Origin of the sequence: Paenibacillus vandeheii, assembly GCF_030433635.1 — a bacterium.
Lineage (GTDB): Bacteria > Bacillota > Bacilli > Paenibacillales > Paenibacillaceae > Paenibacillus > Paenibacillus vandeheii.
The window spans coordinates 1-57,146 of sequence record NZ_JAROCD010000024.1 but is presented as its reverse complement, the minus strand read 5'-3'; the positions used below and the strand labels follow the sequence as shown (position 1 = coordinate 57,146).

The following is a 57,146-nucleotide window of genomic DNA, read 5'->3' as shown; positions in this document are numbered from 1 at the left end:
CCCGGCTTCCCCCATCGTAAAACGACCACAAAAAAAGGCCAACCAGTAATTACTGGCTAACCTGATAATACGAAAAAACCGCCTGCAATGCAGACGGCTGACATCCTCTATTCATTAACGTGCCGCGAATTTACGACGAGCATATCGGAAGATAATACCATGCTTTGGAGACAGCAGCAGGGCCAAGACAAACAGAATGCCGGCTACCGCCACCATGCAACCTGCAATGGAAGCATCCAGCGCGTAAGCCATGATATAGCCTCCAACCGAGGAAGCTGCTCCTACAAGCACGCTGTACAGAATCATTTTGCCCAGTCGATCCGTGAGTAGGTAAGCCGTCGCCGCGGGTACAATGAGCATGCCAACAACGAGAATGGAACCTACACTTTCAAATGAAGCAACCGATGTCATGGAAACGAGCCCCATAAGCAGATAGTGGAACAGCACCACCGGAATGCCGCAAGCCGCAGCCAGCGCCGGATCGAAGGCACACAGCTTGAATTGCTTGTAGAACAATCCGATCACAACGAGGATCACCAGCAGCGTGATGCCAAGCATCCAGACCGCCCTAGGTCCTACATCCGTTCCCCCAAGGGTCAGGGTATCCCATTGTACATAAGCGATCTCACCGAACAATACGCAGTCCAGATCCAGGTCGATATGCTGGGCGTTGAGACTGATGAGAATGACACCCACTGCGAAGAGCGCCGTAAACACAATCCCAATGGAAGCATCAGACGATAGTCCTCCAGCCTGCAAGCTTTGAATGAAGAACACCGTCAGTAATCCAAATACCGTTGCACCGAGCAGCATCCATAGTGAATCACGTGAGCCGCTCCACAGAAAAGCAATCGCTATACCCGGGAGAACCGCATGACTGATCGCATCTCCGACCAGAGCCATCCGCCGCAGAATCAGAAAACAGCCAAGAATAGCGCAGGCGGAGGATACCAGAACGGCAGTTAATATAATCCAGAACGTTGCCATTACAGTTCACCCCGTTCCTGCTGTGCTCGCTGTGCAGACAGTGTCTGGAGTGTAGCACGCTCTTCTCTCAAATAAGTGGACTTCGCCTGAATGCTGCGCAAACGACGGGCTAATAATCCACGACGCGGGGCAAGCAGTGCGGAGCCGGCAAATAATACTGTAGCTGCCAATACCGTCACAGGCCCAGTTGGCAGATTAGGCACAAGTGTGCTGAAGATCGTACCTGTCGCACCGCTCAGTGCTCCAAATACGCCGGCCAACAGTACCATAAGCGAGAGCGAGTCCGTCCAGCAGCGAGCCGCTGCTGCAGGGGTCACCAGCAAAGCAGCGACAAGCACCACGCCCACCGCCTGAATCCCCGCAACAACCGCTATAACGGTCAATAGCAGAATCAGTTGTTCCAGCATGCCAACTGGCAGTCCCATCCCCCGTGCAAATCCCGGGTCAAAGCTCACCAGCTTGAATTCCTTGAACCATGCAAGACAGGCAATCAACAATACAAGACAGACACCGCCCATGACATACACATCCGTCATCACCATGGATGCGGCCTGACCAAACAAGTATTTATCGAGTCCACTTTGACTACCGCTGGCACTGTGCTGAATCCGAGTAAGCATCACTACGCCAATTCCGAAAAATACAGTCAGCACAATCCCCATCGCCGCATCCTGCTTGATCCGGGAATACCGTGTAATCCACGATATGCCGAAGGTCGCCACAATTCCAGCGACGAGCGCACCGAACAGAAATAATCCTACGGATTTGGTTTCCGTCAACATAAACGCGATACAAATCCCGGGCAGAGCTGCATGAGCCAGCGTATCACCCATAAGACTCTGACGACGCAAAAATGTAAAGGAACCTATAATTCCACTACTGAATCCAAGCAACAAGCAGCCAAGCAATATCCAGCGTGTATTGGGGTCGGACACGATAGCTACAATCCAGTTCCACATGCACTACACCTGGCCTTTCTCCGTCCGGCTTCCGATCATCGCTATCCGGCCTCCGTACGTCTCTTGCAAAGTATCCGGTACAAATACTTCATTCGTTGGTCCACCTGCAACCAGCCGTCCATTGAGGAGTAACACATGGTCAAAGTATTCCTCTACCGTTGCCAGATCATGGTGAACAACCAGTACGGTCTTGCCTTGCTTCTTCAACTGTTCCAACAGTGAAATGATGGCTTTTTCCGTTGTGGCATCCACACCTGCAAATGGCTCATCCATGAAATACAGATCGGCATCCTGTACCAGTGCCCGTGCCAGAAAGACACGCTGCTGTTGTCCGCCGGACAGTTGACTGATCTGGCGGTGCATATAGTCGCCCATTCCCACTTGCTCCAGGCAGTGAGCTGCAAGATCCCGTTCTTTTTTGCCTGGACGACGGAACCAGCCCAGATGTCCATATCGCCCCATCATGACAACATCGAGCGCGTGAGTCGGGAAATCCCAATCCACGGATTCCCGCTGAGGCACATAGCCGATCCGGCGACGCTGTTCTCGGTAGGACTGACCAAAAATTTTCACCTTACCGTGCATTTTAGGAACTAGTCCCAGAACGGCTTTAATCAAGGTTGATTTGCCGGCCCCATTGGGACCCAAAATGCCAATCAGCTGACCTTCTGGAATGTCAAAAGATACCCCACTAAGCACCGGTTTTTTATGGTAAGCTACCGCCAGATCCCGAACACTAAGAGGAGCTGATGTAGGCTGCGTTCCCTGCAAGTGGTTAGCATTAGGTTGTGACTGAGATTTTTCCGATAAAATTGCTTCACTCATATTCTTTCACTCCTCTCTTATATGATTTATCACTTTAATGCTTCTACAATCGTCTGAGTGTTGTGGCGAATCATGCCGATATACGTTCCTTCTTCCGTTCCCTCAGCACCCATTGCATCCGAGAACAGTTCTCCACCAATGCTTACCGTATGTCCTTTTTCGGCTGCCCCGGCAATAATCGCTTCCATTGCCTTTGCCGGTACGCTGGATTCTACAAATACAGCCTTGATATGGTTATCCACGAGGTAATCCCGCAGCTCACTAACATCCCTCGCACCATACTCGGCTGCTGTACTGATTCCTTGAAGCCCCATCACTTTCATGCCATAGGCTTGGCCAAAGTAACCAAAGGCATCATGCGCCGTAACCAATACTCGACTGGCTTCCGGAATCTCCTGGATTTTTTCCCGCACTTCGTTATCCAATGCCTCCAGTTTCGTTAGATATTGCTCTGCCTGGGTCTTGTACTCCTCTGCATGTTCCGGATCTGCTTCCACGAGTGTATCGCGCACAGCCTCTGCCGCATGCATCCAGTGGCTGACATCAAACCAGACGTGTGGATCGTATTCGGTGCCGCCTGTATCTTCTCCTGATCGCAATTCATCCGCCGGAATTTTCTCCGATACAGCCGTTACTATTTTGCTCTTGGACATTTTCTCCAAAATGTCTGTCATTTTACCTTCGAGGTGCAGTCCGTTGTAAAAAACGACTTTCGCTTGCTCCAGCTTCCGAATATCTCCCTGCGAAGCCTTGTACAAGTGAGGATCCACACCCGGACCCATCAGCCCGGTTACGTCAACATATGCCCCTCCCACTTCACGCGCTATATCCGCAATCATGCCTGTCGTGGCTGTAACCTGTACCTTACCTTCACTGCCTCCTGTTTCCGCTGTACTTGAGCATGCTGTTAGCACGATCACCAGAACAACAGCAGCCAGCGTCATCAACCCTCTCTGAAAGCTCCTCATCTTCACCATTAACAATCTAAATCTCCCCTTTCCCTCTACTAACATAATTGTCCTAATCTAATTTTGTTGTACAAGGTATTAAAATTTATACACGACTAATAATGTTTCCCTTGTGCAAATTTTAGCTGATGCAAAAAAAAAAGGCAAGGGATAATTTCCCCTGCCTGTCCAAATGAGTATGTCGGCCATTTAATTAGCTTGTTTGTCTTTTCGCTTATCTGTCCTAATTCTTCTGCGTTTCTTCACGTTACTCTGTATCTTTTTCCTGATCGTTCTTCCCTTTTGGAGTCCCGTCGAGACCATACACTTCATCGTAAGCATCGAAAATTTTACGTGCAATTGGAGACGCACTGACCGATCCAAATCCACCTTCGGGTACAACAACGGCTATAGCCAGCTTCGGATTATCCCGTGGTGCGAATGCGATAAATACTCCGTTTTCCTTTTTGTTCGGCCCTGTACCCTGCTCGGAGGTTCCTGTTTTTCTAGCATAGTCGTAGGGGAAACCCTCAAACGAACTGACTTTGGTGACCATGCCCTTATGCACTTCATTCCAGTATGCATCGGCAAAATCAACCTCGTTTAACACTTTTGGTTTGATTTTCTTGACCACATTGCCCTCGGCGTCACGGATTTCTTTCACCAAATGAGGTTCCATCCGTTTGCCCTTATTCGCAAGCATTGTAGTATATTGCGCGAGTTGAAGCGTTGTATATTTACCTTGCTGACCAAATGAGGCAAAAGCGAGACGTGTCAGACCTGATTCGTCATTTTTACTATTATATTCCAGAGTGCCCAGATACTCTTTCGGAAGATCCACTCCTGTAGATACTCCCAAACCGAACTCTTTCATATGTTTGTCCCACATTTCTACGCCCTTGGTCGCCCCGAATTTGTTATAAAGGCCCTTACCCACCATATCGATCATAAAAGCATTGGAAGATTTCTCAATCGCTCTTCTAGCCGTAATAGAGCCGTTAAATGCCGAGTGTGAATTCCTAACCTTTCTTCCATCTTTGCCTAATGTAGCATAGCCTTGGTCATAATAGGTTTGCCCTGTACTGAACAAACCTTCTTTCAATCCTATTAGTACACTTAGAGGTTTAATAACGGAACCCAACAATACAACGGACTCGGCCTTTTTACCTGATTCATTAGGAGGGAACGACTCCGTGGTTCCGTTGCGGAATACATACTTGATCTTCTCATAATCCCAATCATTCGGATCATAATCCGGCATACTTGCCATAGCCACTACATTGCCTGTATCCACTTCCATGGCTACCGCGTATCCCGTTATAGCTTTAGGCAACTTCCTCAGTTCATCTGTAATAGCTTGTTGTGCAACCATCTGAATTTCCTTGTTGATCGTTGTAACTAGACTATACCCCTTTTCAGGTGGGGTCAGATTCATCGTTCCGTCTGGCAAATTTCGAGCATCAATATCAATAGACTGGTAGCCACTTCGTCCCCGAAGTTCTTCTTGATACTGCAGCTCCAAGCCGTCAAAACCAACTTTTTCTTCTTCATGGTATACAAGGCCCGGATCTCGCTGGGTACTCGCAGATTCACGAATGGCTTTATATTTTTTAAGGGTGTCCGGTGCCCGCTTGAATTCTCTTGTATAGCCGACCACCTGAACGGCTACCCCATCCGGATCGTATTTTCGGACATTTTCCTCAAGGACCATAACGCCTGGAAACTCTGCTTTTTTCTCCATGAAATAGGCGATCTCTTTGGTTGTTAAATCGGATTTAACCAACCTTGGTACATATCCAAATGTCTTCTGGTAGTCCAGATCCAGTCGCTTCACGATCTCTTCTGCATCTGGTTGTTCTTTGTCCCCCGGGTTAAACTTCTTAAACACAGCCGCCAGTTCATCAGCAAGTTCTTGCGCTTCCTGCTTGCGGTCATCATTTCTATAATCCTCATACAATAACACATAGAGGGACTGCACAGGCTCCGAATAAGCGAGCGCGACCTTCCCTGTCGCATCGTAGATTGGCCCACGAACAGGGGCGAGCGGAATATCTTTGGTATTACGGCTGGTCTCCATATAGGTCAGTTCAGGTCCCTCGACAAATTGCACAAAGGCTAACCTGAAAATAAGGATACTAAATATCACAAACGCAGCGAAAAAAAACATGTTCATTCTTACACTAGACGGCTTGTTGACCGGTGGATCTTCATTGGACATTTTCTTTTTCCTCAATCGGTTAAACATGGGATAAGCCTCTCCGTTCTTATGTAAAAGTAGATTAATCAATCAGCACGTTTTGCATCATTCAACTCAAATAACATCCTTTCCTCATACAAGTCTATCAAAGGTCAACTGCCATGTCCTCCAGATTTTGGTTACATTTTCGTAAACAGAAGAGACCTATTGTCAATTTTCCTGAAACAATGTCAGTAAAGACATATAGTTAATTTCTTTAATTTAAAAGATAATTTCCTTCTCTTAAATTAACGCAACATGAACGAAGTTTGTTACATTCTAATTTGCAGCAGCTTGCTGGAGAGAGACATTCAAGTTCTGGCAAAACGTAAAAGAGAGGCCCCTCGAAAGGGTCCTCTCTTTGGATTCAAAGACTCACATTACTGTGTATTTGATTCTTTATTTTTATCTTTTTTTGGTACACCGTCCAGACCGAACTCCTCGTCATACGCATCGAAGATCGCACGTGCAACAGGGGCAGCACTACTCGAACCAAAGCCCCCTTCAGGAATAACCACGGCTACAGCCAGTTTTGGGTTTTCCCGTGGTGCGTAAGCAATAAACACCCCGTTATCTACATGTTGACCACCTATCACTTGGGTAGATGTCCCTGTTTTTCTTGCAAAATCATAAGGGAAACCACTGAAGGAGGATACCTCGGTTGCCATGCCTCGTTGGACCTCATTCCAGTAAGCATCGTTGAATTCCACAGTGCTGAGCACCTTCGGTTTCACTTTCTCAACCACATTGCCTTCGGAATCCCGGAATTCCTTAACCAACTGTGGCTCCATCCGTTTTCCTTTATTAGCCAGCATAGTCGTATACTGTGCTAACTGCATCGTTGTGTATTTACCCTGTTGACCAAAGGAAGCATATACCAGCTTGGTCAAGGAACTCTCGGAGCTTTCCCTATATTCTTTGCGCCCAAGCCATTCATTAGGAAGGTCAACACCGGTCGAAACACCTAACCCGAACTGCTCCATGTATTCATCCCATTTATCGATGCCCTTTGCCCCATACTTCGAGTATAGTTTCTTCCCGATCTCGTCAATCATGAATACGTTGGAAGAATGACGAATAGCATCACGTGGATACAGCGCACCATACACATGCCCCGATGAGTTCTGCACTCTTCGGTTATCCCCACCAAACGTAGTAGAACCTCTATCCATGTACACCGAGTTAGTGGTAAAGAAACCTTCCTTCAAACCGATCAATACACTGAGTGGCTTGATCGTTGAGCCAAGCAATACGACGGATTCAGCCCTTTTTTTAGATTCACCAGGCAGAAACCCCCGAATCGTACCATTCTGATAAATATATTTTATTTTATCATAATCTTCCGTGCTTATACCGCCAGTTCTCCACACGTTAGTGTCATAATCCGGCATACTGGCAGCAGCCACAATCTTCCCTGTATCCACTTCCATCGCCACCGCAAAACCCGTCTTGGCATTCGGATGCAGTACGCCTGACACCGGGTTCCGATGAAGCCAACTCAACTGATCCATAATAGCCTGCTCTGTTTTCACCTGAACAGTCTTGTTGATACTGGAGATCAGGTCATACCCTTTTTCGGGTGGGGTAGAGCCTGCTACACCTTCTGGCAAGTTGCGCAAATCCACGTCAACGGAGTTATAACCGCTTTTGCCACGCAGGACATCCTGATACTGCAATTCCAGTCCATCAAAACCGACGAATTCATTTTCCGTGTACACAAGGCCCGGATCGTTTTGCTTTTTATTGGTCTTATCAATCTCTTCGTACTTTTTCAACGCTTTGGAGCTTTTAAATTTTTTCAAATAACCAATTGTCTGAACGGCTACCGTATCCGGATCATAGTAGCGCACACTTTCCTCTACAATCTGAATTCCCTTGAATTCATCTTTGTGCTGCAGGAAGTAAGCCACTTCTTCATCAGATAGGTCACTCTTGATCAGACGTGGCATGAACCCATTCGCTTTACGCGAATTGAGGTCCATTGCTTCTAGGATGTTATCGACCGTAAGGGCCTCGGAATCCTTTTTCTTATACTGCTCAAACACATCATGCAGCCGAGTGGCGATGTCCTCCACTTCCGAAATATTCGGATTTGGCTTGCCATCCACATCCCCATAATTTTTGTACAAGGTCAGATACAAGGATTGAATCGGCTTGGAGTAAGCAAGCTTCACCTCACCCGTGGAATCATAAATGGTTCCTCTTACTGGAGCGAGGGGTACATCTTTGGTAATGTTGCTCGCTTCCTCCTGACTCAGCTCTGGCCCCTCCACGAATTGCAAAAATGCCAGCCGTACAATAATAACGCTAAAAATAACAAAGGAAGCGAAGAAAAATACGTTCATACGGTAACTGAAACGCCGCTTGTCCGTAAGTTCGTCCTTCTCTTTTGAATGATTGTTCATTCATCCTACCTCTTTCATGACTTGATGCATACCGTCCAGACTGTACAGCCCCGGCATGATAACCTGGCAACGTCGTCATCTCCCGGACCCATGTCCGGCGTAATGTTAAGCTGATTGATCTTTCAGATGGGTATCGGCAAAGTTAGGAGGATTGAACCAATCGCCACTGATTGCCCACGTGGGGTCAAGCGGAATCCAGCTTTCCGAATCACTCAAATATATTTCATTCCAGGCATGTGGACCATATCCACCCTGCCCGTTATAACCAAGGCCTGTAACCACTTTGACTTCCAGCCCCTGTGAACGAGCCATGACCGCATATAGACGAGCGTAATCAATACATACGCCTTCACGTGTATCAAATGTATTTTGTGGCGTCTGCTCGTGCCATATGCCCTTTTGCTCATAGTCATCCACTTTACCGTAGTCATATTGAATGCGAGAACCTACCCAGTCATATAATGCCCTGGCTTTGGCTTCCTCTGTCGTTTGACCTTTTACTATTTCTTTTGCCGCAGATTCAATATCCGCCGGAATGTTATGGTCAACGACTTCATACTTGCGTTGCAGGATGGCGCCCAGTTCCTTTTGGACGGCTTGGGTAAACACGGGCAGCTTGTCCTTGATAAATGTACCGGATAATGGCTCTATAACCGATTTGGCCCCTTGCATATAAATGGGCGAAGCCTCCACATATCGACTAAACATGCTGCCCGGATAGAGACTGACAATCATGAACAGTACAGCAATCACAATCATCCCGCGCACGGAGCCAATGACTGTACCAATCACAGCACCCGTAAAGCGGCTGAAAATCCCTTTTGGTCTGCTCTCCTGCTCTGCTGAACTGTATCTTCTTCTGAAAATAAGGGAAGAGAGCAATCCGAGAACCATTCGGATGAAGCCATAACTAAGCACAAACAACACGGCAAACCGCATCAGCGGAAAATCAGCAATGGCCGTAATCAATGTATAATACATCTGCTCCCACCGGTTCAGCTCACGGTTTGGCATGTCTGCAGCATACACAGATAACCATTGCTGAACATATGGCGCAAGCCACAATGTCAAACCGATGGATAACAGAATACCGATGACCGCCATAATGCCATCCATGAGGAAACCAAAGAGTCTTCCCGCCGAACGCGAAGCACCTCTGGACCACCCCTGAAGCAATGAAGCGGCCACAATCAGCAACAGCATAATCGTTATGCCATTGAATTCTTTCAGGCTGTCCAGCCAATTCTGCAGCACGTACTGATTCCCCCTTTACTACGATGCTGGTGCTGTTCTGTTTTCTTGCGCCTGTTCGACAAACGTACGTATCGTTTCATTGTCGAGTTTCCATTCGCCAAGTGAAATCCCGCGGAAGGTCACATCGACTTTATCCGATTGATTTCTTCCTTTAATCTCAACGTTGGGACTTGTAATGGTAAACGCTCCATCCTGTCCCTTAACGTAAGTCGCTTTGGAAGCTTCCTTCAGCATCATGCTGGTCGCTTCCTTCTTCAATGTGTCCATTGTACTTGATTGTACATCAGTAACTGTCCGTTTGATCTGATCGATGGAGATGCCGCTGTATATCAGTAGAGCCGCAATAATGATGATGGCAATCGCCCATTTCAATACGGTTTTGACCACGTTCAGAACAAAGAACAAAATGATCAACGCAACCACGATCACCAGCCAGTTCTGCATCACAAACTCTTTGATTACTTCTATGTTCATGACTACACCTTCCGTATTAGAGTTGATTATTAACACTTCCCGAATATTATACATGATTTCCGAAGCTGCTGTCAGCTAAGCCCTCCTATGTAAAAATAAACGGTCTAAGTTCGTCCCGCCGGGCGTACAAGTAGTACCATGAGGTTCTGTCCAAGGAACGGGGAACACGTCATGACCAGTTATTGAACATGCATCGCTTAACAAGGAGGGGCTTATGTGAAAACGGCCATCTGGCTATATCTATTTTTGTTCCTTGCTGTTTTTGATCTGCACGCCCAATATCCAATCTTGACCCCTTTCGCTATTTCGCTAGGGGCGGCCCCGACCTTTATCGGCTGGATGATGGGCATCTACTCCTTGACCCATCTCCCAGGCAACCTGATTGCGGGAACCCAAATTGACAAACATGGCAGTCGTCGTTACATTGTGTTCAGTTTGCTGGGTGCGGGGATCATTTTGCTTATCCAGGCACAAATTCACACTCCTTGGCAGCTGCTCGCCCTGCGGGCCATCAGCGGATTTGTACTTGCTTTTCTGTCTCCAGCCTGTCTCGCACTGCTTGCGCAATTATCAAGTGATCCGATTAAGCAAGGCAAGTATATGTCTGGCCATGGCGTTGTACATACACTGGCATCCGTGGTATCGCCCGCCGCAGGCGCACTTATTGTCGGAGCTCTTGGATTTTCCGCCACCTTTGCAAGTCTAGGTTATCTGCTCATTCTGTCGGGCGTTATCGCATGGTTATCCATGCCCAAAGGCGTCCCTGAAGTTCAACATGAAAAAGTGACCGAGCCCGCCAAGCCTAGCAACCCAGTTGAAGAGAAAAGAAAATTCCTGCCCGTATCCTGGCGATACTTTGCTCTGCCTCTTGTTATTGCTTGTGCCCAAGGAATCCTATTTTTTGAACTGCCTCTGCGCGGAGGCGGACATTCGTCCATGATGTCTACCGGACTTTTGTTTTCCATTATCAGCATTGGAGCACTATTTACCCTAAGCATGCTGTTTCTCAACCGGTATTCCCCCAAACTGCGGTTGATTGTAGGTGTGCTGCTAATGTCTTTATGTTTCTTTGCTATGGCGGCGATACCACAGATTCCGTTGTCTTCCGTGCTCTTCGTTCTGGGGATGTCTAAAGGAATTATTTTCCCTGCCATGGCAACACTCTTTATCCGCTTAAGCGGAGGAAACAAGCTGGGTCGCATCTTCTCATTGCAATCCATCGCTACCTCCATCGGCTCTTTTATTGGTCCGATCACCGCAGGGCAGCTGCGCGTGGGTCTGTCACCATATTTCATTGCCTTTGTATTATTGATGATTGGTATCATGCTGCTCCCTTACTTCACAGCCAGACGTGATGCTTCCCTGTCTGATCCGAAAAGCATACTTGGTTAGCGGAAGCACCATTCAAATTTCCATGGCCTTTTGATAACAGCAGGGATTGTATTTTTCTCGGCTTTGCATCATTCCCCCATTTACAGCTAAACTATATAAAATGGACTGATGTTTTACACACGAACGAAGTGACTTCTGGAGCATAACCTTCTTCATCTTCAAGATTTCTCTTTCTTAAATTAGGAATGGATGATCAGTGGAAGATAGTAGTGAAGGGGACGGAATCGATTCTGAAGAAGCGGTAGCGTTCGCCTTTGTCTCCGAAATGTTATACCTTTGAAGAGTAAATTCAGAACATTTGGAGACAACAGCGATCGGAAGAACGATCCGTAACCGGAACGGCCACTGTTGGTTAGGCATTCCCTTCAGATGTGAAAAAAAAGTTAGAAATCAGAGGTGTTTCTGTCAGGTGTCGCTCGTGTGAAAATTAGAAGGTCCATTTTATATAATCCAGTCGATTTTCGCTGCAACATTTCCCGGGGAATGTCGACATAAGCTCTCGACCAAGAGGTGAATATGATGCCTATTCATGTCATTGTGGAAGGTAAGAATGACCGCAGCAAACTAAAACGTCTTGTAGGACCCGAAATCAACATTTTGTGCACGTTTGGAACACTGAATTCGCTCAAGCTTGAGTCGCTGCGCAAACAGGTTGGTTATGATGAGGTCTACTTATTTATGGATAATGACAGTTCAGGCAAGAAAATCAGAGGTGTTCTCCGAGATGCCTTCCCGGATGCTGTACAGATGTATACGCGCCGCGGTTATGCGGGTGTGGAAGGAACCCCTGACGAATACATTATCGCCCAGCTGGAGAAAGCAGGATTAGAATCGTATATCCAATATCCTGAATTCCCCTCGTTTTAGAAAAAACAGAAAGAGGCTGCTCCTGGGTATTCGTTCAACCCAAGAAGCAGCCTCTTTCTTTGGTTTTTCCATGATGAACACATTTATTCTTTGATCAGATTGCGTATGTCCTCCGCAATGACTGCGGGTTCAACATCCTCTGTATTAAACGCGTTGTAAACCTTGCGCAGCTGGTTATTCCGATCCACCAGTCCAATCATGTTCATATGGGCAAAATCATCCTTGTTCTCACCCTCAATGAGGATCTGGAATGAATCCTTGGCGAGCTGCTTCGTTTTATCCATATCCCCCCGGAGGAAGTACCAGCCTTCATAATCCGCGTGGAATCGATCTGCAAATTCCTTGATTTTCTCCTTGGTATCCACTTTCGGGTCAAACGAGATGGACACAAACGAAACATCCTTGCCAAAGGTATCGTCCTCTTTCAACAGGTCCTGCACCTGGGATAACGTAAACGTCGTAATTGGGCACACATCTGGACAGCTGGTGAAATAAAAGTAGAATAAACGCACCTTGCCTTTGGTATCATCCAGAGATACTGTGCTTCCATCTACATTTTCCATCGAAAAGGATTGAATCTCCCGAATTTCGGGTAATTTTTCCTTGCTGGCGAATACGGTGCCCCACATTAAATACACTGCCATAATCAGTGCAAGCCCTAGCAGCATCCACGTCCATTTATACTTTTTCAGCATCATTATCGTCCCTTCCGATATCAGATCATATGAATACGCATACATAAAAATTTAACGGTTTTCGATAAAATTCATGGACTCTTGAATCCTAATTTTTATGATAATTCCTCATTCCCACACCACTCTGATGCATATGTATACGAAGAACCCAACCGACAATGGGCTCCCATGTTATTGTAACGGTTCCACGGACCCTGTGCCCATGTATTTGTTTTAACAGTATTTCATGCTGCTTATTTGTGCACTGTATCCAGAATCATCAATATAAAACTCAAGGATAGATAGTTAATGGAATAAAGGAATACCTTTTTTGCCCAAGCATCTGTATTTTTTGCACGAAAGCCTTTGAGTACGTAGTACAGCCACAGCACGGAAAGTATCAGTGAAACGGTAAGATAGAAGCTTCCTGCGGATCGCCAGCGCCCAGAAGTGTGGAGGCTGCCATAGAAACAACATGGCCAGAAGCAGCCATGCGCCAAGATCCATACGTCCGGTTACCGCGACATACCCGATGACTGGCGGCATAGCGCCAGACAGACCACCAAAGGAGGTGCTCCATGTCGACGAACGCTTCAACCAGAGGGTGTACATAATCACATAGACAAACATGCCAAACATGCCGCATAATCCGGCAAGTGCCCCGGAAAAGGAAAAGAGTACGAATAATCCAAGCACACCCAATATAATGGCATAGGATAGAACAACTTTGGGTGTTAAACGTCCTGTTGGCAAGGACCTGTTGCGAGTACATTCCATTTTGAGATCCAGTTCACGGTCTAAGTAATTATTAAATACACAAGAAGAAGCCATAATCAGTGCCGTTCCGAGTAGGGTCAGCATCAATTTGCCATAGTCGATGTCCCACTGGGATGCAAGCCAAAAGCCACCAAAAACCGCAATAAGGTTGGTTTGAAGTCATGGAGGTTTCTCTCTCTGCCTCCGATATAAAGTTTATCACAGGAAAAGGAAAAAGAGTTTGACAATGATCGTACAATTGCTGTTAATTGAGCAGGTTCTTGTCATATCTTTGGAAATTAGGGTGTTTTGCTTCCCGGTAGGCGGATAATATACACTATATATGGGTATCACCTAGATAGAGAGGCAATACGCATTAACGATACACCACACAAAGGAGACGTTTATGGATACTTCTACACATTTTGTCATGGGGATTGGTTTGGCTGGTCTGGCTTATGTCGATCCTGTTGTCGCGTCGAGTCCCATGCTCGCAGCTGCGGTCATGATTGGCACCATTGCAGGCTCACAGGCTCCTGACATCGATACTTTGTTACGTCTCAAAAGCAACTCGCTGTATATCCGGAATCACCGGGGCATGTCCCATTCACTGCCGTTTCTCCTGTTATGGGTTCTGCTCATTACCGGCGTTATTGCACTGATTTTCCCCGGGGTCGCTATTGGACACGTCGCGGCCTGGACTGCTGTCGCCGTATGCGTTCACGTTTTTACGGATTTGTTCAATACCTATGGAACCCAGGCAGCACGACCTTTTACAGAACGCTGGATTGCCTGGAACATCATTCATATTTTTGATCCGTTTCTGTTTATCACACATGTGCTGGCCATTTTGTTATGGGCATTCGATCTGATCGCCCCTGCTCCACTCTTTGTTTCACTGTATATTTTGATTGGCTTGTATTATGTATGGCGGACCATTGCTCGGGCTCAGGCTGTCAGCAGGGTGAAACGGCTCGACAAAAGTAACCCTGCCGATCATTATATGGTAATCCCGACGATATCCTGGAACCGTTGGCATGTGGTAAAAAGATATGCAGATGGCAGTTATGAGATTGGCAAAATGGATCATTCCGTCCTGACATGGAATCTCCATGCTTCATCGTCCACTCACGCTGCTGTTGCCGCATCGCGTGAATCACCTGAAGTCACAGCATTTCTTTACTTCACGTCCTATGCTGTCGCAGAGGTGGAGGAATTGCCAGCAGGATACAAGGTTCGCTGGGCAGATGTGCGTTATCGACACCGCAAACAGTATCCATTTGTTGCTGTGGTCGTTATGGATCGTAATTTTGAAACCATTGATACGTATGTCGGCTGGTTAAGCGACGAGAAAATGAATAAAAAACTTTTATCTGCACGCTCTTGACGAAAGATACTTGGAAGGGCACAATCAGACATAGGAACTGATGCGCCAGAAAGCCCGGAGCGTTTCCGCTCCGGGCTTTCTGTTTGTTGCTGTCTTGTTAGGATGAATTATTTTCCAGACCCAGCCAGAGACTGCTCAGCGATTTGCACCAGACGTTTGGTGATGTAACCACCCAGAGAACCCATCTCACGGGAAGTGTAGTTCCCGTAGTAACCGTCTTGTGGGATAGTTACACCCAGTTCCTGTGCAGCCTCCATTTTCAATTGTTGCAGTGCTGCAGTCGCTTGAGGTACCACCAAGTTGTTAGAAGAACGAGATCCTTGAGCCATATTTTAAATCTCCTTTCAATCTGTGTCTGTAATGTATTGCAAGCTTGCAAGATTATTATGGCTCGCACACTTCAGGTTATACGGAATTTCATTAAATTTGTAGGTGGAGGTTTTTCCCAATGAGCAAGGGTTTATCCTTATGGTTTGCATTCTCTTCGATTATGTTGTTAGCGGTTACGGCGATCATGATCTCTTACTCCGGCTGGTTGGCTACGCTGCTGTTTGTCGTGTCCGTTGCCAACATCGGCTGGGGATTCGTTATTCGCGCAAAGAAAGAGCGTCGGGAAGCAAGTTCCACCTCGGAAACCGCCTCTTGACCTGGTAATTTCATAGGCAGCACGAAACGTTAATAAAGAAGAGGAGCCTGGTAGAGGCTCCTCTTCTTTATTATGTGAATATTTAATTTACTTTAGGCCACTTGCCTCGTTCTACTACAATGTACGTCTAGGAACAAACCCCATACGATCTTTAACTGCATGAAGCGTTTGGGAAGCCACCGCTTCTGCACGACGAGCTGAAGTTTCCAGGATATCGGCCAATTCACCAGACTCGCGAATCTCATGATACCGTTGCTGTAGAGGTTCAATAACAGATACTACCACTTCAGCCAGTTCCTTTTTGAACGGACCATACATTTTGCCTTCATAACGTTCCGCTACTTCTTTCAATGTCAGACCTGCACATTCAGCGTAGATACTCATCAGGTTGCTGACTTCAGGTTTGTTTGCCGGATCATATACCACTTCAGTGCCGGAATCGGTTGTGGCACGGCTAATTTTTTTGCGGATGACATCTGGCGGATCAAGCAAGGCAATGTAGCTGCCTGCATTGGGATTACTTTTGCTCATTTTCGAAGAAGCATCGTCCAGAGACATTACACGAGCACCCACCTGTGGAATATAAGGGTCTGGAATCGTGAAATACTCCCCATAACGGTGGTTAAAGCGCCCTGCCAGATCGCGTGTCAGTTCCAAATGCTGCTTCTGGTCCTCGCCTACTGGAACAAGGTCAGCATTATACAGCAAAATATCAGCAGCCATTAATGAAGGATACACGAAAAGTCCGGCGCCAACGGAATCTTTACCGGAGGATTTGTCTTTGAACTGAGTCATACGTTCGAGTTCACCCATCGAAGTCAGGGTGGTCATCAACCAGCCCAATTCCGCGTGCTGCGGTACATGGGATTGCAGAAACACGTTAGATTTCGCAGGATCGATTCCAGCTGCAATAAACAATGCAGCTACCGCTTCGGACTGCTCACGCAGCGCTGCCGGCTCTTGAGCTACCGTTACAGCGTGAAGATCAACCACCATAAAGTGACATTGGTAGTCATGCTGCAATTTCACAAAGTTTTTAATTGCCCCGATGTAGTTGCCCAATGTGAGCTTGCCACTTGGCTGAATTCCGGAAAGTACTGTTTTCATTTCACATAACGCCTCCCTGTTTCTAGTTATGGATGACCAAAAGGATATTTATTTCTAAACCTTTGGCGGTCATCCAGCTGTTCTTCCTATGCTCAGCGGACGCAAAAAGGCCTCACATCCGCAAGGGACGTGAGACCGTGGTGCCACCCTTATTCGCAATTCTCCACTCCTCTAGACCTGATTAGATCATGTGGAAGAAATGCCTTCATTTCTCCGTAACGTGGAGGATACGTCCGATTCTACTAAGGATAGTCTAAGATCAGACTGCGCCTGTTCAAATCAGCACTCAAGGGTCCATTCGGTAAAGAGTTCCCGCCGGTTCACATCACCCACCGGCTTTCTGAAGAGAGTCCTCATGACTTACTTGTCCCTGTCATCGTTTTAATTATTATTCGTTGGATAAAACACAGCTTTCAGAATTCCATCTTAATGCGCCGAGACCAGAATGTCAAAATGGAAAGAGCTTTTTTTACCCACTCCGCCGAAATCTGTTATGATGGAATTGCTTATCCTGATCACCAGCATTCATTCGGTATGCTAATCGGATAAGTGGCATGTACACAATGACACGCCTGCAACGGCAGATAGGCATAGCCGTTTGCAGACAGATTTCAAGTGGGAAAAGGAGCATCGATATGAAACAAGTGACCAAAGGCCAATGGAATGGTTACGACACGTATATCCTACATAGCCGTGAATTGGAGATTACCCTGCTGCCGCGTCTTGGAAACAATATTATTTCGATTCGTGATCTCGTGCAGGGCCGCGATGTCGTTCGCAGGCCGGAAGAAGATGATCTTGCTTTTTATTTGCAGAAGCCGTATCACTTCGGCGTTCCACTTCTTGTTCCGCCAGGCCGCATTCATCGAGGACAATTCGAATATGAGGGAGTCCATTACCAATTCGATCAGAATACGGCCAATGACAACCATATTCACGGCCTCCACCGCAGCCAGTCCTGGTGTGTCAGCGACATCGAAGAAGATGAAGACGGTTGTGCAATTACAACGGAGTTATTAACTGAAAATGAAGAGCATTGGATGGCTCAATTTCCGATTCCTCTGAAGCTTGAGATGACGTTCAGACTGCAAAACGCTGTGTTAAGCCAGCGTCTGCGAGTAACCAATCTGAGCTCCACTCCTGCTCCTTTTGGAATGGGATATCATACATGGTTTCTGCTTGACGGCAAACCTGCCGAATGGACACTTCAACTTCCTGTTTCCGGAATTTACAGCCAGAATGAAGAGCAACTTCCCACAGGAGAGATTGAACCTCTCGGTGAATGGTCAGCTTTGAACGAAGGCATGAACATGCAAGGACGAAACTGGGATACTATTTTGAAAGCTGCAGAAGGACAATCCGCGGTAGCTCACTTGCGCAGGCAGGACGGATATATGTTGAAATATTCAGCAGATGAAGCATTTTTCAAACATTGGGTCCTCTTCACAAAGGGCGAATCCGATCAATTTCTGTGCATTGAACCCTACACCTGGCTCCCTGATGCACCCAATTTGCATTTAACAGATGAGCAAACGGGACTGATTCGTCTGGAACCTGAACAGCCCGTTGAGCTTTTTACACGTATTGAGATTGTTCCGCCAACCGAGAAATAATCTTGTACTCTCAAGATTTTTCTATGGGACATTGACCCTTTATTTACCATTTATTCGCATAGCCGATCCATACTGGGTCGGCTTTTTTTATGTTATCTCTCATCTTGCCCATCCAAATTTTACCTTACGCCATATCATGCATATTTCCTTATTCTCTAACCATACTAACATCACCAAGCCATAAGGAGGTGAAACACATGTACGGAGGTCAAAACCAAGGTAGCGGAAGCCGCTCCAACAATCTGGTTGTTCCCCAAGCAACAGCAGCATTGCAACAATTGAAAATGGAAGCTGCACAAGAACTCGGTGTAACTATCCCCCAAGACGGTTACTACGGTAACTACACTTCCCGTGAGACAGGTTCTCTGGGTGGTTACATCACTAAACGTCTGGTACAAATCGCTGAGCAGCAATTATCGGGTCGTTCGTAAGCTCGTAATTCGCGCTCGTATATGCAGCAACAAAAAGCGGCCTTCCTCGGAAGTGCCGCTTTCCTGTGTGCTCATCACAATTAAGAAGTCGACTCCATGCCTGAATCCATGTATGTATTGGTTCTAGGATAACGAATCATCAGGTTCGCCATATTATAGTTGGACTCCATCGTGGCATCAACCAAAATCATGCCTTGTCTTACTGTAAAGTCATATGCAATTTCTCCATGAGTCCAATTGCGCTTGAATTTTAAAGTCTCCAGTGCCATTGCACGGAAAGAAGAGCGCTGGGTTTCGTTTAATCCACCGTCCTCCACCTCCATTTGACCATCACGTCCGGTTATCGGATTATGTCGAATCCCAAACTTTCCAATAACATTATTTCGTATTTGCACAAAAACTACACCTGAATCTAAACCTGATAATTCATGATCAAGCTCTTTGAATACCAAATCCAATTGTCGTGCTAATGAAAGCTGGTCAATTTTTACCATAACGCTCCTCCTTTGTGCACTTCATCCTACAAAACAAGGACTTACGACTCATTATATGACAACATATGGGGTCATTCAACAAAGACAAACAAACTTGGGTAAATATAACTATAATTTGCACAATTAATTGCCATTTTGCGTCCTTCAAGCGAGTTATTTCTCTTAATTGCGACAAATTATTTAGCAGAAGACAAATATAAAAAAGGACAAAAAAGACTGCAAACCTGTGTGCGTTTACACAGTTTTGCAGCCCCGTTACATATATAGGCATCCTATTTAGCGGATTCTGTCATCTTAAGAAATTGTTCAATATCGGCAATGACCAGGTTCGCTGCATTTTGCCAGAAATCAGGCTGTGTGAGATCCGTACCCAGATGTTTCTGAGCCAGTTCCTCTACCGTCATTCGGCCGGTATCCCGCAGCAAATCATCGTATTTATCGGCAAATGCCGTGCCTTCCTCCTGTGCTCTGGCGTAAATGCCTGCGCTAAACATATATCCGAACGTATACGGGAAGTTGTAGAATGGTACACCTGTTAGATAGAAATGAAGCTTGGATGCCCAGAAATGCGGATGATCAGACGCAAGCGCACCACAGAACGCTTCCTGCTGTGCTTCCACCATGAGCTTGGACAACTCATCTGCATTCACCAAACCTTTTTTGCGCTGTTCATAGAACCGATTCTCGAACAGGAAGCGAGCATGAATATTCATGAAGAATGCAACACTTCGTTGAATCTTGTCTTCCAGCAGAGCGAGCTTCTCTTGCTCATCCGTTGCTGCCTGAACCAGGGCATCCGCCACAATCAGTTCCGCAAAGGTAGACGCCGTCTCCGCCACATTCATGGCGTAACGTTGATTCAAGGCTGGCAGTTCTTCCATAATGTGCTGATGATATCCGTGACCGAGTTCATGAGCAAGTGTCGACACATTCGACGGCGTCCCAGAGAAGGTCATGAAAATACGTGTTGCTTTGCTAAGTGGCAATGAAGTACAGAATCCCCCTGGACGCTTGCCAGGACGGTCTTCCGCTTCAATCCAGCGTTTCTCAAATGCCATCTCTGCAAATTTGGAAAGTTTGGGACTAAACTTGGCGAATTGATCAACAATATTGATAGCCGCCTCATCATAGGTGACTTTGCCACCCGACTTGCCTACTGGTGCATCAACGTCACTCCAGCTGAGTTTCTCTACACCAAGCAGTTTCGCCTTGCGCTCCAAATATTGAACCAATGCAGGTTTGGCACCATTAATTACGTTCCACATCGTATCAAGCGTCTGACGTGACATCCGGTTAATCGCCAAAGGTTCCTTGAGAATGTCATCCCAACCGCGTTTCTCATACAATTTGAGACGGAAGCCAGCGAGATGGTTTAATGTATCTGCACAGAAGTCTTCGACATCAGTCCAGGCCTGTTCCCAATTAGCGAATACGGTCTCGCGTACATTCCGGTCACTGTCGCTCAGCTTATTGGCAGCCTGGCCCGCAGACAACATAACCGTCTCCCCATTTTGTTCAAATGGAATGTTAACCTTGCTTACAATGGTGTTATAGAATTTGCCCCAGCCATGATAACCATCTACGCCGAGATCAAGTGCAAGCCCTTCAAGTTCAGGTGACAGCTTCTCCCGAGCTTGCGTGCGGCTCTCATTAAGTGCAAAGGCAAGCGGCTGAATATTTTCCCGGGCAATCCATGCGTCCCATACAGAATCTGATGTCTGGCTAAGCGTATTATCGAAATGGGATTTGGTGCTGTTCAACATCGCAGCAAGCGAGCTAACGGTTCCCTGAAGCTGAACTGCCTTTTTATCATTTTGGTTTTGCGAAGAAAGACAGGAGACAAATGCAGACCCTTCCGAAATTCGGATATAACAGCTCTGCAACAGCTCCAGGATGGGATCAAACGCATTCGTTTCTTCCAGCGACTTGGGTGCAGGTGTTTCTTTCAAAAGGACTTGCAGCTTGCGTACATCCTGCTCCAGCTCAATCAAATAAGCAGCGAACGATTCGGAGGCAGAACCTCCACTAAAGATGGACTCCAGATCCCAGACGGGTTGTAATGGTGTTTTCATTTGTATAAGGCACCTCTCTCAGTAGAATGTAAAATTAACCTTGAATTAGAACTGGTTTTATAAGCGCTATATCTCTATACTAGAGAAATAGTTTAAGCTATTTTCAGGAGGTCATCATATGAAACCTTTACAAGTCTCGGCTGACACAGCCGTCAAATTAGCAGAATCTCTGGGTGTTCCCCTCGAACATCTGATGCATATGCCGCAGCATATCCTGATGCAGAAAATTGCCGAACTGGCCAAAGAAGAAGCGGCTAAACCTGCCTCTGCGGAAGGCGAGCAAGAAGAATGATTCCCTTTGAGAACAGCTGGCCTTACGATATTGTAATGGGGGACATTTATGTACAGCAATGCCCGTACTGCCATGCGAACAATGTACTGCTGCCGCTCAAACCGAAGGAGCTTGTACGCATTCGTGAAGGCAAAAAGAAATTGCTGGTCTTTCCTTGTTGTAATACCAGTATGACTGTAGTCGACAACGATAGTGATTATCTGCTATCCAGTCGTCCTGTCCGCAATTAAAGAACAACTGTCACTTATCAATTGAGGCTGCGTTTCGCAGCCTCTTTGTCTGCTTCAATCATCTCAGCTGGCAACTCCATTTTGCCCGAAATCATCTGTTCTCGCAGCAATGCCCACTGCTCCCGTGAAGAACGAATCATGGCAGCATCGGTAATGCGCTTGTCATGAATGACTCGGCCGAACCATTTTACAGCCTCATGGAATCGACCTACCCTGCGATTCAACTCCCCCAGCAGATACAACAGCTTGGCTTCATTACCTCCAGTACCTTCCCGTTCAAAAACCTTTACGTAAGCATCAAGGCTGAATTCGAGAAAGCGGTTTTCCTGGGTATGATCCTCCATGTACCGATACAGCCAGGCAATATGATGCAGCAGACCCGCAACGACCCGATCTTTCTCCTGAATAACTTGCGCACACAGCAATCCAAGCTTGTACGAATCCATCGCCTGTTCCAGTGTCCGCGCTCCGCTATAGTCTCGTTTCACCCAGCGATTGCCTATTTGCTCCTTGAAATCTTTGCGCTGTTTATCGTTTAAATGTTCGGTCGAATTCTCCGTCGAAGCGAATCCGCACTCCGGACAGATTCGTACAACATAGAAATCCGGATTCTCCCGCTTGTAGTAAGCACAAAAATCAGAATCCGTCCGGTATGGCCGTTTCAAGCTTGGTCTTACGCGTGAGGTGTCATACTCGGTCTCGCAATAATGACATTTCACCTTTACCTTATACAGGGGCTCTAATTCCACTCCGTCCATCCCTCTCCCATATGCGTGTAATCGGAACTAAGGTGTATTCACAAAATGATGTGCTGGTCCCGACAATCGCTGCAGGACGAAAGAATGCAACGGCTCTTCCACACCGACCTGTGTCAATGCCTGATCCATACATGCGAGCCAAGCTTCTGCCCGTTCTACCGTTACTTCAAAATGCATATGGCGGGCACGCATCATTGGATGACCAAAAGCCTCGGAAAATAATGCTGGTCCACCGAAGAACTGAGACAAAAACATGTATTGCTTGTCGATTACCGGCTGAATATTCTCTGGAAAAAGAGGTGCCAGCTTCTCATTCTGCTGAACAATCGGATAAAAAGCTTCAACCAATGCGCGAACGCCTGCCTCCCCACCGAGATTGTCGTAGATGCTCAAACTAGGATTCATTTGCTTTCCCTCCTTTCAGGTGTCGAATTTTGACATATATTACACTCCCATGCTTAATTATGAAAGGAGATTCAAGAACAAGGCCGCGAACGCCTTTATCTTCATTCTATCAAAAAAATCCCAAAAGTCCTATATAACATGAAAGGGTTATGGTTCCACATAGCCATGTCTCGTACAGGTCTATCTCGTACTGAAGGCACAAAAAAAGCGCCAAACGTAAGGTTTGGCGCACCAGATATTTCATTAATAACTTCGCCAGTCCTCTTCTTCAGAGCGCACAAGCGAGGCACGTATAACATAAACAAAAGCACAAACCAGGATTCCGGTGACAAGACTCATAATCATCACTCCATCCGATTTAATTCCACCTTCTAGAACATTTGAGGTGACGTTCAGGCGTTTTTATTATTTTAGCATACATCTCTTAAAAACACAGCCACTTTTGCAAGCGCTTTCTAAACATTAATTTGTACTGTTTGTCCGCTTTGTCTCATATATTGATGGCAAACGCACGAACGCTCTGCTGCACACTGACCATTCCAAAAATAAAGGAGAAGAATTCATGGCCGCTTCACAACGAATCACCCATGTCCTGATCCCACTAGCTCTCCTGATCCTGTGTGTGTTGATGGTGCTGTTTCCGGCGGAAACCTGGCATGCAGGTGTACGTGGACTATCCATTTGGTGGGACGTGCTTTTCCCCTCCCTTTTTCCCTTTCTGGTGCTATCCGAGCTGCTCCTCGGTTTCGGCATTGTTCATTTTTTGGGTACCCTCTTAAATCCACTTATGCGTCCGCTATTTCGTGTTCCCGGGAGCGGCGGCTTTGTGTTTGCCGTCAGCTGTGCTTCCGGTTATCCCACTGGAGCCAAATTGACCGCACAATTGTGGGAGCAAAAATTGGTTACTCGGGAAGAAGGTGAACGCCTCGTTGCCTTCACCACATCATCCGATCCCATTTTCATGATCGGAGCTGTATCGGTCGGTTTTTTTCATAATGTCGCTATCGCTCCAATACTGGTCACATCGCATTATGGTGCTGCTTTTCTTGTGGGCCTGCTTATGCGGTTCCATGGCGGCGGCTCTGTTAAGGATCAACCGTCAATTATCGATTCTCCCTCCGCCTCCAAAGAGGTTCACAGAAACAGGCTGATTCGAGCCATTTATGCAATGCACGAGGCAAGAAAGGCGGATGGACGCGCATTTGGTGAATTGTTGCGCCAAGCGATCTCCTCATCCCTTCGCCTTATTATTATCGTAGGAGGGTTAGTTGTATTCTTCTCCGTCATGATGGAGTTACTCGTGCATACCGGATGGCTCGGCGGATTATATGTGATTACGGAACAATTGCTTCTATATACGGGATTTCCCCCAGCCTTATCCCATAGCCTCGTAGGCGGATTATTCGAAGTCACTTTGGGAGCCAAAGAAGCAGGAGGGGCCGGCATATCCATTCCACTCGTGTATAAAGCTGCTGCTGCTGCCTTCGTCCTTTCCTGGGGAGGATTATCCGTTCATGCCCAAATTATGAGTGTCCTGAGCAGCACTCCAATGAGATATGGACCCTTTCTGTTTGCCAGAGCCGTCCATGCTCTGATTGCACCCATACTTGTACTTTTGCTGTGGATACCGATGATGGGTGATTTGGAATCGCCTGTTTTGTTCCAAACCGGTGTCATGCCGGAATTATCTTTGTATACACCAGACTGGGGACAGATCCTGTTTTCAGGAGCCGCTGTAATGGGAGGTATAATCCTTTTACTGCTGATGCTTTCTCTGATGAGTCCCTTTTTCTTACCCCGACGTATGAAAAAATGAGCCATCCAGTGTGTTTATATTCAACTGAATATCAATCCGACATTGTGTTCTTCTCTGGAATTGATTATCATCGGTAGTATAATGACCACAAAGGAGCTTTCATCTTGAGATACTATGTTCAAGACCGCGGAGACCAGTTATCGATTGATCTCAGTCAGCAGTTTCATGCGCTGGCCAAAGAGGAAGGGTTTAAGCTGGATGCAGAATCGCCGGAGATTGTCATCTCCATCGGAGGCGATGGTACGATGCTGCAAGCATTTCACAATTTCATCGACCGCATCCCGGACATTGCTTTTGTTGGGGTTCATACAGGCCATCTCGGCTTTTATGCCGATTGGAAGAAGGAAGAATTGCGTGAATTGGTTCGATTAATGAGCGGCAAAGGAGACCCGGAACGACTCAAACCCCGAATTGTGGAGTATCCGCTGCTGGAGCTTGAGATTCGTAAAAAGTCGGGCAACACCTCTTATATCGCACTGAACGAATTTACGTTAAAAGGTGTAGACGGTACAGTCGTTGCGCAGGTCGATATTAATGACGTTACGTTTGAGATGTTCCGGGGAGACGGAATTTGTGTATCTACACCTTCGGGCAGTACGGCATACAATAAGGCGCTTGGCGGCGCCATGGTGCATCCTACGATCGAGGCTATTCAAATCGCCGAGATCGCTTCAATCAATAACCGCGTCTATCGGACGCTGGGTTCACCGGTTATTTTGCCCAAGCACCATCACTGTGATATCTTCTCACGCAAGGATCAGCGGTTATTGCTTACCATTGACCACGTAAACGTTATGGTGGAAGATCTCATATCCGTACGCTGCCAGGTGGCCCGCCACAAGGTCAGCTTTGCCCGTTTCCGTCCCTATCCGTTTTGGAACAGGGTTCGTACAGCTTTTTTGGACTAATCATATGCAAAAGAAAAAGCGGTCCTTTTCAGGAACCGCTTTTTGCTTTGGCTTGAGGCTGATCTTTGCTCTTCTGAAGTACAAAGTACGCACAGCCAAAGTTGCAATATTCATTGATATAATCCACCATGCTGGAGATCGTGGAATCCTTCGTTGCTTTAGGATGGTTGTCCCGGTAAAAACCTTTCAACCGCAGCTGGCTGTACCCCCAGTCCCCAATAATGTAATCGTACCGCTCCAGCACTTCGCTGTAACGGTCACGGAAGACTTCAGGATTCCAGCCGTCTTTGTGGTTCTGCACAATTTCATAATTTTTTCCGCCGATTTGAACAATAACTGGTTCTTGAGGTTTGTCCTGTACAGGCTCCTGAACCGATTCCTGAATCTGTTCTGAACTTTTTTCTTCTTCCAAACCTGTCTCCTCCATCATGCGTGAGATGCCGATTTTTCCGTATTTTTCGCAGCGGATTTCACTTGTTCATGGGCGTGGTAGGAGCTGCGGACCATAGGTCCAGATTCGACGTGGCTAAATCCTCGCTTCAGTCCTTCCTGCTTCAATGCCGCAAACTCTTCTGGCGGATAATACTTCTCCACAAACAGATGCTTCTCTGATGGCTGCAAGTATTGACCAATCGTCATAATATCACAATCCACAGCGCGCAGATCATCCATCGTTTGCAAAATTTCATGATATTCCTCACCTACACCAAGCATGATGCTCGATTTCGTTGGGATATTTGGCTGCATTTCCTTGGCACGAGCAAGCAGTTCGAGTGAACGCTTGTATTTCGCCTTGGCACGGACTTTGTCCGATAGCCGCTCTACGGTCTCGATGTTATGGTTCAAGATGTCCGGTTTGGCATCCATCACGATCTGCAAGGAATCTCGATCACCCAAAAAGTCCGGAATCAGCACTTCTACGCTGCATAAAGGCAAACGACGACGAACCGCCTTTACCGTCTCTGCAAAGATCGTTGCTCCTCCATCCTTCAGGTCGTCACGCGCCACACTCGTAATTACGCAGTGCTGAAGATTCATCTGTTCTGCTGCTTCTGCCACGCGTTCTGGTTCCTGCAGATCAAGTTCCGTTGGCAAGCCGGTATTCACCGCGCAAAAACGGCATGCCCGTGTACAAATGTCGCCCAAAATCATAAACGTAGCCGTCCGATTGGCCCAACATTCGTAAATATTCGGGCACCGTGCTTCCTCACATACTGTATGCAGCGTTTTGGAACGCATCATCGTTTTCATTTCCTGATAGTTATCACCGGTTGTCAATTTGATCCGAATCCAGTCCGGTTTCGGTTCTTTAACACGTTTAGCCAATGCATAAACCTTCTTTCTACTGAAGTTAGGCTGTTGCTCGGAACATATTATACCATGAAAGCGTTGGAAAAACCCCCATTTGTCACATCTTGTGCATTCATGTCTTACATCCCCATTTTGCATAATTCGATTCCTTCGCTCCCGAGTACGAGAGGTAGACGAATAAACCCATTTCGATCTACCTCTCGCTGATTAAAAGTCGCTTTTTGGATTTATGCAAAATGCTTACATGGATAAAATGATGACTTTTGAAGAACGCTAGGTTATAGCTTGGTTCACCGGGCACCATGTGCATCATCTCAATGGAAAGGGGGCTGCTTCCCTGTGCAAGATGGCTTTACATCGCGGTTAACTTATTCCTTTTGGATCAAAACATTGCTTGCAGGCACACTGCTTCTCCCATTCTTGCCTGTTGATGTTTTCGGTGAACCCACCGCCGCTGATTCCAAACCTCAGGCTGTAGAGCAGAAACCAGAGGACATTTTTGCTTCGCGCCGACATCTGTATGAAAGCATTGGTCAGATGACCCATATTCCCTGGTACAGGCTCGCGGCAATCGATCAATATGAACGAACGATCTCGCGTGCACATCCGAAGGATCGTAAACACCCGGAACGGCTGACTGGCATATTCATGACCTCCCCAGCCTGGAGAGGCTGGCTAAATCCCGACGAGACGGATCAACACCCGGGTTCCATTGCCTTTTTCAATGGGTATGGCCGTGACGGCTCTGGTGACGGTATGGCAGATGCCAACAATGACCTCGACGTACTTTACAGCATGGCTTCCATTATTCAGAAGTATGGGACCAAGTCAGAGGACTTCAACATCGCCCTGTGGGAATATTATCATAACTCCCGGGCTGTGCAGCGCATTCAGCAATTCGCGAAATTATATGAGCATTTTGACAGCCTCAATCTGTTTGGACACGCCTTTCCCGTCCCGCTCGGAACCAACTATTCGTATCGCAGCACTTGGGGTACCAAACGCAGCTGGGGCGGGTACCGTATTCATGAAGGCACGGATATTTTTGCACCACATGGACTGCCTGTGCGCAGCACCTGTTACGGCGTTGTGGAAATCAAAGGCTGGAATCCGTTTGGCGGCTGGCGTATCGGCATTCGTGATTTGAACAATCATTACCACTATTACGCTCATTTATCGGGCTTCGATAAAAACGCCCATATCGGCGAAGTGGTTACCCCTGGTCAGATTTTGGGCTGGGTAGGCAGCTCAGGGTATGGAAAACCGGGTACGCAGGGCAAGTTCCCTCCTCATTTGCATTATGGCATCTATCGGGACAGCGGGTTACACGAATGGTCATTCGACCCCTATCCTCATCTGAGGCACTGGGAGCAGGAAGAACGTAAACAGAAGAAAGCCAAGAGCCAATGAGCTAAATCTGGATAAATGATGAAACTGCATATTTCACAATAAAATATGTTTAGTGCAAAGCGGGGCCTCCATTAAGGGGCCTCGTTTTTTTATTCAATATTTGCCTTTGATTCATTAGTGGTTCACATCCAAGTCAAGCTGCAAACCCTCATTTGGATCTGACAAATCCGGCTCAACCTCCAGTCCATTTCCGTTCAGACCGTTTGCTGGAGCCTGCTGTTGATTGGGAGAGGTTGAATTAGGCGTCCCTCCATGACCACTGGACACACCCGTCTGACCCGATGGCAATGCTATAGCGGGTGCATTGCTGCCGTTGCTGCCTACCGGCTTGCCCTGATTATCGTAGTAATACATTGGCACATCGCCCACTACCAGCAGGTAGGATATCGGAATTTCCGTATCAACGGTCTCGGGTTCCATGTCAAAGGGCACCACCACCGCTACTTCGGCAATGATGTGAATGTACACTTCCACCAGAATCATGTTAATTCCCGCATTCTGCTGACGTGTGTTCAGATCCACCTTGACGGCTCCCTGAGGCTCAATACGAACCGGTATACTTGGACCAAAGGAGGCCAGTACCGGACTGCCCAACGCCTGCCCCAGCGGTATTTTTTCTTTTAACATATGCACGTTCTGCAAAGTGGACTGCACAATGTTCATCGTACTCGCGGTGATCCGCATATGCTCATCGTAATTCAGCATAAATCCGGACACTTTCCCAGCCGTATCGGTTTTCCAGTCGATCAGTCCTTCGGTGGATTTGCCTTCGGAAACCTGCGCTGTAATGGCCTTGTTGATCGCTTCCGTTGCAATTTGCTTTACTCTGATCTTGGCCAGATGCATGATGGGCGGTTTCATTTTCTTATCGACATAGGCAAAACCTTGCATCAAACAGAACGCTGTTACCAATACAATAATCAACCACATTTTGCGCCTGCCACTTGGCGGCTTGCGGCGTCTTCGGCTTCGCCATCGTCTTCTCATCATCGGGCGTCCCTCCCCTGCGGGATGAGCTATAGGCTATATACTATCCTTATGCACTGTTGTCCCGAAAAAGAAGGACAGCACCTGCTCGTACGCGGATATCATCATGCACAACCAAAAAAGCCTTCCGCCAGCAGATTTGGTCTGCAAAACGGAAGGCTTTTTTATGGAATATGGCTCTGAGAAATTCAGGCCACTGTCCACATTTTATTATTTCGGAACGGATTCCCAATCTTTGAGGAAGCGTTCAATGCCGCTGTCCGTCAGCGGGTGTTTCCACAATGTTGGCAGGAGCGAACCCGGAATAGTAGCAATGTGCGCACCGGAAAGAGCTGCATCCTCCACATGTTTGATATTACGAATGCTTGCTGCAATAATTTCGGAAGGCAGATCGTACGTATCCAGAATGAGACGCAGATCTCGAATCAGCTTCATGCCATCCACCGCAATATCATCCAGACGGCCAACAAATGGACTGATGTAGGTTGCACCAGCTTTCGCCGCCATCAGGCCCTGTGCTGCGGAGAAGATCAGCGTTACATTCGTTTTAATTCCTTTTTGCGTCAGTTCATGACAAGCATAGAGTCCATCTTCGGTCATCGGTAGTTTAATCACTACGTTCGGTGCCCATTCTGCAATTTCATAAGCTTCCTTCAACATATCCTCGGCTTTAAGTCCAATAACTTCAGCACTGACCGGGCCTTTCACAACGCCACAGATCTCCTGAATCACTTCTTTAAATACGCGACCTTCTTTGGCAATCAAAGACGGATTGGTCGTGACTCCATCCACCAGACCAAGACGTTCGATCCGTTTGATTTCTTCAACATTACCTGTATCCAAGAAAAATTTCATGATATGTTCCCTCCACTTGATGAATTTTGTAAACAACTATACTCATCATTACCCGATTATCCGTATATGTTAACAGTTATATATGAATTATTTTTTTTCTACAGCGTGACCGCCAAATTCATTACGCAATGCTGCGACAACTTTACCTGTGAATGTGTCTGTTTCCAGGGAGCGGTAACGCATCAACAGAGACAAGGCAATAACTGGCGTAGCAGTTTGCAAGTCAAATGCTGTTTCAACTGTCCAACGTCCTTCACCGGAAGAATGCATAACCCCTTTGATTTCATCCAGGTTCGCATCTTTGGAGAATGCACGCTCTGTCAATTCCATCAACCAAGAACGGATAACGGAACCGTTGTTCCATACACGAGCCACTTGTTCGAAGTCGAAATCGAAGCCGCTTTTCTCCAATACGTCGAAGCCTTCACCGATGGAAGCCATCATACCGTACTCGATACCGTTGTGTACCATTTTCAGGAAGTGACCGCTACCCGCTTTACCTGCATACAGGTAACCATTTTCAACGGAAGTATCCTTGAATGCTGGCTCAACTACTGCCCAAGCTTCAGGATCGCCACCGATCATGTAACAAGCGCCATTACGTGCGCCTTCCATACCGCCGGATGTACCAGCATCCATGTAGTGAATGCCTTTAGGTTTCATTTCTTCGTAACGACGGATGGACTCTTTGTAGTGCGAGTTACCCGCTTCGATGATGATGTCGCCTTTGGACAACAGTGGGCTTACTTCAGCCAATACAGCGTCAACCACGTTGTGAGGAACCATGATCCACAATACACGTGGAGATTCAAGAGAAGCGACCATTTCTGCATAAGAAGATACGCCTGCTGCGCCGTATTCTTTCATTTCATTTACAGCTTCAGCGTTCAGGTCAAAAGCAACCACTTCATGTTTGTGGTCAATCAAGTTTCTACCCAGGTTCAATCCCATTTTACCTAATCCAATAAGTCCAAGTTTCATTGCTAAGTTCCTCCTGTTATGAACATTTCTAATTTTATCTGGCCAATTCCAAAATAAGTGCTTAACCATGTGGCGCAGCAGCCGTTCCGGTTACGAATCGTTCTTTCGATCGCTGTTGTCTCCATATTTTTTTGATTAATAATGTTAATTGTTAAAATATAGAGACAAAGGCGAACGCTTCGCTTCTTCAGAATCGATTTCGTCCCCATCACTACTCGCGCGTAATTGTTATGAACTGATTTAGATTGAGCCGCTAATCTATATCAAAAATTTTCGCGGCCTTCCGGGTATTACCGGAAGGTCTTACGCAAAATTGGAACGGTGTAATTCATTAAAATTTGCATATTATCGAGCAGAACGAATTGTACCGTTCTTTTCTCTTATGCTCACTTTTTCGTTTCACTTACCACCAACGGTAGCCGTTCTCAGCAATCAGACGATCTGCGGACTCAGGTCCTTGCGAACCTGCGTTGTACGTATCCAGTGGCACACTGCCTTCCTGGAATGCTTCCAGGATCGGCTGTACCCACTGCCAAGCCAGTTCAACTTCATTCCAGTGAGCAAAGAATGTTGAATCGCCACGCATTGCGTCAAAGATCAGGTTTTCATAAGCTTCCGGAATGTTGCGCTCTCCTGAGTTGAAGGTCATATGCATTGGTTCCACTTCACCATGGTTCAATGGATTTTTCGCATTTAATTGTAGAGAAATGCTTTCTTTTGGACCAATTTCAATCGTCAGCAGGTTAGGTTCCGTTGTATTTTCAGATTCATGACCTGTTTTGAGTGGCGCCTTGAATTCAACAACGATTCTGGTCGATTTTTCAGCCAGGCGTTTGCCTGTACGAATATAAAATGGAACCTCGCTCCAGAATGGATCGTCGACCCACAGTCTCGCGGCAACATATGTCTCATTCTGAGAACCAGCTGGAATGCCAGGCTCGTCCAGATATCCAACAACAGAAGTCCCTTGCAGTTCCCCTGCACCATATTGGGCACGAACGACTTCGGAAGCGATATTTTCTTTCGTCAATGGACGAAGAGCTTCAGCGATCTTCTGCTTTTTGAATTGAATTTCTTCCGGTGTGCAGCGTTTTGGCAGATGCAAACCAATCATCATCAGCAACTGAAGCATATGGTTTTGGAACATGTCACGAAGGGCACCGCTTTGGTCATAATACGCGGCACGTTCTTCAACACCAACCGTTTCACTTGCCGTAATCTGTACATTGGCAATGTAACGGTTGGACCACAAAGCCTGAATGGCCGGATTTGCGTAGGTAAGAGTTTCAATATTTTGTACCATTGGTTTACCAAGGAAATGGTCAATACGGTAAATTTCTTCTTCTGCAAAAGTATTGCTGAGTTTTTCATTCAGTTCACGCGCAGATTTCAGATCGTGTCCAAATGGTTTTTCGATGATGAGTTTCTTCCAGCCTTTGGTGTTACCCAAGCCGCTTTCTTGAATGTTCAGAGCGATAGGCTCAAAGAATTCCGGTGCAACCGACATGTAGAACATGCGATTTTCGGGAATATTCAGCTCTTGTTCACGCTGTTGAACCAGTTCCAACAGTTTGGTGTAATCTTCAAGCTTCGTATTATTTAAAGAACAATAACGGAAAGCGCCAATGAAATCACGAACCTGAGATGCTTCTTCCGGCGTCTGACGTGAGAATTCATGCAGTGACTTTTCAACATTCGCTTGGAAGTCCGTATCCGACAATTCACGTCGTCCCAATCCGATAACGGAGAAGGATTTCGGCATTTTCTGATCCATGTACAAGTTATATAATGCAGGGTAAATCTTGCGTTTGGCTAAATCGCCTGTTGCCCCGAACAGGACAAATGTCATTGCATCCATTGGAGTGCCTCCTGTGATCTGTGCAGTATAGTATATGATGATGCAAAATGTTCAAATCCAAGCATGACAAAAGACGGAATTAGTGGGGGAGTTCCCCGCCTTACCTCCGCTTGTGCATCCGACCTGAATTAAACATGGAACATTCCTTCTCTCCACAACCTTAATCAAGGTTATAAATTGTAACCAATTGAATTGACGTTACCCATATTACACCTGTCGTCACAATTCGTCAACAATCGTGTCCAACCTGTGAACACCAGTGTTTATAGGGTTTTTATTTAATGTTAACGCTTTATGTGGTAACATTAAGAACAATTGGTATGTGACATTTTACACATAGGGCTTGTGGACACTCAGGTTACAATAAGTATACTAATGCTATAATAAGCATAACTAAACCAAAGGAGCACTTTTTATGAGCGATGATGAGAATGCCAAGCAAATATGCGAAAAGGTGGAACAGTCTTATCAGATCATTGGCCGGAAATGGGTAGCCCTCATTATTCATACATTAATGGAAGAACCCAAACGATTCAGTGAAATTCACGCTTATATCCCGGACCTGAGCAAACGGGTACTTAATGAAAGGATGAAAGAACTCGAGGAAGAGGGACTGGTCGTGCGTCATGTGGTTACGGAACGCCCTGTTCGGACAGAATATATGTTGTCCCGCAAAGGCACAGAGCTGGGGCGCGCATTAAGCGCGGTGGAACGCTGGGCCGATAAGTGGCTGTAGCACGTACTTATGAGGAAAGTATTCATTTCTATTTTAAGAGAAAAAAACTTCATTTTCGCTTTAACTTCCGATACATTGCGATTTTAAAATAACACTTTAAATTTCACCACGATAATGTACTGACGCTACTTTTAATAACATCAGCAGTTACAATTATGTGATTTAATGTCTGCGCTGCGTTCAAAATGCTGCCAATACTGTAGCGGAGTGGTTCCCGCCGACTTGCGAAATAATTGAATGAAATAAGACCCATTGGGAAATCCCGCCCGTCTGCAAACCTCTTCAACGGACAGAGATGTCGTTTCCAGCAGAAGATAAGCCTGCTTGAGTCTTCGGGCTGTGACGTAGTCCGTAATACTGCTTCCTGTGTCTTACTGAAAGATACGGGAAGCATAAGACTTGGATAAATGAATATCGTTCGCCATATGATCCAATCTGATTTCATCTATATAGTGCTCTTCAATCCAATGCATCATCTTCTTCGCATGTCTTAATTGACGTGATTCGACCAAGTGTGGTTGCCTCTCCTGTTTCCCATCACTTTGTTAATCTAGAACATTCAAAAGCTGAAGCAAAAACAGCACCGATTCCTCCCACTCTCCCCCAACCCGACTGCGTGACCGGTGATAACTTTTGTATCTCCAACTGATCCATAGATGGACTAAGATCAAAAACCTGCCTTTGATTGCTTCCTTTCCACAACCTTGAAAATAAGATGCGGAATGCTTCCAAATATCCGTCTTAAAATCGGCTCTACACAGAAAAAATATTGGGGATAGATGTCCTATTGTCGCCGGCAATGGTGACAAGTAAGATAACATTGACACCGAATGGTCAGTATTTAGGGTTTCTGGTCAGGTATGCAGTGGATTATGTAGGATGCGACAGGAGAGGAAAACTGCCGGGAGGCGGCATGTACATGGGATGAAATTTTGGAGTAATGGCTCATAAGACCAACCACTGAGCTTCATCACGATGTCGGCTTCCGGTTTCTCTCATCTGCTGGATCAACTATAAAATTACAGGTGATGAGGAGGCTTGTAGACGTGGTCAGAAGGCAGCCTCTTTCCTGGTAGGGAACTATATCAGGCAGGCAAACTCATTCGTGGTTTTGTTTTTTTGCATAGTATTCCAATAAGATGAAGCCAGTTCTCACGATATTTGTGAGACTGGCTTCTTTTTTATGTTATATAACTAAGACTCCAACTTTCTCCCTAGCGTAATACTCAAATCCTCGAAGTTCTCCACCGCCGTCTTTTTTTCATAAAAGTGCACCGCTTGTTGCATAATTCCTTCTCTTGTATAAAAGGCATCCGCCACCTCTAGTGGAAAAATAACCTTCTCCACCGTACTGGCCGATTTATAGATGCCTACGATCAACTCCAGTGTATTCCTTCCACTTTTCCCATCCACCAAAAGCGGTGTCCCTGTCTCAATCGCGTCTAGCACATTCTCCACTTGCCCGGCATGCCCCACATGAATAACATCCGGTAATTCGTCAGCAAGCTTCTGGATCTCACGTTCCAACTCTGTATTCGATTCCGGAAATCCGTTATTCCGAGCCGTAGAAGCAACCACTTTCCAAGGTGCAGATACCCTGGCTTCTTTGCCCTGAAAAATCAACTGCTGCTCCTCTCCATGATGTACCACGGAGCTGGTGATCATGCCAAGTGCCCCTTCCTGGAAACGAAGCATCGCCATGGAGATATCCTCTACTTCGGCATTATCATGGGCCGTATTTGCCATCATGGCCTGCAATTCCACAGGCGGACCCATCATCCAGAGCATGGCATCGATATGATGCACAGCATGATTAAGCGTGCAGCCACCGCCTTCCTTTTCCCATGTGCCACGCCACCACAGATCATAATAACTATGGCCTCGCCACCAGAACGAATCGACCTGGACGTGGACAATGGGACCCATAAGTTTGCTATCCAGTACATCTTTGAGTTTCATCATTGGAGTCGTAAAACGATTCTGCGCCACAACTGACAGCAACTTACCACTCTCTTGTGCCGCTTCCAGCATCATATCCGCCTCTTGTAAAGAAGAGGCCATCGGTTTTTCGACAAGTACATGCGTACCCGCATGCAGAAAATCACATGTGATTGGTGCATGTGTATAAGGAGGGGTACAGATCGAGACCAAATCAATGTTTTGATCCAGTAATTCATGGTAATCGGTAACGGCTTGTGCACTTTTCAATCCATAATCGTTAATTCGCTTCTGTGCTTTTTCCGCGTACATATCCACTACAGCTACGATCTGGCATCGTTCAGGAAATGCCAAATACGCTGTAATATGCGCTGTACTGATTGCGCCTGCTCCAATAATGGCCACTTTCAACATCGATGCATACCTCCCTTTTCCCTTCACAATACACAATAATAAAGCGCTTTTATGCGTTCATCTTGTGATAAAATAAAACTATATTGCGCTCTTGAAGAGGAGGCATTCCTAATGCCCATCATCACCGAAGATCAATTTAATTTGGCATACCGTCGTACCTCCGCAACTGCATTTCGAGAGGTTTTTCACGCTCATTCACAGATAGAAATCACGTATATTCATGATGGATATGGACAGTTGATAACAGAGGGACAGGCATTCCACCTCGAACCGGGTACACTAATGATTTTCCGTCCATTTCAACTGCATCAGATTCTGATTCAAGTCACCAAAGAACATCCCTTTATTCGCAGCGTTCTGATGTATGAGCCGCACCTGCTGAACTCACACTCTCGGCAATTTGCCGTTTCCAATCGTTTTACAATAGACCTTCTGGGGCAAACATCTCCGCTTCAACCGATCCGTCTTGCCGCTGCGTCCCCGTTGGTTCGCATAATCGAGCAATTTGCCAACATTCTGCCTACGTTACTTCCACATGAAGCTGAAGAGGATACACGACTTTTTTTACTTGGACTTCTCGCACAGCTTCGCTACCTTTGGAAAGACAGGCAGTATCCCAACTCTAATACGCTCCCAAAAGATCCTCCCGTTCTGCATCCTCATGCCGAAGCTGTCATGCAGTGGATTGAAGAGCACTTCAATGAAGCTTTTCGTCTGGAGGATATCGCAGACACACTGCATCTCTCGCCTTATCATCTGTCCCATATATTTAAAAAAGCTACCGGGACCACCATCGTTGCTTACGCTCAGGCCACCCGTATTCGGCATGCTTGCGTGTTGCTCACAAGTACCACACATACTGTTCCGGAAATAGGCCACCGTGTAGGTATGTCCAGCCCATCTTACTTTTGCAAAGTTTTCCGCAATGCAACAGGCACCACGCCGCATCAGTATCGACTTAATGTGCAGAGCAGATAAGAAGATTATCCTGCAATACGAAAGGAGCAAAAGGAATGGCTTCCTTCGTTCCTCCGCTTCCTTAACATTGTCTAAGTTACTCGCCCGGCTTGCGTACATCCAGTCCCAACTTCTCCAAGAAGGGATAAATCTGCTCGCGTACCTGCTGCAGTTCTTCCTTCTGCTTTGCAGACAACCGATCTTCATGAATGCTTCCATCCTGATCCATCACCATGGCTTCATATTGCTTCATATGTTTATACAACGATTTGAACTCGGTAAACTGCTCCTTGGAAAACTTCGTCTCTGCCATTGCTAACTGTTCCTCCCAAAATTGCTCTTGGGCTAAAGGTTGTTTTGGAGAGTCTACACTTGCTGCTTCCAACTTTTCGAAAAAAGGTTCCAGTTCTGCAGTAAGACGTTTAAACTCCATCTGTTCTGTGACACTCCATTGCTCGGGGTGCAGCTCTCCTTGTTGATCCGCATACTTCAAAGCCATTTGCCCCATTTGCTTCATCAGACCCATAAATTGATTGAACTCCTCTGCGCTTAAATATGCCTTGGCTTTCTGCATCTTTGCTTCCAGTCTCATATAATCCTCTGATGTTCCACCCACCGCTGATATTTTCTCCTGTGAACCATACATTCCGTCAGCAAGAAAGGTATACCCCGCGTAAGCTCCCGTGGGAATGATGAGTACAGCAGCCAGCAGCATAGTAACTAGCCATTTTTTTCGATGGTTTTTGAGACGTGATTCACTTCGAATCGCATTCATGACTTTATGTTTTGTTCTCTCAGGAATGTTCCAATCTTTCGTGTCTTCCTGGAAGGATGCTCGCAACTGTTCATCTAGATTCATGTAGTTCCTCCACCTTTCCCCGAATACCCGGATTTAACTTCTGATTCTGCCTCAGCTTGGTTAATGCCGCATGAATACGTGATTTCACCGTTCCTAGTGGAATTCCCAATATGCATGAAATCTCCTCTTGTGTGTACTCGTTCAAATAGTGAAGAGTGATCGCCTGCTGAAGCTTGTATGGCAATCGGTGCACCTGTTCGAGCAGAGGACGATTTGCCAGTTTGTTGATTAATTCAACGGAAAAATCGTACTCCAGCCCCGTATCAGACTTCTCCATCCGCTTGTTAAAACGAAACTGCGTCAATCGTCTACGCCGGTAACTTCGGACCTGCCGCATCGCCACACCCATTAACCAAGGACGAAAGGCTCTTTCCGAATCATATCGCTCTAAGGACTTGTATGCCTGAATATAGATTTCCTGTACCAAGTCTTCAGCTTCAGAAGGGTCACGAATCAGAAAACGAACAGTTCGAAACACATCCATCACCGTCAGCTCATATAACTCGCCATAAGCTTCATAGTCCCCAGCCCGGGTTAAATCCACAAGTTCTATGTACTTTTCTGTCTCACTCATCTTCCATCTCCTTCCTCTTCTCACTATATATTGGCATACCAGCTCCATATCGTTCGATTTATTTATTTCAACTTTCCATGACCAGGCGAAAAAAGCCTATTCCTCACTCATCGTTCGAGTTGGAATAAGCTTGTATTTTTCACTTATATGATAATGAAGTAAATTATTCATAGGCTAAACCATCCGCTGCCTCATCGCCTCAAACAACAAGATCGTGGCCGCCATCGCGGCATTAAGCGACTCCGCCTGTCCCTGCATCGGAATCGTAATCGCATCGTCCACCAGTTGAGCAGTAGACTCCGAAATGCCCTTGCCCTCATTACCGATCACTAGCCACACTGATTGTGTAAAGTCATAACTGTAACAGGAATACTCTGCCTGCAAAGACGTACTAACCAACTTTACACCCGCAGCCTTCGCTTCAGGCAGCAATGATTCCAACTGCCCTTCTACGATTGGCAAATGAAACAATGACCCCATCGTCGAACGAATCGTTTTCGGATTATAGACATCGGCACAACCAGCACCGAGCACTACACCTGCCGCTCCTGCTGCATCCGCACTGCGAATGATCGTTCCTACATTACCAGGGTCCTGCACATTGTCCAATACCACGACTAACCCCTTGGAAGAAGACAACAAGCTTTGCAGCGGCTCACGACCTTTATGTACAACGGCAAAAACAGGTTGGGGTGTCATCGTATCCGTACACTTGGCAATAACCGCAGGAGATACACTGATCCATTCCACACGCTGAAGTGGAGCCTCCAGTCCAGCCAGTTCCTTGGGTACACCCTGCTCCCCATCGTAAACGATACATTCCAGATCTGCCCCGGCACGCAGCGCTTCCTGTACAAGATGAATGCCTTCAATAATATATTTATGTTGACGGGTACGATGCTTTTTCTCCAGCAGCTGTGCCCATTCCTTCACACGTGTATTTTGCGGTGATACAATATCCATCTTTCCATCCTTCCCGTCTGCGGGATTTTTTATCAACATGTTACATGACGAATTAAAATTTCCCGCCTAAAGATTGCTCCATCATCCCATCAAGTTACTTATCATACGCCAGCTCCATTTTCGTCAAATGGTCCTTGTGACCAACAATGATCAGCACATCCCCATCCTCGATCCGATCCTCGGCATATGGAGAGATATTCATCGAATTTCCACTGCGAATCGCCATTACGTTACATCCAAAACGTGCACGAATATTGAGCTCCAGCAGATTTTTACCAATCATTTGCTCGGACGCTCTCATCTCCAGAATGCTGTAATCCTCAGATAACTCAATGTAATCAAGAATATTGGGAGATGTCAGATGATGGGCTACACGCAGTCCCATATCCCGCTCAGGGTAAATGACCTTGTCCGCACCAATCTTCTGCAATACTTTACCATGAAGCTCATTTTGTGCTTTTACGATCAGAACAGGCACACCCATATCCTTCAGAATAAGGGTCGTAAGAATACTCGACTGAATATCTTCACCGATCGCCACAACGACGACATCAAAATTCCGTATGCCCAGCGCCCGCAGCGCTTCTTCATCCGTTGAATCTGCTGATACGGCATGTGTCACCACATTGGACATTTCCTGTGTCCGCTGTTCGTCCGCATCAATTGCCAGTACGTCGAATCCCATACCGCTCAGCGCATTGGCTACACTTGAACCAAACCGTCCCATGCCAATTACGGCATATTGTTTCTTTGCCATTAGGGTCTAACCTCCCGCTGCACTTCAGCATTACGCATCTATTGTTAGTCGCTTTTCAATTAAGGGGTGAATATTCACTTAAATATCCTTCGTAGTATACCACAAAGCCCAATAAACTTGAATGCGCTCACGCTTCCTAGGGAACAGTATTAGAGCAGCCGAATATACGAGGAGGGACTTGCGATGCCAATTACATTAAGCCTGCGTGAAGCGATTGTTCATAAGGTTCATGACAAAAGTGATGATCAGCTCCGGGAGATGATCGAAGGTTCTGTAGATGGACCGGAAGCAGCATTACCCGGACTTGGTGCCATTTTCGAAATGATCTGGAAGAACACAGAACCTGCGAAGCAGGAAGAATTAATCCAAATCGCGCAGGAGCATCTGCACACCATTCCCGTTCAACCCATCAGTTAACTGAAGCCTTGGAGGGAAAGGTACCATCATCACGTTGTTCTGTCTGCAAAAGAAAGCTTTTGTCTCATTGGTCTGGATCATACCCTGCTCCAAGAGCAAGGTAGTTAATCCCCCGTAGACTAATTAGGCTCCCCTAACCAAAACAAGGTACAGCCACTGAGCAAAACTCAGAAAGCTGTACCTTGTTTGTATATGTCTGATGCTCCTAAGAAAATCAGTCGTCGCTGAAAAAAGATGTTCAATTAAATAATTTAGCGATTTTATCAAACAATTCCGTTATTTCTTCATCTCCAGCAGTGGTGGTGTCCGTATTTCCCCATACGTTCTTAAGTGTAGAAATTAGATCATTTTCTTCATCCTCACCCGAAGATGCTGACCCTGATCCCACGCTGGAAATGAGATTTTGCAACTCACGCAGCAAAGATTTCTGTTCATCCACAGTAAGCTCATTGTTCAATGTGCTATCTTCATTTTCCTCGTTAGCAGTGTCTTGAATATTCCATGCAAATGGCGGCATAATCCCACCCATAGCTTGCATCATTGGAGGTGTTCCATTGCGATCCGAACGCAACGAATCATTTGCGGGCAGAAGTTCAGGACGTTGACTTTGGAGCATCTCAGCTACCTGATCAAATAGATCGGATATATCCTCGTCCGTTGCTGCTGAGAGGTCCTGACTGGATAACAAGTCAGATATTGAAACCAACGGGTTCACCGTGCTGCCAGCAATGTCATCTGTTGCTGCTGAAGTGCCCGATGAAGTCAGGTAACTTTGCAGATCAGATAACAGTGATTTCTGTTGATCCGTAGTCAGTATAAACGCGTCCTCGCTTCGATTGTACGTTCTGCTGTAGTTTTCTGTTGGCAGTGGGGCCTGTACCCCTCCGGCATATTCTTCAAATTCTTTACTTAATTCAAGTGAATCAGCGGCCTTTCTTTGTGCAGTGTCGTAGTCCAGGCTATTTAACTTGTTTTCGTTTGCCTTTACTGAATGATCATAGGACGTTGTGATCGCATGCCTGTTAATGGATAGTGACAAATAGATCTCCTCTCTCTGTGTACATAAATGAGTAGCCGTACCGTACACTCCAATTTCATCGGCAGCCAAACTGAATTTAACCTGAGAGCAGACTGAATGATGACTGAATGTTATTCTCCCTTCTACCTTTGACGTGAAACCTGAATAATACATAGAGCTAATTGGACGACAAAAATGACCTAACCTCCTCGAATCAGGAATTTAGGTCATTTTCTTCTGCTGTTTTTATTATTGTAGAAAAATTGGCTTATGGAGCTGTCTCCAGGAATTTCGCAGTAGGGTTTTTGTCCATTGCGGTTCTCATCGCATATTCATTTTCGAACAGAACTACATAGTTCCCTTTTTTATCTTTCACTAGAGCGGAGTTGATTCGGAATTTACTTGCGTCCAGATTCTCGTCCACGATCCAGCGAGCGAATTGATAAGGCATGCGCTGTAGCTGCACATCTACCCCATACTCGCCTTTCATCCGGTATTCAAATACCTCGAATTGCAGCTGACCCACTACGCCGAGCAATGTCTCGTCGAAGCTCACCGTGTTGAACACCTGAATCGTACCTTCTTCGGTCAACTGGTCAATCCCTTTTTGGTACTGTTTATGCTTCAATGCATTTTTGACCGTAACTTTGGCAAAAATCTCTGGTGAAAACGTTGGCAGCTCGTCAAAAATAACCTCGCTGCCTTGGCTCAATGAATCGCCAATCCGGAAAATACCCGGATCGAATAGACCAATAATATCGCCTGCGTAAGCCTCTTCGATAATATCCCGGTCTTGTGCCAGGAATTGCTGTGGCTGCGATAGTTTGATCTCTTTACCCACACGATTATGCTTCACGCTCATACCGCGTTGGAACTTGCCGGATACAATCCGCAGGAATGCGATACGATCCCGGTGTGCCGGGTTCATGTTTGCCTGAATTTTGAATACATAACCGCTGAATTTCTCATTCGTTGGCTCAATTTCACCCGCTGTACTGCGACGCGGTTCCGGCTTCGGTGCGAGTTGCAGGAAGTTCTCAAGGAACGTCTGCACGCCGAAGTTATTGATCGCACTACCAAAGAATACAGGCGTCAGTTCACCGCGCTGTACCTTCTCCATGTCGAACTGGTCTCCTGCAACATCCAGAAGCTCCAGGTCCTGACACAGTTGATCATGCAGATAATCTCCTGCCATCTCACGAATGATCGGATCTTCATAACCTTCTACCTTTTGAACTTTAATCGTCGAGTGATCGTCCCCTTGGAACAACTCCACTTGACTTTTCATCCGGTCATACACACCACACAGCTCACGACCTGTACCAATCGGCCAGTTCATTGGAACAGAGCGAATACCCAGTACGTTTTCGAGTTCTTCCATCAGATCAAATGGACTTTGTCCTTCACGGTCCAGCTTGTTGATGAATGTAAAGATCGGAATACCGCGCTTCGCACAAACTTGGAACAATTTGATCGTTTGCGCCTCGACGCCTTTTGCCACGTCAATCAACATGACCGCGCTATCGGCAGCCGTCAGTGTACGATACGTATCTTCACTGAAGTCTTGGTGACCCGGTGTATCCAAGATATTGATGCGATGACCCAGGTAATCAAACTGCATAACGGAAGATGTTACCGAGATCCCCCGTTGTTTCTCAATTTCCATCCAGTCACTTGTTGCATGTTTGCTTGCTTTCCGAGCTTTTACTGTACCGGCAAGGCGAATCGCGCCCCCGAACAGCAACAGTTTCTCGGTCAATGTCGTTTTACCCGCATCCGGGTGAGAGATAATGGCAAACGTCCGGCGTTTGTCCACTTCCTGTTGAAGAATGTTATCTGCAGCTTTGCTCATAGATTCTATCCCTTTCGTCCGTTCATTCACGTTAATCCGGCGAGGCCGGTCTGCCATTCAATCTTTATGCAATCCGGCTATGCCGGTTGATTGTACATTTCGCATTTCGCTCACTAGGCACTTAGCATCCTATGTTAATTTTACACATTTACAACGGAGTTCATCCTCCCTAAGCATTGTGCTTTCATTCATGCCGTAGACCTGAATTATAATCCAACTTTCCTATTGTACCATAATCTTTACCGAAAATAACCGATTACGTACAGCAGATTCATCTCTTTTCCGATTGCAAAAAAAGAGCACCCTTCCGCCATCATTATGGCATCCAGGTACTCATTATTCATTCCGCTTCTCACTCTTAGAAAATTAATGCGTCCAGTGCGTATTGTCCTCCACCTGTCAAAGCCAGTGCTACACCAATTACCAGAATTGCGAGGTTATATTCAAATCCGTTTTGCGTGGACCAGTATCCATTCGCACCATGAACCTTCACAATGGCAATGACCATAGTCAGAGCAATCAGAATGCCACCTACCGGTGTAAGCAGACCCAGAGCCAACAGCAATCCACCGCCGAATTCAGCCAAACCTGCCAGCAGTGCTACCAATGCGCCGGGCTTCATCCCCATCGATTCAAACCATCCACCCGTTCCCTTGATGCCGTATCCTCCGAACCATCCAAACAGTTTCTGAGCCCCGTGCGCCATGAACGACAATCCAATCACCAAACGAATCAACAACAATCCTACATCCAACATTTTCTTTTCCTCCATTCAATATATACAAAATAGTATTCTTAGATTAAAGATATTATGCTAAATTTTTTTCTTCATGATGTAGTTCGTAACCCCTTCACCTGGTTCACACTTTATCTCATGAATGATGTACTTAGCCGATGGATTCATCGGGTTTCGTATGTCTTTGCGTAATTTCTTTATCTCTTGGTTGAGTATAAGTTATATACTTACTTTTTGTCAACAACTTAATTTTAATTATTTTAACCTTTTTATACTCTCATCTCTCCATCACAAAAAAAGCCTGGAAAGTTCGCTTATCCGCGTCCTTCCCAAGCTTTAATTATGCAGACCAGAACAGCTCCAATTACCAATCAGATGAACTACTCTCGCCTGATGCCCTATTACTTATTACAAGTCACTCCACTCAGCAGTTAATTATTCACTTGCCAGACGACGCTGTCCTCGTCCTGACCGTTCACCGGCCACCAGTGGAACCCGTCCTGCTCGAGCAGTTTTCCAGTCGCTTCCGGCCCCCAAGTACCTGCTGGATACGTGTGCAGCTCTCCGTGGTTCTCTGCCCAAGCCGCCGCGATCCGGTCAACGAAGGACCATGCCGTAGCAACTTCATCCCAACGGGTAAAATAAGTGGAGTCTCCTTCTGCCGCATCATGCAGCAAACGTTCATACGCCTCCGGCGAGTTGATTCCAATCATGCAGCTCTGACAGAAGTCCATCGCCAGCGGCTGAATCTCGGAATCTGAACCCGGCTTCTTGGCATTGATTTTAATATAAATGCCTTCCATCGGATTTACCCGAATCACGAGCAAATTCGGCTCCAGCTTATACTTTTTGCCTAGATAGACGTTGCTCGGCATGGATTTGAATTCAACCACGATCTCCGTCGTTTTCACTGGCAGACGTTTGCCTGTCCGAATATAGAACGGCACACCTGCCCAGCGGAAATTATCCACAAATACACGTGCGGCAAAATAAGTCTCCGTATTGGATTCAGGATCAACCTTGTCCTCCTGACGATAACCGGGAAGCTGCTTCCCACGATATTCCCCTTCGGTATACTGCCCACGCACAACGTTAGTGCTCACTTCTTCATTAGAGGTAAACGCACGCAGAGAACGCAGTACCTTAACCTTCTCATCGCGAATATCCTCCGGGAACAGACGACTTGGTGGCTCCATAGCAATCATCGTCAGCATCTGCAGCATATGGTTCTGTCCCATATCGCGCAATGCACCCGAGTGATCGTAGTACCCACCGCGCTCTTCCACACCGACCGTCTCACCCAAGGTAATCTGAACATTGGCAATATGTTTATTATTCCAAAGCGGCTCGAAAAAGGCATTTCCAAAGCGTATCACTTCGATATTCTGCACCATTTCCTTGCCCAGATAGTGGTCAATCCGATAAATCTCTTCCTCACGGAACACTTCACGGATCTGCTCATTCAGATGCTCCGCAGATTGCAGATCATATCCAAATGGTTTCTCAATCACAAGTCGATTCCATCCGTGGCTCTCCAGCATTCCGCCATCACGTAAACTATATGAGACGCTGCCGAACAACTCAGGTGCCAGCGCCAGATAGAACAGGCGGTTACCCGGTGTATTAAACTTCGCTTCCAGACTCTCCGTCTGCTCACGCAATTCTTTGAATCCGTCCACGTTCTTGATATCTAGTGATTTATACTCAAAATGTTCGACAAAAGCATTCCATTCCTCAGGTTCCCCCGCTGGATAGCGACAGAACTCTTTAATGGATTCATAGATGTCTTCCCGGAATTCTTCTGGTGACCTCGGACGACGTGCTACGCCAATAACCGCAAAGTCTTCGGCTAACTTGCCTTCGCGGTAGAGACTGTAAATCGCCGGAAACAGCTTCCGGCGGGCCAAATCACCCGTTGCTCCAAAAATGAAAAATACTGCACCTGGTGTCTGCACTTCATCTTGCATTTGTTTTTCGACCATGGGCTCCTCTTTCTTTCCGGGAAGACATCTCCATACTCTCCCCGAGCTATGTAATGGTGTTATATACGCAACATACAACCGTCAATTACCAGCAAATTTCCTTCTTGGATGTGATGCCATTTTAGCATAAAGCCCACAGGCTTGCACTAATTTTCCCGAGAAATGTTATCAATATTTTTCCACTATTCATGGAAATTTCATCTATAAAAATTCATGATCAAGCTTATAAATTCGCTTTAATATGGTATTAATATTCAATCGTGATTACCGGGAAACCTACTGTAACTCGATTAATTCCTTGCTCATCATCCTGGTGTACCGCCAGCTGCATGTTCAAGTGATGCGAACCGCTCCTGATCGCTATGGGCAGATCGGATGCCTCATAAGATACGCTGGCAGTGCTGTTATCTGTATAACGTTCTAACGCTCGCATGTCCATATCTCCAGACAACTGTTCCTCGATATGCTGCACTTGACCGCTGGCGTCACTTACTGTTACCCCTGTGCCCTGTACAGCGAAATTCCATGCTGCCTTCATTCCTGAGTCTGTAAGCAACAGGGATACCTGTTCATGTAATGCGGTCAATAAACGCTGATCTGTATATTCATTGCCTGATAACTGAACGATAGCGTAATATTCGTTTTCCCCTGTAACGACAACATTGACCAGAATACCTGCCTGATGAGCATCAGCAACCCGCTCACTGCGATACACATCATGCCCTGTCTGAAGAACGCGTTCAGGCTGTTGCAAGCCCAGCCGGTGAGCGAGCAGTTCCGCTTGCTCCTTTGCGTCTCCATGGCCTTCACCTTGCCATTTGATGACTAGACGCTCCACATGATCAATGGCTTTATCTGCGGTCTTTATCAATTGCTCCAGCTTGTCTGCTTCGGATTCCGTCTTTTCAGCGTACACATGAGTCATGCCTACAAGTATAATGATTGCCAATGCCAGTATGCCTGCCGTCATCCATCGATTTAACATTCGAATCCTCCGCTCTTTCTTGCATTCTATGAATCTTTCAACAGCATGCCCCCATTCCTCATTTGCTAAACTTCTTTTTGACATACAAAAAAGCCCCATCAACCCTCTTTCCTGGCTGATCGGACCTCTAATAACTAAGCATGGGTAGAACAACGCTTCCGCATGCGATTTCCCTCGGTTCACTTCGTTCCCTGGACTGCTCTAATATCCAATGAAGCATGCTTAAAACGAGCACTTCACGTCCTACTCCGCAAGTCCATTCTTATATGCATAAATGGCTGCCTGTGTACGATCATCCACGCCAAGTTTGGCAAGTATGTTCGTCACATGGAACTTGACCGTCTTGATTCCAATAATCAGATCATCTGCGATGTCCTGATTTGACTTACCTTTGGCAACCAACCGAAGTACATCCATCTCCCGATCAGTCAATTCCTCATGAGCAGGTGTGACTGCCTGTGGCTGTCGGAAACGATTCATCATTTTGGAAGCCACTTGTGATTCCAGAACCGACTGCCCCCGAGCTGCAGCACGGATCGCATCTGCCACCTCATTAGCTCTGGATGTTTTCAGCAGATAGCTGAAGGCTCCTGCCTCAATGACCGGATACATTTTTTCATCATCCAAATAACTGGTCAGCACAATGACCTTGCATTCCGGATACATTTTGAGCAGCTGCCGGGTGGCTTCAATCCCGTCCATTCCTTCCATCACAAGATCCATCAGGACTACATCAGGTTTATACTCCTGTGCCAGTCGGATGCCTTCCTCACCGCTGCCAGCTTCCCCCACCACTTCAATGCCATCTTCGGTATCCAGTACCGCAGCGAGGCCAATGCGTACCATCTCATGATCATCCACGAGCAACACTTTGATCGACGTTTCCGCTTCCGTCTCTATTCCCATCTCCATTGACATGTTCTTCCTCGCTTTCATCGTTCATCAAAGGTATTGTAATCTCAATTCGTGTTCCTTTGCCCGGTGCCGTTACAAATTGAATGGCTCCGCCAATTTCAGTTACACGTTCACGCATATTGGTCAAACCATAGGAAGCTTGCTTATTTTCATCCAGATCGAAGCCTTGACCATCATCACGAATGAGTACCCGAATCGCATCTGTACGGCGCTGAAGCCGGATTTCCATTTTCTCCGCTTTGGCATGCCGTAATGTATTGGACATCGCTTCCTGTATAATACGGAACAGATGATTCTCAATGCCTTTGATCAGATGAATGTCCTCATCCATTTCGAGCACGATATCCATAGGTACTTTTGTTTTCAACTCCATCACCAGATCACGCAGACCTTGTTCGAGATGCTTACCCTCCAGATAGACAGGTCGCAGATGCAACAGCAATGCACGCATCTCGGACTGGGCTACGGACGCCATCTCTTCAATCAAAGCGATTTGCCTCTTAGCACGTTCAAAATCCGTTTCCATCTTCCGTCCAACCGCTGTTGCCGTCATGGAAATGGCGAACAGCTGCTGTGATACCGCATCATGCAATTCTCGTGCCAGCCGTTGCCGTTCCTCCACAATGGCCGTTATTCTGGCCTGTTCAGCCAATTGCGCGTTATTCGTAGACAGCCTTTGCAGAGAAGAGACCTGATCTTCCCACTTTTTACCGATACGTCCAAGCTGCTCACTTAATCGACCTACATCATCAATGCCGAGGTCCGGTACAGTACGTGAGAGTGATCCCTTTTCCCATTGCAGCAGCGTCTCTCGCAACAGTTCAAGCCTTCGTTTGACCCGATAACTCTGATAGAATCCGAAGGCCGCACCCATACCGATCAAGAGCAGCAGCAAGGCCAGGCCCGATTGAATCAGATGCCTCCACCCTGCAAACGGGGCAAGATAACCATATGTATACAATACATACAAGATTACAACGAGCACAATGAAAACAAGGAGGATCCCTTCACCCATACTTCGGGTTACCATGTCGGTATGTCGTTTTGTCTTCATCCGGGTCTCCTCCTTCTTCACCTATTTAACTTATTACGGATTACTGATGTTTAGGTCGCCAACAATATAAGAAATGACAAATTTTGCTTTATGTTCACTGGACTCATATCCAGGAGTTCTCCATACCAATTTGTTCATCATGCCACTATCCTGTTCTCCATTCACACTTATCCGCCCAAAAAGTACCGTCGCCTCAATCTCAACACCATAATCTTCAGGCAGCGTCAGACGAACATTTCCCATAACACCTTGCAAAAGTACAATCGTTTGTTTTTCTTCCGGAATGGAGAGGGACAAATCGGCATTAACTTCACCCAAGGCATGCCATAGACTCATGCTTCGCAATGTCCAAGGTGTCTGATCCCAATAGTAACGAGCCATAAAATTTTGTTTGCGCATGACATTCCCATGCAGATGAATCTTTTTATTTTTGGAATAAAAATAGGCCAGTGAAGCGAGTACCATCAAAAACACAATCATTAGATTATCGAGCAGCAGCAGAGCGGCTCCAATACCCAGGCATCGATAGCCTTTGTGTGTGTCACCCTTTCGAACTTGTACCATACCTATCGTTAACAGAATCAGTGCGGCGACGGTTAGCAGGTTAATATTTCGGTTCAGTAACATGAGCATGCCGATGACAATGATTACAACGGCAAGCCATTGACCCTTCTTATTCATCTCTGCCGCACCTCCTCTGTAAGTTAATCTTCCCAATTCGACGGAAAAGCCATATCAGGTATTGAACACCTGTATGGCTTAACCTTTGTTCTAGAAACCGTTCTTTATTCACGATTTATAGAATATCATATTGTCTGCTGAGCGAACAGTTATTCTTTTGAAGTACCGCCCGTTTCATTCTTGGCACCATTGCCGATTTTGTTTTTCAGAGCTTGCAGTTGTTGATCCACTTTGAATTGCTTTTCAGTATCTACAGGATTGGTGTACGTAGATTGTGTATTACGATAAGGTGCGCGGATCACATCAGCTTCTGCTTCCATTTGCATGATCTTCTCTTCCATGCGGTGGAATCCAAGGGATGCGCCACCACTCTCAATGGAATGCAAGCTGTTGATTTGAGACATTTGTTTTTTGGCTTTCGCCATTTGTGCACGGGATACGAGTTCATTACGTTTGTTACGCATTTTATAGAACTCATCTTTCATGTCATGCAGCTGTTGCAGCAAATCTTTCGCTTGAGCTTCGGACTGTGCATGAAGTTCTCTGTACTCCGTGATTTTTTGATCGAAGTAGATTTTCTCTTCCAGCAATTTACGTGCCACTTCTTCCTGACCATTAGCCAGTGCAGCCTCTGCCTGAGACTCACGTTGTACCGATGTACGCTCCGCTTCGTCCAGACGTTGTTTCATGCGACGCTCGTTCGCCATTTGTTTGGCGACGGTTACCTCTGCCTCATGAATTTCAGCCTCCATATCACGCAAGTACTGGTTCAACATTACAATCGGGTCTTCCACTTTATCCAACATATCATTTACCGACGCTTTAGTCATATCCTTAATCCGTTTAAATACTCCCATTTTACTTTTCTCCCTTCTCGTAACGAGATAATTTTTGGCGAAGCTCTTCCACTTCTTTTTTCAATGCTTTTTTCTCAATATCTTTCATCATGGAATCAAGTTCACTCTCTTGCTGTGACCCTGCTCCGTAAGCGTTATTGTCGTAAGAACGTGGGCCAGACTGAGGTCTGCTGTTGTAGCCTGGGCCCGGACCGAAGTTTCCAGGACCTTGGTTACGGTTGTTTTGGAAAGGACCTCTTGGCGGCTCATGATCATAGTTGTTGTATCCTTTACCAGGACCGGGGCCCGGGCCGTATGGATCATAAGGTGGATACGGTTCTTTCGGTACCACCAGTGCTGCGATGAAGTAGATTAACAACGACGTGCCGCCAGTGACGAAGATACTGATGACGAAGATGATCCGTAGCAACGTGGAATCCATGCCGATTGCTTCAGAGATTCCGCCGATCAAGCCGGTCATCATTCGGTCACGCGTTGAGCGGTATAATTTGCTCATGTGCTTACTCCTTTCGTTTACTTGTATCCTCTTACGTGATCAGCACCATAAGAGTATGGATCAGCGTGACGGGATTCTTTTGGCACTACCAATGCAGCGATGAAGTAGATCAGCAATGATGTACCCCCCGTAGCGAAAATACTGATGAAGAAAATGATACGCAGCAGCGTGGAACTAAATCCAAGGTTTTCAGAGATGCCGCCGATCAAACCTGTCAGCATACGATTGCGCGATGAGCGGTAAAGTTTATTCATGTGTCTACTCCTTTCTGTCATTGTTTAGCTTTTGTTTCAGCCGCTCCAGTTCTTTATCCAGCGTAGAGGATGACATAGTGCCAGACGTTCCTGCCCCATCCTGACTCATACGCCGCAAATCCCGGAGACTTTGTGCCTCATATTCGAGATCAGAAACCTGATCGTCCAGCCGGTTGAACATACGGGGTACATTCTGACCGTTGTAATGACCTCTCTGATTCATTCGTTGCTGCAATTGGATCGTCTGCATACGAGCGTAATAATATTGGCGCTTGCTGTATACATTCTGATACTCCACTTTCAGCTGGTCGATCTGTTCATCTAGCTCCTGTAAGGCCGCATTGCTTTGTGCATACAATTCATTGTATTGCTCCATTTTTTCCTCGTGGAGGATTTTCTCCTGCAAAGCAAGTTTAGCTAAATGCTCCTCGCCTGCTTTCAGAGCCATGGACGCTTGTTCTTCCCGTTTGTGTACCATACCTGCTGCCTGATCCGCTTGTTGTTTCATTTGTCTGGTATGCGTTGCATATTGATGACGAAGCTTCTCGGCTTCACCGATGTCTTGGCGGGTCGAGACCAGAAACTGATCAATCAGTTTGACTGGATCCTGACTTTGCTCCAAATGTTCATTCAAATTAGCTACGGTAATATCCCGCATTCGACGAAATACACTCATTTTGTTCTGTCCTCCTTTTCATAATCGTGAAAGCTTAGTAACGGCCACGACGACTGCGATTATTACTCAACATGGAGAATCCGAAGATAATTAACCCAATCGCGATGATCGGTCCGATCAGCCAGGCTAGTTTACCCAGCAATGAGAGAATACCGATGAAGAGAACAATCCATCCAATCAGTACATTTCCTCGTTTAACTCCGTAATACCCAAGCGCAATCATCAGAATCGGAATGAGATAACCCATTAAATGTCCAAGTAGAGGAGTTAACTTTCCGAAAAGGAGGAGTGCACCCAGTGCGATCAGTACAATCGCCCAGCCATTTCCTTTATTCCATCTCATAATTATTGTTCACCACCCTTTCGGTTCATTAATTTTGATTTGTGTGTTTGTTAGTTCGTTTGTTTCTTGTTTAACCTTATGTCCTTATTCTAGGGTAAACTGCGACTTTTCAAAACAGACCGTGGACGGTTTTTCATCCTAGACTCAGGTCGGGGACCAGGTTGGACCTTTGACTGTCCCTGGATCAGACCAACGACTACTGTACCGAATAAATGCCTTAGATATCTCTTATTAGCTTTCTTCGAACCCGTCTCACCCCGTATAAATATGACGTCTATACCTCTTATCTACGTTCTTCCTCGACTGACGTTTCCCATTACACCTTCCATAAAAGTCAAACAAACCCGAAATACATATTTGAACCTTATTCCTCATCTTACTTCCCAAAGATTTTTATTACTTTTTTATCCAAATAAACAAAATTTAGATTGTTCTATATGTAAGCGTTTACTAAAATAGGAAGTGTTACTAATCCAAAAGTCAGGAGTGGACCTGTGCGATCATTCAGCTATCTACATAAAATGATAGTCTTCGGAATTCTGTTAAGTACCCTGCCCATTCTGTTGACTGGAGTCACCGCTTTTATCTATTCTTCGAAACAAACGGAGCTGCATCGTGCTCAAGCCAATAAACAACTGTTAATCCAAATGCAAACCAATGTGGAGCACAAACTTGCAACCGTAAGCTATATGCTCGATCAGGCCGTTCGGTCACCGGATACGCTCCATTCTCTGTCCTCCTCTTCGTCGGTACAAGGCACCGGTCCTTTGTTTGCCGAGAAGTTACAGACTGAATTCAAGAATATGAGGTCATGGGAGCCTCTAATGGATATTACACTCGTAAATCAGGCCCAGGACTGGCTTATCGATCATGCTGGCCTATACCTGAATACTGATTTTCCAATGGCTCTGCCCATGAAAGACATGTTATCGAACACGCTCACATCCGGTTGGCAGCTTACACCATCATCTGTTTTTACCAATAATGAGCGCCAAGTGAATTCAGGCTGCATCTATCATATTGCACTTGCTAGATCGATACCCAATGTAAATGCTTCTGATGCTGCCCTGATTGCGGGAATTCCTGCATGTACACTGCAAAAACCACTGGAAGAGGATTCTCCAGACAACGCTGCCGCCGGACTCATCATTTTGAATCGTGAACAACGGATCATGGTCCATCCCGATCCCAAATATATAGGTCAGCCAGTGGCTGCAGCTGGAATAAAAGATAGCGAATCGGGAACCAATTTTAGTGAGCTGTTATCTATACGTGGATTTGCTGCCTCTTCAGGCCAACGGGAGGTACGTATTGCAGACACACATTACTCGCTGTTCTATATGCATTCTGCTCTAAAAGGGTGGACATATATTCTCATTTCGCCTACGAATATTCTAACTCACGAGTATGTTCGGATTGGGTTACACACCATATATATCAGTGCTGCCTTGCTAGTGCTTTCAGTGCTGCTCTCATGGATTGGTTCGAAACAAATGCATATTCCGATTCGCAAACTTCTTATACAACTTGGTGACAAACGCTTACCTAAAGATCGCCTTGAAATGAAGTCTGCACTTCATATGGATGAATTTGAGCAAATCAGAGCCGACGTTTCACAGCTATCCGCATCCCAGTCCCAGCTTGAAAACAAATTGAATCAATATAAGCTGCAGATCCGCACTCATTTTCTAATTAACCTGGTTCTGGGCAAAATTGCACCGTCCACTCTTCATGACATGCTCATAGACAATGGTTATGATTCGCAGCTTCAAGAGTGGCAACAAATAGCCGTCATTGCAGTCCAGGCCGATCTCGTGAATCATACCAAATATCATGCCAAGGATCGTGATCTGTTGCTGTTTGCCGTTCAGAATATACTGGAGGAGAGTATTCATGCGGAACAACAGTTACTTCCAGTGGTATATGAGCAGGCCGTAGTTACAATCATCGGTACCGCTGAACAAGATCATGTTCGTTTTTCACAGCATCTGTATACGTTAACGGAACAACTCCAACATCAGATCTGTGAGAGCCTTAGTCTTCAGGTAAGCATTGGCTTTAGTCAGCCCCACACCTCCCTATTTCAGATACCGCAGGCTTATACGGAGGCCCTTGAAGCGCTCAAACATCGAATGAAGCTGGGGGCAGGCATCATCATTCAATTTGAGACGATCGATAATCATACTTCGCATTGGGCGCTGCCTTATCCCGAATCACTGGAGTATACGCTGATTCAAAGTATCCAAAACGCCGATGAAACCCTGGCCCTCTCTCATCTCCATCAGTTGCTTGAAGTGCTGTTTGGCTTGGAATGTACACCGGAAGAATATCAGATAGCCCTTACCCGATTGTTAACACATATTTTAAAGATGATGCAGGAATCCGGTATACGACTAGGGCAGATCTCCAAAGGCCATGGGTCTATTTTCAATGAACTTCATGGTCTACAGTACGCAGCTGAGGTTGAGCAATGGTTCACAGAACATATCATCATACCGATCATTCTCATCTTGAAGGAAAGACAGTACGCCCAATATCAGCACATATCCGAGAAAATGATTGCCATGATTCAACAAGAATACGATAAAGATCTAACGTTGGAGGAATGTGCATCCAGACTTCACTACAATGCGAACTATCTAAGTAGTGTGTTCCGCAAGGAGACAGGCTGTGCATTCAGTGAGTATCTGACGAAATACCGCTTCACTATGGCTAAAAAGTGGCTCGACGAAAGCGAGTTAACGGTCAAGGATATCGCCGCACGGCTTCGTTATAACAACCCGCAGAACTTTATCCGTTCTTTTCGAAAATGGGAAGGGATCACGCCCGGCCAATACCGGGAACGTAAGCAGAAGTCAATTGTATCCATGAAGCAGTAAGCAGCTCTTTTGAGGATGAAATATGACGGATTATCTAATCTAAATATGAAAGATGTACTGCTATAATTTAGCCATAGAAATTTGTTCTATTTATGATCATACAAAAGGGAGCCTGTAAAACGGCTCCCTTGCAACTACTATTGAATGTAATAAATAAGAATTACATATACTGCTCAAATATTTTACTGGTCTTTGGTACGTACCACTTTCATATTCGGTTGCTCCAATTGAATCAGGATTTTACCGAACTTCCCTCCGCGTGAGAATGCAACCACTCCCTCTTTATACGTGTCTCTGATATATTGCTCAGCTAGGGCAAGTGAACCTTCATCCGTTGGCAATTCGTGCGTGCTTAGCCATTCCTGAAGCTTATCAACGACTTCTTCCACAGACATCTCAAAATAACTTGTTTCTTTAGTAATCAAGGTGGTGTAGGAATAGTCTTTCAGGTACAGCAGCTGTTGTATATAAACCATGTCCCCCTGACTGTAGGACGGATAGACACCCAGTACCTCTTTAAGCTCATCTACTAATGTGTCTTCTTTTGGCCCAGCCATTGTGCTGATATAAACATACTTTCGAGCAGTGCTAATTGCTTGTTCAATTGTTTCCCAATCCGACATGACCGGGCACATGGATGCAAATGCGAAGTCATATTTCTTTTCCCAGCCCTTATCGTGAATCGAAATTTCCTCAAACCGTTCTGACACAATATCTATACTGGATTGCAAGGAGGGAGGAATCGTATCTTTCATTAATGAATTGAGCAGTTCTGATGGCTCTACAGCTGTAACGGTCGCTCCTTTGATTGCAAAAGGGATTGTAAAGATGCCTGATGCTGCTCCAATATCTAATATCGATAAACCGTTAAAATCCACTCCCTGATTTTCAATCCAGCCTATGATGCGGTCGGTTCGCTGCTTTCCCTTTTCAGTAAACGACTGTTGATGATATTCTCTGGCCCATTGTTCAAATGCTTCTGTCGCGTAAAACGCTGCGTTTTTCATATTGTATTTTGAAGTTGTGGACTGATTTCTCCACGCCTCTTCCCATACAGAAAGATCAAATAAAATATCAGAATGCGTAGATACCTGTTTTTCTTCGGACATGTTACTTCACTCCATTTCTTTATATAAAATATAAAATTTCAAAAAGAATATTTTCTTTTTGGTTAAACATTTCTTTATGTGAATTTAAGGGAGCTTCAATATCCATAATTAAACGAAATAAATTAACAGACTTTACATGTCTACAATATACTTATTAGTGCTATGCGTCAATACATAAACAAAAATAATTCCTTTTACTTCTACAAACCATAATCCAAATAATATCTGTAAATAAAAAAGCTCATTAGATTTTGCATCTAATGAGCTTTTACTTGCTTGAATACCGGCGAGAGGACTCGAACCTCCACGGTTTCCCACTCGATTTTGAGTCGAGCGCGTCTGCCATTCCGCCACGCC

General features: G+C 46.0%; 58 protein-coding genes, 1 pseudogene and 1 other annotated feature. Of the genes and pseudogenes, 15 read left to right on the top strand and 44 right to left on the bottom strand.

Going from position 1 to position 57,146, the window contains the following annotated elements; all coding sequences use genetic code 11:
* Positions 1-114: 114 nt before the first annotated feature.
* The 8 genes from P5G61_RS30590 to P5G61_RS30555 form a co-directional block, all read right to left on the bottom strand.
* Complete coding sequence (locus tag P5G61_RS30590; protein ID WP_301249904.1) at positions 115-987, bottom strand: metal ABC transporter permease; 873 nt, start codon at positions 985-987, stop codon at positions 115-117.
* Positions 987-1,946, bottom strand: a complete 960-nt coding sequence (locus P5G61_RS30585) for a metal ABC transporter permease (RefSeq protein ID WP_024631247.1) — start codon at positions 1,944-1,946, stop codon at positions 987-989. The genes P5G61_RS30590 and P5G61_RS30585 overlap by 1 nt, the downstream gene beginning before the upstream one ends.
* A gap of 3 nt (positions 1,947-1,949) precedes the next feature.
* Positions 1,950-2,771, bottom strand: a complete 822-nt coding sequence (locus tag P5G61_RS30580; protein ID WP_301249902.1) for a metal ABC transporter ATP-binding protein — start codon at positions 2,769-2,771, stop codon at positions 1,950-1,952.
* Positions 2,772-2,800: 29 nt separating this feature from the next.
* Positions 2,801-3,748, bottom strand: a complete 948-nt coding sequence (locus P5G61_RS30575; RefSeq protein WP_301249901.1) for a metal ABC transporter solute-binding protein, Zn/Mn family — start codon at positions 3,746-3,748, stop codon at positions 2,801-2,803.
* Between the two features lie 238 nt (positions 3,749-3,986).
* Positions 3,987-5,963, bottom strand: coding sequence for a peptidoglycan D,D-transpeptidase FtsI family protein (locus tag P5G61_RS30570; protein ID WP_435874308.1), 1,977 nt, complete (start codon positions 5,961-5,963; stop codon positions 3,987-3,989).
* A 371-nt stretch (positions 5,964-6,334) separates the two neighbouring features.
* Positions 6,335-8,359: a peptidoglycan D,D-transpeptidase FtsI family protein gene (locus P5G61_RS30565; RefSeq protein ID WP_301249900.1), complete on the bottom strand. Its 2,025-nt coding sequence runs from the start codon at positions 8,357-8,359 to the stop codon at positions 6,335-6,337.
* 105 nt (positions 8,360-8,464) lie between these two features.
* Positions 8,465-9,562 (bottom strand): transglutaminase domain-containing protein, encoded by a 1,098-nt coding sequence (locus tag P5G61_RS30560; protein ID WP_435874309.1) that lies wholly within the window; start codon positions 9,560-9,562, stop codon positions 8,465-8,467.
* A 69-nt stretch (positions 9,563-9,631) separates the two neighbouring features.
* On the bottom strand, positions 9,632-10,141 hold the full coding sequence (locus P5G61_RS30555; protein WP_301249898.1) for an ATPase: 510 nt from the start codon (positions 10,139-10,141) through the stop codon (positions 9,632-9,634).
* A gap of 162 nt (positions 10,142-10,303) precedes the next feature.
* Between P5G61_RS30555 and P5G61_RS30550 the strand changes: the two genes are divergently transcribed.
* Together P5G61_RS30550 and P5G61_RS30545 are read left to right on the top strand one after the other, a co-directional pair.
* Positions 10,304-11,479, top strand: coding sequence for an MFS transporter (locus tag P5G61_RS30550; RefSeq protein WP_301249897.1), 1,176 nt, complete (start codon positions 10,304-10,306; stop codon positions 11,477-11,479).
* Positions 11,480-11,998: 519 nt separating this feature from the next.
* On the top strand, positions 11,999-12,346 hold the full coding sequence (locus P5G61_RS30545) for a toprim domain-containing protein (protein WP_024631255.1): 348 nt from the start codon (positions 11,999-12,001) through the stop codon (positions 12,344-12,346).
* 83 nt (positions 12,347-12,429) lie between these two features.
* Here the strand turns inward: P5G61_RS30545 and P5G61_RS30540 are convergent, their stop codons facing one another.
* Both P5G61_RS30540 and cyoE read right to left on the bottom strand, forming a co-directional pair.
* Positions 12,430-13,041 carry an SCO family protein gene (locus P5G61_RS30540; RefSeq protein WP_052016659.1) on the bottom strand — a complete coding sequence of 204 codons (612 nt, stop codon included), beginning with the start codon at positions 13,039-13,041 and terminating at the stop codon, positions 12,430-12,432.
* Between the two features lie 233 nt (positions 13,042-13,274).
* Positions 13,275-13,956: pseudogene (cyoE, locus tag P5G61_RS30535) on the bottom strand (heme o synthase); the annotation flags it as partial.
* A gap of 226 nt (positions 13,957-14,182) precedes the next feature.
* Between cyoE and P5G61_RS30530 the strand changes: the two are divergent.
* Positions 14,183-15,163: a metal-dependent hydrolase gene (locus P5G61_RS30530; protein WP_301249896.1), complete on the top strand. Its 981-nt coding sequence runs from the start codon at positions 14,183-14,185 to the stop codon at positions 15,161-15,163.
* A gap of 107 nt (positions 15,164-15,270) precedes the next feature.
* On the opposite strand, the gene P5G61_RS30525 is transcribed toward P5G61_RS30530, so the two are convergent.
* Positions 15,271-15,492, bottom strand: coding sequence for an alpha/beta-type small acid-soluble spore protein (locus tag P5G61_RS30525; protein ID WP_301249895.1), 222 nt, complete (start codon positions 15,490-15,492; stop codon positions 15,271-15,273).
* A 119-nt stretch (positions 15,493-15,611) separates the two neighbouring features.
* On the opposite strand from P5G61_RS30525, the gene P5G61_RS30520 reads away from it, so the two are divergent.
* Positions 15,612-15,809: a hypothetical protein gene (locus P5G61_RS30520; RefSeq protein WP_301249893.1), complete on the top strand. Its 198-nt coding sequence runs from the start codon at positions 15,612-15,614 to the stop codon at positions 15,807-15,809.
* Between the two features lie 114 nt (positions 15,810-15,923).
* On the opposite strand, the gene trpS is transcribed toward P5G61_RS30520, so the two are convergent.
* Positions 15,924-16,916, bottom strand: coding sequence for a tryptophan--tRNA ligase (gene trpS, locus P5G61_RS30515; RefSeq protein ID WP_301249891.1), 993 nt, complete (start codon positions 16,914-16,916; stop codon positions 15,924-15,926).
* A 120-nt stretch (positions 16,917-17,036) separates the two neighbouring features.
* Positions 17,037-17,302: a binding site (T-box leader), on the bottom strand.
* A 249-nt stretch (positions 17,303-17,551) separates the two neighbouring features.
* On the opposite strand from trpS, the gene P5G61_RS30510 reads away from it, so the two are divergent.
* A complete protein-coding gene (locus P5G61_RS30510; RefSeq protein ID WP_301249890.1) occupies positions 17,552-18,529 on the top strand; it encodes an aldose 1-epimerase in 978 nt (325 codons plus the stop codon).
* Positions 18,530-18,726: 197 nt separating this feature from the next.
* Positions 18,727-18,960: an alpha/beta-type small acid-soluble spore protein gene (locus P5G61_RS30505; RefSeq protein ID WP_105601328.1), complete on the top strand. Its 234-nt coding sequence runs from the start codon at positions 18,727-18,729 to the stop codon at positions 18,958-18,960.
* 80 nt (positions 18,961-19,040) lie between these two features.
* Here P5G61_RS30505 and P5G61_RS30500 read toward each other — a convergent pair whose 3' ends face one another.
* Positions 19,041-19,454, bottom strand: a complete 414-nt coding sequence (locus tag P5G61_RS30500; protein ID WP_024634409.1) for a hypothetical protein — start codon at positions 19,452-19,454, stop codon at positions 19,041-19,043.
* 272 nt (positions 19,455-19,726) lie between these two features.
* Entirely contained in the window at positions 19,727-21,526 is a 1,800-nt protein-coding gene (locus P5G61_RS30495; RefSeq protein WP_301249889.1) for a M3 family oligoendopeptidase, read from the bottom strand.
* 118 nt (positions 21,527-21,644) lie between these two features.
* Between P5G61_RS30495 and P5G61_RS30490 the strand changes: the two genes are divergently transcribed.
* Both P5G61_RS30490 and P5G61_RS30485 read left to right on the top strand, forming a co-directional pair.
* Positions 21,645-21,818: a YycC family protein gene (locus P5G61_RS30490; protein WP_301249887.1), complete on the top strand. Its 174-nt coding sequence runs from the start codon at positions 21,645-21,647 to the stop codon at positions 21,816-21,818.
* Positions 21,815-22,048, top strand: coding sequence for a hypothetical protein (locus P5G61_RS30485; protein ID WP_024634407.1), 234 nt, complete (start codon positions 21,815-21,817; stop codon positions 22,046-22,048). The genes P5G61_RS30490 and P5G61_RS30485 overlap by 4 nt, the downstream gene beginning before the upstream one ends.
* A 17-nt stretch (positions 22,049-22,065) precedes the next feature.
* Here P5G61_RS30485 and P5G61_RS30480 read toward each other — a convergent pair whose 3' ends face one another.
* Together P5G61_RS30480 and P5G61_RS30475 are read right to left on the bottom strand one after the other, a co-directional pair.
* A complete protein-coding gene (locus tag P5G61_RS30480; protein WP_301249886.1) occupies positions 22,066-22,797 on the bottom strand; it encodes a DUF2225 domain-containing protein in 732 nt (243 codons plus the stop codon).
* A gap of 36 nt (positions 22,798-22,833) precedes the next feature.
* On the bottom strand, positions 22,834-23,211 hold the full coding sequence (locus P5G61_RS30475) for a globin domain-containing protein (RefSeq protein WP_024634405.1): 378 nt from the start codon (positions 23,209-23,211) through the stop codon (positions 22,834-22,836).
* A 562-nt stretch (positions 23,212-23,773) separates the two neighbouring features.
* Between P5G61_RS30475 and ylbJ the strand changes: the two genes are divergently transcribed.
* Together ylbJ and P5G61_RS30465 are read left to right on the top strand one after the other, a co-directional pair.
* A complete protein-coding gene (ylbJ, locus tag P5G61_RS30470; protein ID WP_301249885.1) occupies positions 23,774-25,027 on the top strand; it encodes a sporulation integral membrane protein YlbJ in 1,254 nt (417 codons plus the stop codon).
* 104 nt (positions 25,028-25,131) lie between these two features.
* Entirely contained in the window at positions 25,132-25,935 is an 804-nt protein-coding gene (locus P5G61_RS30465; protein WP_024634403.1) for an NAD kinase, read from the top strand.
* A 28-nt stretch (positions 25,936-25,963) separates the two neighbouring features.
* Here P5G61_RS30465 and P5G61_RS30460 read toward each other — a convergent pair whose 3' ends face one another.
* Positions 25,964-26,347: a YutD family protein gene (locus tag P5G61_RS30460; protein WP_236642253.1), complete on the bottom strand. Its 384-nt coding sequence runs from the start codon at positions 26,345-26,347 to the stop codon at positions 25,964-25,966.
* Positions 26,348-26,361: 14 nt separating this feature from the next.
* The gene (gene lipA, locus P5G61_RS30455) at positions 26,362-27,261 is read right to left on the bottom strand and encodes a lipoyl synthase (protein WP_024634402.1); all 900 of its coding nucleotides are present in this window, start codon (positions 27,259-27,261) and stop codon (positions 26,362-26,364) included.
* Positions 27,262-27,585: 324 nt separating this feature from the next.
* Between lipA and P5G61_RS30450 the strand changes: the two genes are divergently transcribed.
* Positions 27,586-28,656, top strand: a complete 1,071-nt coding sequence (locus P5G61_RS30450; protein WP_301249884.1) for a M23 family metallopeptidase — start codon at positions 27,586-27,588, stop codon at positions 28,654-28,656.
* 114 nt (positions 28,657-28,770) lie between these two features.
* On the opposite strand, the gene yunB is transcribed toward P5G61_RS30450, so the two are convergent.
* The 4 genes from yunB to zwf (P5G61_RS30430) all read right to left on the bottom strand — a co-directional run bounded on the left by yunB (position 28,771) and on the right by zwf (P5G61_RS30430) (position 33,337).
* Positions 28,771-29,646, bottom strand: a complete 876-nt coding sequence (yunB, locus tag P5G61_RS30445; RefSeq protein WP_285078489.1) for a sporulation protein YunB — start codon at positions 29,644-29,646, stop codon at positions 28,771-28,773.
* A 207-nt stretch (positions 29,647-29,853) separates the two neighbouring features.
* Positions 29,854-30,498: a fructose-6-phosphate aldolase gene (gene fsa / locus P5G61_RS30440; protein WP_024632668.1), complete on the bottom strand. Its 645-nt coding sequence runs from the start codon at positions 30,496-30,498 to the stop codon at positions 29,854-29,856.
* Between the two features lie 87 nt (positions 30,499-30,585).
* A complete protein-coding gene (gene gnd / locus P5G61_RS30435; protein ID WP_301249882.1) occupies positions 30,586-31,479 on the bottom strand; it encodes a phosphogluconate dehydrogenase (NAD(+)-dependent, decarboxylating) in 894 nt (297 codons plus the stop codon).
* A 403-nt stretch (positions 31,480-31,882) separates the two neighbouring features.
* Positions 31,883-33,337, bottom strand: coding sequence for a glucose-6-phosphate dehydrogenase (gene zwf, locus P5G61_RS30430; RefSeq protein ID WP_301249880.1), 1,455 nt, complete (start codon positions 33,335-33,337; stop codon positions 31,883-31,885).
* A 415-nt stretch (positions 33,338-33,752) separates the two neighbouring features.
* Between zwf (P5G61_RS30430) and P5G61_RS30425 the strand changes: the two genes are divergently transcribed.
* Entirely contained in the window at positions 33,753-34,073 is a 321-nt protein-coding gene (locus tag P5G61_RS30425) for a winged helix-turn-helix transcriptional regulator (RefSeq protein WP_024632671.1), read from the top strand.
* Between the two features lie 140 nt (positions 34,074-34,213).
* Here the strand turns inward: P5G61_RS30425 and P5G61_RS32010 are convergent, their stop codons facing one another.
* The 3 genes from P5G61_RS32010 to P5G61_RS30415 form a co-directional block, all read right to left on the bottom strand.
* The gene (locus P5G61_RS32010) at positions 34,214-34,429 is read right to left on the bottom strand and encodes a helix-turn-helix domain-containing protein (protein ID WP_363325777.1); all 216 of its coding nucleotides are present in this window, start codon (positions 34,427-34,429) and stop codon (positions 34,214-34,216) included.
* 15 nt (positions 34,430-34,444) lie between these two features.
* The gene (locus tag P5G61_RS30420) at positions 34,445-34,585 is read right to left on the bottom strand and encodes a hypothetical protein (protein WP_301249878.1); all 141 of its coding nucleotides are present in this window, start codon (positions 34,583-34,585) and stop codon (positions 34,445-34,447) included.
* 682 nt (positions 34,586-35,267) lie between these two features.
* Positions 35,268-36,425 (bottom strand): Gfo/Idh/MocA family protein, encoded by a 1,158-nt coding sequence (locus P5G61_RS30415; RefSeq protein WP_301249877.1) that lies wholly within the window; start codon positions 36,423-36,425, stop codon positions 35,268-35,270.
* A 111-nt stretch (positions 36,426-36,536) separates the two neighbouring features.
* Here P5G61_RS30415 and P5G61_RS30410 point away from each other — a divergent pair, with 111 nt between their 5' ends.
* The gene (locus P5G61_RS30410) at positions 36,537-37,403 is read left to right on the top strand and encodes an AraC family transcriptional regulator (protein WP_301249876.1); all 867 of its coding nucleotides are present in this window, start codon (positions 36,537-36,539) and stop codon (positions 37,401-37,403) included.
* Between the two features lie 76 nt (positions 37,404-37,479).
* On the opposite strand, the gene P5G61_RS30405 is transcribed toward P5G61_RS30410, so the two are convergent.
* From P5G61_RS30405 to P5G61_RS30390, 4 genes are all read right to left on the bottom strand, one after another.
* Positions 37,480-38,241, bottom strand: a complete 762-nt coding sequence (locus P5G61_RS30405) for a DUF3600 domain-containing protein (RefSeq protein WP_301249875.1) — start codon at positions 38,239-38,241, stop codon at positions 37,480-37,482.
* On the bottom strand, positions 38,228-38,815 hold the full coding sequence (locus P5G61_RS30400; protein WP_301249874.1) for a sigma-70 family RNA polymerase sigma factor: 588 nt from the start codon (positions 38,813-38,815) through the stop codon (positions 38,228-38,230). The genes P5G61_RS30405 and P5G61_RS30400 overlap by 14 nt, the downstream gene beginning before the upstream one ends.
* Positions 38,816-38,989: 174 nt before the next feature.
* The gene (locus P5G61_RS30395) at positions 38,990-39,778 is read right to left on the bottom strand and encodes a TrmH family RNA methyltransferase (protein ID WP_064635683.1); all 789 of its coding nucleotides are present in this window, start codon (positions 39,776-39,778) and stop codon (positions 38,990-38,992) included.
* 94 nt (positions 39,779-39,872) lie between these two features.
* Positions 39,873-40,535 (bottom strand): potassium channel family protein, encoded by a 663-nt coding sequence (locus P5G61_RS30390; protein WP_301249872.1) that lies wholly within the window; start codon positions 40,533-40,535, stop codon positions 39,873-39,875.
* Positions 40,536-40,718: 183 nt separating this feature from the next.
* Here P5G61_RS30390 and sspI point away from each other — a divergent pair, with 183 nt between their 5' ends.
* Complete coding sequence (sspI, locus tag P5G61_RS30385; RefSeq protein WP_024634144.1) at positions 40,719-40,952, top strand: small acid-soluble spore protein SspI; 234 nt, start codon at positions 40,719-40,721, stop codon at positions 40,950-40,952.
* 238 nt (positions 40,953-41,190) lie between these two features.
* On the opposite strand, the gene P5G61_RS30380 is transcribed toward sspI, so the two are convergent.
* The 13 genes from P5G61_RS30380 to P5G61_RS30320 all read right to left on the bottom strand — a co-directional run bounded on the left by P5G61_RS30380 (position 41,191) and on the right by P5G61_RS30320 (position 52,801).
* Positions 41,191-41,991 (bottom strand): hypothetical protein, encoded by an 801-nt coding sequence (locus tag P5G61_RS30380; RefSeq protein WP_301249871.1) that lies wholly within the window; start codon positions 41,989-41,991, stop codon positions 41,191-41,193.
* Positions 41,992-42,238: 247 nt separating this feature from the next.
* Positions 42,239-43,822 carry a peptide chain release factor 3 gene (locus tag P5G61_RS30375; RefSeq protein WP_301249870.1) on the bottom strand — a complete coding sequence of 528 codons (1,584 nt, stop codon included), beginning with the start codon at positions 43,820-43,822 and terminating at the stop codon, positions 42,239-42,241.
* 358 nt (positions 43,823-44,180) lie between these two features.
* Positions 44,181-44,579, bottom strand: coding sequence for a DoxX family protein (locus P5G61_RS30370; RefSeq protein ID WP_024634146.1), 399 nt, complete (start codon positions 44,577-44,579; stop codon positions 44,181-44,183).
* 410 nt (positions 44,580-44,989) lie between these two features.
* Positions 44,990-46,540 (bottom strand): glucose-6-phosphate dehydrogenase, encoded by a 1,551-nt coding sequence (zwf, locus tag P5G61_RS30365; protein ID WP_301249868.1) that lies wholly within the window; start codon positions 46,538-46,540, stop codon positions 44,990-44,992.
* 247 nt (positions 46,541-46,787) lie between these two features.
* Entirely contained in the window at positions 46,788-47,525 is a 738-nt protein-coding gene (locus tag P5G61_RS30360) for a YwmB family TATA-box binding protein (protein WP_301249867.1), read from the bottom strand.
* A gap of 243 nt (positions 47,526-47,768) precedes the next feature.
* Positions 47,769-48,437: a response regulator transcription factor gene (locus P5G61_RS30355; RefSeq protein WP_301249865.1), complete on the bottom strand. Its 669-nt coding sequence runs from the start codon at positions 48,435-48,437 to the stop codon at positions 47,769-47,771.
* The gene (locus tag P5G61_RS30350; RefSeq protein ID WP_301249863.1) at positions 48,379-49,494 is read right to left on the bottom strand and encodes a sensor histidine kinase; all 1,116 of its coding nucleotides are present in this window, start codon (positions 49,492-49,494) and stop codon (positions 48,379-48,381) included. Before P5G61_RS30350 ends, P5G61_RS30355 begins: the two co-directional genes overlap by 59 nt.
* A gap of 33 nt (positions 49,495-49,527) precedes the next feature.
* A complete protein-coding gene (liaF, locus tag P5G61_RS30345) occupies positions 49,528-50,175 on the bottom strand; it encodes a cell wall-active antibiotics response protein LiaF (RefSeq protein WP_024634151.1) in 648 nt (215 codons plus the stop codon).
* A gap of 149 nt (positions 50,176-50,324) precedes the next feature.
* Entirely contained in the window at positions 50,325-51,032 is a 708-nt protein-coding gene (locus P5G61_RS30340) for a PspA/IM30 family protein (protein ID WP_024634152.1), read from the bottom strand.
* A gap of 1 nt (position 51,033) precedes the next feature.
* The gene (locus P5G61_RS30335; protein WP_301249860.1) at positions 51,034-51,528 is read right to left on the bottom strand and encodes a PspC domain-containing protein; all 495 of its coding nucleotides are present in this window, start codon (positions 51,526-51,528) and stop codon (positions 51,034-51,036) included.
* A 17-nt stretch (positions 51,529-51,545) separates the two neighbouring features.
* Positions 51,546-51,782 (bottom strand): PspC domain-containing protein, encoded by a 237-nt coding sequence (locus P5G61_RS30330; RefSeq protein ID WP_301249859.1) that lies wholly within the window; start codon positions 51,780-51,782, stop codon positions 51,546-51,548.
* Positions 51,783-51,786: 4 nt separating this feature from the next.
* Positions 51,787-52,458 carry a PspA/IM30 family protein gene (locus P5G61_RS30325; protein ID WP_024634155.1) on the bottom strand — a complete coding sequence of 224 codons (672 nt, stop codon included), beginning with the start codon at positions 52,456-52,458 and terminating at the stop codon, positions 51,787-51,789.
* A gap of 34 nt (positions 52,459-52,492) precedes the next feature.
* Positions 52,493-52,801 carry a LiaF transmembrane domain-containing protein gene (locus tag P5G61_RS30320; protein ID WP_079348972.1) on the bottom strand — a complete coding sequence of 103 codons (309 nt, stop codon included), beginning with the start codon at positions 52,799-52,801 and terminating at the stop codon, positions 52,493-52,495.
* Positions 52,802-53,322: 521 nt separating this feature from the next.
* On the opposite strand from P5G61_RS30320, the gene P5G61_RS30315 reads away from it, so the two are divergent.
* On the top strand, positions 53,323-55,680 hold the full coding sequence (locus P5G61_RS30315; protein ID WP_301249857.1) for a helix-turn-helix domain-containing protein: 2,358 nt from the start codon (positions 53,323-53,325) through the stop codon (positions 55,678-55,680).
* Positions 55,681-55,862: 182 nt separating this feature from the next.
* Here P5G61_RS30315 and P5G61_RS30310 read toward each other — a convergent pair whose 3' ends face one another.
* Positions 55,863-56,789, bottom strand: coding sequence for a class I SAM-dependent methyltransferase (locus P5G61_RS30310; protein WP_301249856.1), 927 nt, complete (start codon positions 56,787-56,789; stop codon positions 55,863-55,865).
* Positions 56,790-56,921: 132 nt separating this feature from the next.
* A partial coding sequence (locus P5G61_RS30305; RefSeq protein WP_301249855.1) for a hypothetical protein occupies positions 56,922-57,146 on the bottom strand: 225 nt, incomplete at its 5' end.

Coding starts and splice junctions, on each gene's coding strand:
- P5G61_RS30590 (WP_301249904.1), bottom strand. CDS start 987: ATGGCAACGTTCTGGATTATATTAACTGCCGTTCTGGTATCCTCCGCC.
- P5G61_RS30585 (WP_024631247.1), bottom strand. CDS start 1,946: ATGTGGAACTGGATTGTAGCTATCGTGTCCGACCCCAATACACGCTGG.
- P5G61_RS30580 (WP_301249902.1), bottom strand. CDS start 2,771: ATGAGTGAAGCAATTTTATCGGAAAAATCTCAGTCACAACCTAATGCT.
- P5G61_RS30575 (WP_301249901.1), bottom strand. CDS start 3,748: ATGGTGAAGATGAGGAGCTTTCAGAGAGGGTTGATGACGCTGGCTGCT.
- P5G61_RS30570 (WP_435874308.1), bottom strand. CDS start 5,963: ATGTTTAACCGATTGAGGAAAAAGAAAATGTCCAATGAAGATCCACCG.
- P5G61_RS30565 (WP_301249900.1), bottom strand. CDS start 8,359: ATGAACAATCATTCAAAAGAGAAGGACGAACTTACGGACAAGCGGCGT.
- P5G61_RS30560 (WP_435874309.1), bottom strand. CDS start 9,562: ATGCTGTTGCTGATTGTGGCCGCTTCATTGCTTCAGGGGTGGTCCAGA.
- P5G61_RS30555 (WP_301249898.1), bottom strand. CDS start 10,141: ATGTATAATATTCGGGAAGTGTTAATAATCAACTCTAATACGGAAGGT.
- P5G61_RS30545 (WP_024631255.1), top strand. CDS start 11,999: ATGCCTATTCATGTCATTGTGGAAGGTAAGAATGACCGCAGCAAACTA.
- P5G61_RS30540 (WP_052016659.1), bottom strand. CDS start 13,041: ATGCTGAAAAAGTATAAATGGACGTGGATGCTGCTAGGGCTTGCACTG.
- P5G61_RS30530 (WP_301249896.1), top strand. CDS start 14,183: ATGGATACTTCTACACATTTTGTCATGGGGATTGGTTTGGCTGGTCTG.
- P5G61_RS30525 (WP_301249895.1), bottom strand. CDS start 15,492: ATGGCTCAAGGATCTCGTTCTTCTAACAACTTGGTGGTACCTCAAGCG.
- P5G61_RS30520 (WP_301249893.1), top strand. CDS start 15,612: ATGAGCAAGGGTTTATCCTTATGGTTTGCATTCTCTTCGATTATGTTG.
- trpS (WP_301249891.1), bottom strand. CDS start 16,916: ATGAAAACAGTACTTTCCGGAATTCAGCCAAGTGGCAAGCTCACATTG.
- P5G61_RS30510 (WP_301249890.1), top strand. CDS start 17,552: ATGAAACAAGTGACCAAAGGCCAATGGAATGGTTACGACACGTATATC.
- P5G61_RS30505 (WP_105601328.1), top strand. CDS start 18,727: ATGTACGGAGGTCAAAACCAAGGTAGCGGAAGCCGCTCCAACAATCTG.
- P5G61_RS30500 (WP_024634409.1), bottom strand. CDS start 19,454: ATGGTAAAAATTGACCAGCTTTCATTAGCACGACAATTGGATTTGGTA.
- P5G61_RS30495 (WP_301249889.1), bottom strand. CDS start 21,526: ATGAAAACACCATTACAACCCGTCTGGGATCTGGAGTCCATCTTTAGT.
- P5G61_RS30490 (WP_301249887.1), top strand. CDS start 21,645: ATGAAACCTTTACAAGTCTCGGCTGACACAGCCGTCAAATTAGCAGAA.
- P5G61_RS30485 (WP_024634407.1), top strand. CDS start 21,815: ATGATTCCCTTTGAGAACAGCTGGCCTTACGATATTGTAATGGGGGAC.
- P5G61_RS30475 (WP_024634405.1), bottom strand. CDS start 23,211: ATGAATCCTAGTTTGAGCATCTACGACAATCTCGGTGGGGAGGCAGGC.
- ylbJ (WP_301249885.1), top strand. CDS start 23,774: ATGGCCGCTTCACAACGAATCACCCATGTCCTGATCCCACTAGCTCTC.
- yunB (WP_285078489.1), bottom strand. CDS start 29,646: ATGATGAGAAGACGATGGCGAAGCCGAAGACGCCGCAAGCCGCCAAGT.
- fsa (WP_024632668.1), bottom strand. CDS start 30,498: ATGAAATTTTTCTTGGATACAGGTAATGTTGAAGAAATCAAACGGATC.
- gnd (WP_301249882.1), bottom strand. CDS start 31,479: ATGAAACTTGGACTTATTGGATTAGGTAAAATGGGATTGAACCTGGGT.
- zwf (WP_301249880.1), bottom strand. CDS start 33,337: ATGGATGCAATGACATTTGTCCTGTTCGGGGCAACAGGCGATTTAGCC.
- P5G61_RS30425 (WP_024632671.1), top strand. CDS start 33,753: ATGAGCGATGATGAGAATGCCAAGCAAATATGCGAAAAGGTGGAACAG.
- P5G61_RS30415 (WP_301249877.1), bottom strand. CDS start 36,425: ATGTTGAAAGTGGCCATTATTGGAGCAGGCGCAATCAGTACAGCGCAT.
- P5G61_RS30410 (WP_301249876.1), top strand. CDS start 36,537: ATGCCCATCATCACCGAAGATCAATTTAATTTGGCATACCGTCGTACC.
- P5G61_RS30405 (WP_301249875.1), bottom strand. CDS start 38,241: ATGAATCTAGATGAACAGTTGCGAGCATCCTTCCAGGAAGACACGAAA.
- P5G61_RS30400 (WP_301249874.1), bottom strand. CDS start 38,815: ATGAGTGAGACAGAAAAGTACATAGAACTTGTGGATTTAACCCGGGCT.
- P5G61_RS30395 (WP_064635683.1), bottom strand. CDS start 39,778: ATGGATATTGTATCACCGCAAAATACACGTGTGAAGGAATGGGCACAG.
- P5G61_RS30390 (WP_301249872.1), bottom strand. CDS start 40,535: ATGGCAAAGAAACAATATGCCGTAATTGGCATGGGACGGTTTGGTTCA.
- sspI (WP_024634144.1), top strand. CDS start 40,719: ATGCCAATTACATTAAGCCTGCGTGAAGCGATTGTTCATAAGGTTCAT.
- P5G61_RS30375 (WP_301249870.1), bottom strand. CDS start 43,822: ATGAGCAAAGCTGCAGATAACATTCTTCAACAGGAAGTGGACAAACGC.
- P5G61_RS30370 (WP_024634146.1), bottom strand. CDS start 44,579: ATGTTGGATGTAGGATTGTTGTTGATTCGTTTGGTGATTGGATTGTCG.
- zwf (WP_301249868.1), bottom strand. CDS start 46,540: ATGGTCGAAAAACAAATGCAAGATGAAGTGCAGACACCAGGTGCAGTA.
- P5G61_RS30360 (WP_301249867.1), bottom strand. CDS start 47,525: ATGTTAAATCGATGGATGACGGCAGGCATACTGGCATTGGCAATCATT.
- P5G61_RS30355 (WP_301249865.1), bottom strand. CDS start 48,437: ATGGAGATGGGAATAGAGACGGAAGCGGAAACGTCGATCAAAGTGTTG.
- P5G61_RS30350 (WP_301249863.1), bottom strand. CDS start 49,494: ATGAAGACAAAACGACATACCGACATGGTAACCCGAAGTATGGGTGAA.
- liaF (WP_024634151.1), bottom strand. CDS start 50,175: ATGAATAAGAAGGGTCAATGGCTTGCCGTTGTAATCATTGTCATCGGC.
- P5G61_RS30340 (WP_024634152.1), bottom strand. CDS start 51,032: ATGGGAGTATTTAAACGGATTAAGGATATGACTAAAGCGTCGGTAAAT.
- P5G61_RS30335 (WP_301249860.1), bottom strand. CDS start 51,528: ATGAGCAAATTATACCGCTCAACGCGTGACCGAATGATGACCGGCTTG.
- P5G61_RS30330 (WP_301249859.1), bottom strand. CDS start 51,782: ATGAATAAACTTTACCGCTCATCGCGCAATCGTATGCTGACAGGTTTG.
- P5G61_RS30325 (WP_024634155.1), bottom strand. CDS start 52,458: ATGAGTGTATTTCGTCGAATGCGGGATATTACCGTAGCTAATTTGAAT.
- P5G61_RS30320 (WP_079348972.1), bottom strand. CDS start 52,801: ATGAGATGGAATAAAGGAAATGGCTGGGCGATTGTACTGATCGCACTG.
- P5G61_RS30315 (WP_301249857.1), top strand. CDS start 53,323: ATGATAGTCTTCGGAATTCTGTTAAGTACCCTGCCCATTCTGTTGACT.
- P5G61_RS30310 (WP_301249856.1), bottom strand. CDS start 56,789: ATGTCCGAAGAAAAACAGGTATCTACGCATTCTGATATTTTATTTGAT.